The 56,502-nt window shown below is 67.1% G+C and carries 52 protein-coding genes, 1 tRNA gene and 3 pseudogenes (2 of these 56 cut by a window edge); 19 read left to right on the forward strand and 37 right to left on the reverse strand.

The genetic code is table 11. The features are described from left to right. From ABUA37_RS01400 to ABUA37_RS01415, 4 genes are all read right to left on the reverse strand, one after another. Window positions 1-362, reverse strand: partial view of a ribonuclease HII gene (locus tag ABUA37_RS01400; protein WP_349897326.1) — the 5' portion only. The gene continues 313 nt to the left of window position 1, outside the view; the window shows 362 of its 675 coding nt (coding positions 1-362); it begins with the start codon at window positions 360-362; its stop codon lies beyond the left edge, outside the window. A gap of 21 nt (window positions 363-383) precedes the next feature. After that, a complete protein-coding gene (gene lepB / locus ABUA37_RS01405) occupies window positions 384-1,130 on the reverse strand; it encodes a signal peptidase I (RefSeq protein ID WP_349897327.1) in 747 nt (248 codons plus the stop codon). A gap of 74 nt (window positions 1,131-1,204) precedes the next feature. After that, window positions 1,205-1,555 (reverse strand): 50S ribosomal protein L19, encoded by a 351-nt coding sequence (gene rplS / locus ABUA37_RS01410; protein WP_349897328.1) that lies wholly within the window; start codon window positions 1,553-1,555, stop codon window positions 1,205-1,207. Between the two features lie 170 nt (window positions 1,556-1,725). Continuing rightward, window positions 1,726-2,226: a hypothetical protein gene (locus tag ABUA37_RS01415; RefSeq protein ID WP_349897329.1), complete on the reverse strand. Its 501-nt coding sequence runs from the start codon at window positions 2,224-2,226 to the stop codon at window positions 1,726-1,728. Window positions 2,227-2,279: 53 nt separating this feature from the next. On the opposite strand from ABUA37_RS01415, the gene map reads away from it, so the two are divergent. Continuing rightward, entirely contained in the window at window positions 2,280-3,047 is a 768-nt protein-coding gene (gene map, locus ABUA37_RS01420; protein ID WP_349897330.1) for a type I methionyl aminopeptidase, read from the forward strand. Between the two features lie 125 nt (window positions 3,048-3,172). Here map and trmD read toward each other — a convergent pair whose 3' ends face one another. The 3 genes from trmD to nirD form a co-directional block, all read right to left on the reverse strand. Then, on the reverse strand, window positions 3,173-3,919 hold the full coding sequence (gene trmD, locus ABUA37_RS01425; RefSeq protein ID WP_349897331.1) for a tRNA (guanosine(37)-N1)-methyltransferase TrmD: 747 nt from the start codon (window positions 3,917-3,919) through the stop codon (window positions 3,173-3,175). Window positions 3,920-4,038: 119 nt separating this feature from the next. Beyond that, the gene (locus tag ABUA37_RS01430) at window positions 4,039-4,773 is read right to left on the reverse strand and encodes a sirohydrochlorin chelatase (protein WP_349897332.1); all 735 of its coding nucleotides are present in this window, start codon (window positions 4,771-4,773) and stop codon (window positions 4,039-4,041) included. Beyond that, window positions 4,770-5,132 (reverse strand): nitrite reductase small subunit NirD, encoded by a 363-nt coding sequence (nirD, locus tag ABUA37_RS01435; protein ID WP_349897333.1) that lies wholly within the window; start codon window positions 5,130-5,132, stop codon window positions 4,770-4,772. The genes ABUA37_RS01430 and nirD overlap by 4 nt, the downstream gene beginning before the upstream one ends. A 207-nt stretch (window positions 5,133-5,339) precedes the next feature. On the opposite strand from nirD, the gene nirB reads away from it, so the two are divergent. Genes nirB through ABUA37_RS01450 form a run of 3 tightly spaced genes read left to right on the forward strand, consistent with a single transcriptional unit; the run spans window position 5,340 to window position 9,872 of the window. Further along, window positions 5,340-7,964 carry a nitrite reductase large subunit NirB gene (nirB, locus tag ABUA37_RS01440; protein ID WP_349897334.1) on the forward strand — a complete coding sequence of 875 codons (2,625 nt, stop codon included), beginning with the start codon at window positions 5,340-5,342 and terminating at the stop codon, window positions 7,962-7,964. Next, a complete protein-coding gene (gene cobA, locus ABUA37_RS01445) occupies window positions 7,961-8,743 on the forward strand; it encodes a uroporphyrinogen-III C-methyltransferase (protein ID WP_349897335.1) in 783 nt (260 codons plus the stop codon). The genes nirB and cobA overlap by 4 nt, the downstream gene beginning before the upstream one ends. Beyond that, on the forward strand, window positions 8,733-9,872 hold the full coding sequence (locus ABUA37_RS01450) for a uroporphyrinogen-III synthase (RefSeq protein WP_407075328.1): 1,140 nt from the start codon (window positions 8,733-8,735) through the stop codon (window positions 9,870-9,872). Before cobA ends, ABUA37_RS01450 begins: the two co-directional genes overlap by 11 nt. 19 nt (window positions 9,873-9,891) lie before the next feature. Here ABUA37_RS01450 and ABUA37_RS01455 read toward each other — a convergent pair whose 3' ends face one another. The 7 genes and pseudogenes from ABUA37_RS01455 to ABUA37_RS01485 form a co-directional block, all read right to left on the reverse strand. After that, a complete protein-coding gene (locus ABUA37_RS01455; protein WP_349897337.1) occupies window positions 9,892-10,737 on the reverse strand; it encodes a formate/nitrite transporter family protein in 846 nt (281 codons plus the stop codon). 135 nt (window positions 10,738-10,872) lie between these two features. Further along, window positions 10,873-11,538 (reverse strand): ribosome maturation factor RimM, encoded by a 666-nt coding sequence (rimM, locus tag ABUA37_RS01460; RefSeq protein ID WP_349897338.1) that lies wholly within the window; start codon window positions 11,536-11,538, stop codon window positions 10,873-10,875. Next, complete coding sequence (locus ABUA37_RS01465) at window positions 11,495-11,731, reverse strand: RNA-binding protein (protein WP_349897339.1); 237 nt, start codon at window positions 11,729-11,731, stop codon at window positions 11,495-11,497. The genes rimM and ABUA37_RS01465 overlap by 44 nt, the downstream gene beginning before the upstream one ends. A gap of 186 nt (window positions 11,732-11,917) precedes the next feature. Further along, a pseudogene (gene rpsP / locus ABUA37_RS01470) lies at window positions 11,918-12,325 on the reverse strand (30S ribosomal protein S16); the annotation flags it as partial. A 144-nt stretch (window positions 12,326-12,469) separates the two neighbouring features. Next, window positions 12,470-13,393 (reverse strand): DMT family transporter, encoded by a 924-nt coding sequence (locus tag ABUA37_RS01475; RefSeq protein WP_349897341.1) that lies wholly within the window; start codon window positions 13,391-13,393, stop codon window positions 12,470-12,472. Between the two features lie 36 nt (window positions 13,394-13,429). Then, window positions 13,430-14,227, reverse strand: a complete 798-nt coding sequence (locus tag ABUA37_RS01480) for an LLM class F420-dependent oxidoreductase (RefSeq protein WP_349897342.1) — start codon at window positions 14,225-14,227, stop codon at window positions 13,430-13,432. A gap of 98 nt (window positions 14,228-14,325) precedes the next feature. Further along, a complete protein-coding gene (locus tag ABUA37_RS01485; protein WP_349897343.1) occupies window positions 14,326-15,015 on the reverse strand; it encodes a hypothetical protein in 690 nt (229 codons plus the stop codon). Window positions 15,016-15,204: 189 nt separating this feature from the next. On the opposite strand from ABUA37_RS01485, the gene ABUA37_RS01490 reads away from it, so the two are divergent. After that, entirely contained in the window at window positions 15,205-16,356 is a 1,152-nt protein-coding gene (locus ABUA37_RS01490; RefSeq protein WP_349897344.1) for a sensor histidine kinase, read from the forward strand. Continuing rightward, on the forward strand, window positions 16,353-17,018 hold the full coding sequence (locus tag ABUA37_RS01495; RefSeq protein ID WP_349897345.1) for a response regulator transcription factor: 666 nt from the start codon (window positions 16,353-16,355) through the stop codon (window positions 17,016-17,018). Before ABUA37_RS01490 ends, ABUA37_RS01495 begins: the two co-directional genes overlap by 4 nt. Here the strand turns inward: ABUA37_RS01495 and ffh are convergent. Further along, window positions 17,015-18,577, reverse strand: coding sequence for a signal recognition particle protein (gene ffh / locus ABUA37_RS01500; RefSeq protein WP_349897346.1), 1,563 nt, complete (start codon window positions 18,575-18,577; stop codon window positions 17,015-17,017). The two genes, ABUA37_RS01495 and ffh, sit on opposite strands and share 4 nt — an antisense overlap. 39 nt (window positions 18,578-18,616) lie before the next feature. Between ffh and ABUA37_RS01505 the strand changes: the two genes are divergently transcribed. Next, window positions 18,617-19,132 carry a gamma carbonic anhydrase family protein gene (locus ABUA37_RS01505; RefSeq protein ID WP_349897347.1) on the forward strand — a complete coding sequence of 172 codons (516 nt, stop codon included), beginning with the start codon at window positions 18,617-18,619 and terminating at the stop codon, window positions 19,130-19,132. On the opposite strand, the gene ABUA37_RS01510 is transcribed toward ABUA37_RS01505, so the two are convergent. The 3 genes from ABUA37_RS01510 to ftsY are packed head-to-tail and all read right to left on the reverse strand — an operon-like array spanning window position 19,129 to window position 21,642. Next, on the reverse strand, window positions 19,129-20,001 hold the full coding sequence (locus ABUA37_RS01510; protein WP_349897348.1) for an NAD(P)H-hydrate dehydratase: 873 nt from the start codon (window positions 19,999-20,001) through the stop codon (window positions 19,129-19,131). The two genes, ABUA37_RS01505 and ABUA37_RS01510, sit on opposite strands and share 4 nt — an antisense overlap. Beyond that, window positions 19,985-20,725, reverse strand: coding sequence for a histidine phosphatase family protein (locus ABUA37_RS01515; protein WP_349897349.1), 741 nt, complete (start codon window positions 20,723-20,725; stop codon window positions 19,985-19,987). The genes ABUA37_RS01510 and ABUA37_RS01515 overlap by 17 nt, the downstream gene beginning before the upstream one ends. Before the next feature lie 47 nt (window positions 20,726-20,772). After that, window positions 20,773-21,642, reverse strand: coding sequence for a signal recognition particle-docking protein FtsY (ftsY, locus tag ABUA37_RS01520; RefSeq protein WP_349897350.1), 870 nt, complete (start codon window positions 21,640-21,642; stop codon window positions 20,773-20,775). 85 nt (window positions 21,643-21,727) lie between these two features. Between ftsY and ABUA37_RS01525 the strand changes: the two genes are divergently transcribed. Further along, window positions 21,728-22,918, forward strand: a complete 1,191-nt coding sequence (locus ABUA37_RS01525; protein ID WP_349897351.1) for an aminotransferase class I/II-fold pyridoxal phosphate-dependent enzyme — start codon at window positions 21,728-21,730, stop codon at window positions 22,916-22,918. 73 nt (window positions 22,919-22,991) lie between these two features. On the opposite strand, the gene ABUA37_RS01530 is transcribed toward ABUA37_RS01525, so the two are convergent. The 6 genes from ABUA37_RS01530 to ABUA37_RS01555 form a co-directional block, all read right to left on the reverse strand. Then, window positions 22,992-24,746: a sensor histidine kinase gene (locus ABUA37_RS01530; protein WP_349897352.1), complete on the reverse strand. Its 1,755-nt coding sequence runs from the start codon at window positions 24,744-24,746 to the stop codon at window positions 22,992-22,994. Continuing rightward, window positions 24,743-25,144: a response regulator transcription factor gene (locus tag ABUA37_RS01535; protein ID WP_349897353.1), complete on the reverse strand. Its 402-nt coding sequence runs from the start codon at window positions 25,142-25,144 to the stop codon at window positions 24,743-24,745. Before ABUA37_RS01535 ends, ABUA37_RS01530 begins: the two co-directional genes overlap by 4 nt. Beyond that, window positions 25,141-25,521, reverse strand: coding sequence for a response regulator transcription factor (locus ABUA37_RS01540; RefSeq protein ID WP_349897354.1), 381 nt, complete (start codon window positions 25,519-25,521; stop codon window positions 25,141-25,143). Before ABUA37_RS01540 ends, ABUA37_RS01535 begins: the two co-directional genes overlap by 4 nt. 172 nt (window positions 25,522-25,693) lie before the next feature. Next, window positions 25,694-26,704, reverse strand: coding sequence for a response regulator (locus ABUA37_RS01545; RefSeq protein ID WP_349897355.1), 1,011 nt, complete (start codon window positions 26,702-26,704; stop codon window positions 25,694-25,696). Window positions 26,705-26,791: 87 nt separating this feature from the next. Beyond that, window positions 26,792-27,613, reverse strand: coding sequence for a carbon-nitrogen hydrolase family protein (locus ABUA37_RS01550; protein WP_349897356.1), 822 nt, complete (start codon window positions 27,611-27,613; stop codon window positions 26,792-26,794). Between the two features lie 23 nt (window positions 27,614-27,636). Then, window positions 27,637-28,863 (reverse strand): 4-hydroxybenzoate 3-monooxygenase, encoded by a 1,227-nt coding sequence (locus ABUA37_RS01555; protein ID WP_349897357.1) that lies wholly within the window; start codon window positions 28,861-28,863, stop codon window positions 27,637-27,639. 118 nt (window positions 28,864-28,981) lie between these two features. Here ABUA37_RS01555 and ABUA37_RS01560 point away from each other — a divergent pair, with 118 nt between their 5' ends. From ABUA37_RS01560 to ABUA37_RS01575, 4 genes are all read left to right on the forward strand, one after another. After that, window positions 28,982-30,154: a thiolase family protein gene (locus ABUA37_RS01560; protein WP_349897358.1), complete on the forward strand. Its 1,173-nt coding sequence runs from the start codon at window positions 28,982-28,984 to the stop codon at window positions 30,152-30,154. 47 nt (window positions 30,155-30,201) lie between these two features. Beyond that, a complete protein-coding gene (locus ABUA37_RS01565; protein ID WP_349897359.1) occupies window positions 30,202-31,035 on the forward strand; it encodes an IclR family transcriptional regulator domain-containing protein in 834 nt (277 codons plus the stop codon). 169 nt (window positions 31,036-31,204) lie between these two features. After that, window positions 31,205-31,903 (forward strand): 3-oxoacid CoA-transferase subunit A, encoded by a 699-nt coding sequence (locus tag ABUA37_RS01570; RefSeq protein WP_349897360.1) that lies wholly within the window; start codon window positions 31,205-31,207, stop codon window positions 31,901-31,903. After that, window positions 31,903-32,568, forward strand: a complete 666-nt coding sequence (locus ABUA37_RS01575) for a 3-oxoacid CoA-transferase subunit B (RefSeq protein WP_349897361.1) — start codon at window positions 31,903-31,905, stop codon at window positions 32,566-32,568. The genes ABUA37_RS01570 and ABUA37_RS01575 overlap by 1 nt, the downstream gene beginning before the upstream one ends. A gap of 20 nt (window positions 32,569-32,588) precedes the next feature. Here the strand turns inward: ABUA37_RS01575 and ABUA37_RS01580 are convergent. The 4 genes and pseudogenes from ABUA37_RS01580 to ABUA37_RS01595 all read right to left on the reverse strand — a co-directional run. After that, a pseudogene (locus tag ABUA37_RS01580) lies at window positions 32,589-32,882 on the reverse strand (FGGY family carbohydrate kinase); the annotation flags it as partial. Between the two features lie 71 nt (window positions 32,883-32,953). After that, the gene (locus tag ABUA37_RS01585) at window positions 32,954-34,717 is read right to left on the reverse strand and encodes a DUF5671 domain-containing protein (protein WP_349897362.1); all 1,764 of its coding nucleotides are present in this window, start codon (window positions 34,715-34,717) and stop codon (window positions 32,954-32,956) included. Next, the gene (locus tag ABUA37_RS01590; protein WP_349897363.1) at window positions 34,717-35,178 is read right to left on the reverse strand and encodes a nuclear transport factor 2 family protein; all 462 of its coding nucleotides are present in this window, start codon (window positions 35,176-35,178) and stop codon (window positions 34,717-34,719) included. Before ABUA37_RS01590 ends, ABUA37_RS01585 begins: the two co-directional genes overlap by 1 nt. Before the next feature lie 72 nt (window positions 35,179-35,250). Then, entirely contained in the window at window positions 35,251-36,150 is a 900-nt protein-coding gene (locus ABUA37_RS01595) for a LysR family transcriptional regulator (RefSeq protein WP_349897364.1), read from the reverse strand. 81 nt (window positions 36,151-36,231) lie between these two features. On the opposite strand from ABUA37_RS01595, the gene ABUA37_RS01600 reads away from it, so the two are divergent. Then, window positions 36,232-36,426 (forward strand): hypothetical protein, encoded by a 195-nt coding sequence (locus ABUA37_RS01600; RefSeq protein ID WP_349897365.1) that lies wholly within the window; start codon window positions 36,232-36,234, stop codon window positions 36,424-36,426. 1,948 nt (window positions 36,427-38,374) lie between these two features. Here the strand turns inward: ABUA37_RS01600 and ABUA37_RS01605 are convergent. From ABUA37_RS01605 to ABUA37_RS01615, 3 genes are all read right to left on the reverse strand, one after another. Beyond that, window positions 38,375-38,451, reverse strand: a tRNA-Met gene (locus ABUA37_RS01605). Between the two features lie 166 nt (window positions 38,452-38,617). Then, window positions 38,618-41,521: a UPF0182 family membrane protein gene (locus ABUA37_RS01610; RefSeq protein ID WP_349897366.1), complete on the reverse strand. Its 2,904-nt coding sequence runs from the start codon at window positions 41,519-41,521 to the stop codon at window positions 38,618-38,620. Window positions 41,522-41,624: 103 nt separating this feature from the next. Continuing rightward, window positions 41,625-42,746 carry a YlbL family protein gene (locus ABUA37_RS01615; RefSeq protein WP_349897367.1) on the reverse strand — a complete coding sequence of 374 codons (1,122 nt, stop codon included), beginning with the start codon at window positions 42,744-42,746 and terminating at the stop codon, window positions 41,625-41,627. A 113-nt stretch (window positions 42,747-42,859) separates the two neighbouring features. On the opposite strand from ABUA37_RS01615, the gene ABUA37_RS01620 reads away from it, so the two are divergent. Further along, a complete protein-coding gene (locus ABUA37_RS01620) occupies window positions 42,860-44,227 on the forward strand; it encodes a zinc-dependent metalloprotease (protein WP_349897368.1) in 1,368 nt (455 codons plus the stop codon). A 302-nt stretch (window positions 44,228-44,529) separates the two neighbouring features. Then, window positions 44,530-45,075, forward strand: a pseudogene (locus tag ABUA37_RS01625) (TOMM precursor leader peptide-binding protein); the annotation flags it as partial. On the opposite strand, the gene ABUA37_RS01630 reads toward ABUA37_RS01625, so the two are convergent. Then, entirely contained in the window at window positions 45,038-46,807 is a 1,770-nt protein-coding gene (locus ABUA37_RS01630; protein WP_349897369.1) for an ATP-dependent helicase, read from the reverse strand. The pseudogene ABUA37_RS01625 and the gene ABUA37_RS01630 sit on opposite strands and share 38 nt — an antisense overlap. Then, window positions 46,804-47,751, reverse strand: a complete 948-nt coding sequence (gene nudC, locus ABUA37_RS01635) for an NAD(+) diphosphatase (protein ID WP_349897370.1) — start codon at window positions 47,749-47,751, stop codon at window positions 46,804-46,806. Before nudC ends, ABUA37_RS01630 begins: the two co-directional genes overlap by 4 nt. 78 nt (window positions 47,752-47,829) lie before the next feature. On the opposite strand from nudC, the gene ABUA37_RS01640 reads away from it, so the two are divergent. The 3 genes from ABUA37_RS01640 (at window position 47,830) to ABUA37_RS01650 (ending at window position 50,961) form a co-directional block, all read left to right on the forward strand. Continuing rightward, window positions 47,830-48,828, forward strand: a complete 999-nt coding sequence (locus ABUA37_RS01640) for a phosphotransferase (RefSeq protein WP_349897371.1) — start codon at window positions 47,830-47,832, stop codon at window positions 48,826-48,828. A 109-nt stretch (window positions 48,829-48,937) separates the two neighbouring features. Continuing rightward, a complete protein-coding gene (locus ABUA37_RS01645) occupies window positions 48,938-50,371 on the forward strand; it encodes a 3-isopropylmalate dehydratase large subunit (protein ID WP_349897372.1) in 1,434 nt (477 codons plus the stop codon). Between the two features lie 5 nt (window positions 50,372-50,376). Beyond that, window positions 50,377-50,961 carry a 3-isopropylmalate dehydratase small subunit gene (locus ABUA37_RS01650; RefSeq protein WP_349897373.1) on the forward strand — a complete coding sequence of 195 codons (585 nt, stop codon included), beginning with the start codon at window positions 50,377-50,379 and terminating at the stop codon, window positions 50,959-50,961. A 10-nt stretch (window positions 50,962-50,971) separates the two neighbouring features. On the opposite strand, the gene ABUA37_RS01655 is transcribed toward ABUA37_RS01650, so the two are convergent. Next, a complete protein-coding gene (locus ABUA37_RS01655; RefSeq protein ID WP_349897374.1) occupies window positions 50,972-51,442 on the reverse strand; it encodes a hypothetical protein in 471 nt (156 codons plus the stop codon). Between the two features lie 11 nt (window positions 51,443-51,453). Then, a complete protein-coding gene (locus ABUA37_RS01660; protein WP_349897375.1) occupies window positions 51,454-51,711 on the reverse strand; it encodes a DUF2249 domain-containing protein in 258 nt (85 codons plus the stop codon). A gap of 139 nt (window positions 51,712-51,850) precedes the next feature. On the opposite strand from ABUA37_RS01660, the gene ABUA37_RS01665 reads away from it, so the two are divergent. Beyond that, window positions 51,851-52,711, forward strand: a complete 861-nt coding sequence (locus ABUA37_RS01665) for a LysR substrate-binding domain-containing protein (protein WP_349897376.1) — start codon at window positions 51,851-51,853, stop codon at window positions 52,709-52,711. 13 nt (window positions 52,712-52,724) lie between these two features. On the opposite strand, the gene ABUA37_RS01670 is transcribed toward ABUA37_RS01665, so the two are convergent. Together ABUA37_RS01670 and ABUA37_RS01675 are read right to left on the reverse strand one after the other, a co-directional pair. Next, window positions 52,725-55,970, reverse strand: a complete 3,246-nt coding sequence (locus ABUA37_RS01670; protein ID WP_349897377.1) for an ATP-dependent helicase — start codon at window positions 55,968-55,970, stop codon at window positions 52,725-52,727. Next, window positions 55,963-56,502, reverse strand: the final stretch of a protein-coding gene (locus tag ABUA37_RS01675; RefSeq protein WP_349897378.1) for an ATP-dependent DNA helicase. Its footprint extends 2,595 nt past the window's final position; the window shows 540 of its 3,135 coding nt (coding positions 2,596-3,135); its start codon lies off the right edge, out of view — the gene reads right to left on this strand; the stop codon is at window positions 55,963-55,965. Before ABUA37_RS01675 ends, ABUA37_RS01670 begins: the two co-directional genes overlap by 8 nt.

Below are 56,502 nucleotides of genomic sequence, written 5' to 3' on the forward strand. Positions count from 1 at the left end.
ACGCTGTCGAGGATGCTCGCGCCGGCCTCGTGCAGCAAGGTCAGGGCGCGCTTGCCCGCCAGCCCGAGCGCGACGGAGATGCCCAATTCGTCGACCTCCTGCGGCGAGGCCATGCCGACCGCCGAGAAGCGTGCCCAGGCGAGGCTCAAGGGAGCGAGCTCCTCGCGACGCTTCTCGCTCAACATCTTCGAATCGCGCAGCCCGGCCGGAAACACGCCGACGGTGGCATCCACGACACACATTCCCACGGCCACCGGCCCGGCGATCGCGCCGCGACCCACCTCGTCACAACCGATCACGAACCGCGCTCCGCCGGCGTGCAGCGAGGTCTCGAACTCGAAGGTGGGGTCAGCGACGGTCATCGTTCCGTGCCATTCATCCGCCTATTTTGCCTTATCGACACCGTCGAAGACCTCGGGATAGTTGTCGAGCCAGGTCCAGTGGCTCGAGGGCCAGCTAATGAGGAAGGCGCGGCCGACGACGTCATCCATCGGCACGAAGCCCTTGCTCGGCGTCGCCGTGTTGTAGCGGGAGTCCTTGGAGTCGTAACGGTTGTCGCCCATGACCCAGAGCGAGTTCTTTGGCACCACGACCTTGAAGTCGGTACCCGACGCCCTCTTGGCGCCGTCCCGCAGCTTGAGGTATGGCTCGTCGAGTGGCACACCGTTCACGGTCATCTGGTTGAGCGTGTTGCAGCATGCGACGGTGTCGCCCGGCAGCCCGATGACGCGCTTGATGAGGTGATCGTTGCTGTCTGGAGCACTCAGGCCGACGACGGAGAGCATCCAGTCGACTCCCGCCGCGAGGCCGCTCTGCTTCGGTGCCGCGGGCTGCGCGTCGAGCCAGCCGCCCGGATCCTTGAAGACGACGACATCGCCGTGCTCGATCGGGACGACCTTCGGTACGAGCTCATTCACGATGATGCGGTCGTTGATCTGCAGGGTGTTCTCCATCGACCCCGAGGGGATGTAGAACGAGCGGATGAGGAACGTCTTGATGCCCACGGAGATGATGATCGCGGCCAGCAGGATGAGCACGATATCGCGGATGAAGAGTTTGACACCGCGGGTTCTGCGGCGCTTCTGTTGTGCCGCAGCCGCCTGGCGCACGGACGGTTCTGTGTCTGTCATTAAACCCCTGAGCTCCCCATCATTTTAGGTGGTGGGGAGCTCAGGAAAAGTCAGACTCGCGAGAAAACCGAGCCTCAGTGGGCGTCGCGCTTCTCCTTGATCTTGGCCTTCTTGCCGCGCAGTTCGCGCAGGTAGTAGAGCTTGGCGCGGCGCACGTCGCCGCGCGTGACGACCTCGATGTGGTCGATCACCGGGGAGTGCACGGGGAAGGTGCGCTCGACGCCGACCTGGAAGCTGACCTTGCGAACGCAGAAGGTCTCGCGAACGCCCTCACCGGAACGACCGATGACGACGCCCTGGAAAACCTGGATGCGCGAACGCGTGCCTTCCACGATGTTCACGTGGACCTTGACGTTGTCACCGGCGCGGAAGTCCGGGATGTCAGTGCGGAGTGAGGCCGCATCGACGGAGTCGAGAATGTGCATGGTGGTTCGCTCTCTGCAGCCGCCACAGGTCGACCACGGTCTAGTACTTCAGAAGGAATGGATGCGCCGACGAAAGCTGCGGCTCCCCTGAGGCAGAGCCGTGCGATGGCACAAGGGCTAATTCTGTCACATCCGGGCGGTGCCCCGCCACTCGACGGATGCCTGAGCGCTCAGTCCTGGTGCAGCGGGTGCAGTAGACCCCAGATGCGACCCCGGATGCGCTCCCGCGTCTCCTGCGGAAGCTGCCGAAGCGCGCTCCACAGCGCGGCGAGCGCGAGCACGGCGGCGATCGGCCCCACCGTGTTCGAGACGGTGTACGACAGCACGTTGAGATCGAGCCCGAACAGCTGCGTGAAGACGGAGGAACCGCGATCGCCGGCCACGGGTGCGTCGATCATGAAGAAGCCGTACGCGATTCCGAAGGAGTACGCGGAGGTCAGGAGCACCGCATCCCGCTTGGACACCGCGTGGTTCTCGCGCACCCCGGTTCTGGCAAGAGTCAGCAGCAGCGTGGCGAGCAATGCGAGGAAAGCGAGTGGGCAGATGAAACACTGGTAGCGGAAATGCCAGCCCAGATACACTCCGAACAGGCCGCGGCCAGCGAACACCCACGCGGGCAAAACCAGCAAGGCGCCAAACTGGATGTAGTAGAGGGCACGGCGGAAAGACATTGCTTCATTCTAAACCTGAGGTCGAAGGCCTACAGGACGCGCACGGGAGACAGATGATTGAGCTGAGAACGCCGGCCGAAATCGACGAGATGCGAGTGGCCGGACTCTTCGTGGCGGGTGTGCTGAAAGAGCTGCGCGCGATCTCGAGGGTGGGCGTCAACCTGCTCAAGCTCGACTCGATCGCGCACGACCTCATCCGGGAGTATGGGGCCGAGAGCTGCTACATCGACTACCACCCCTCCTTCGGCGCGATGCCGTTCGGAAAGGTGCTCTGCACCTCGGTCAACGACGCCGCGCTGCACGGTCTGCCGCACGACTACCCGCTTCAGGATGGCGACCTGGTGAGCCTCGACTTCGCGGCCATCGTGGGCGGCTGGGCCGCAGACTCCGCCATCAGCTTCACGGTCGGCTCGCCGCGCGACGAGGACCTGCGACTCATCGAGGTGACCGAGCGCGCCCTTGCGGCAGGTATCGCGGCGGCGACCGTGGGCAACCGCATCGGCGACATCTCGGCCGTGATCGGCACCGTCGCCCACGATGCGGGCTACTCGGTGAACACCGACTTCGGCGGCCACGGCGTTGGGCGCGAGATGCACGGCGACCCGCACATCGCCAACGACGGGCGCGGCGGCCGCGGGCTGCCGCTTCGCGCCGGGCTCGTGTTCGCAATCGAGCCGTGGTTCATGCAGTCGACCGACCGCATCTTCACCGACCCGGATGGCTGGACGCTGCGCAGCCTCGACGGCTCACGCGCCGCTCACGCCGAGCACACGGTCGCGGTGACGGAGGACGGTCCGATCGTGCTGACGGCGCGGGTGTAGCTCGTTCGGTCGCTGAGCTAGCTCGGTCGCTGAGGTAGCTCGGTCGCTGAGCTTGTCGAAGCGCCCTTCGACAAGCTCAGGGAACGTTGCGGGCTCAGGGAACGTTGCGGGCTCAGGGAACGTGCCTACTGCAGCAGGTCGGGGCGCACGCGCCTCGTGCGCTCGAGCTGCTGCTCGTGACGCCAGGCGGCGATCGCACCGTGGTTGCCGCTCAGCAGCACGGGCGGCACCTCGAGGCCGCGCCACTCGGCCGGCTTCGTGTAGCTCGGGTACTCGAGCAGGCCATCCGAATGGGATTCTTCGACCAGGCTCTGCGGGTTGCCGATGACGCCGGGAATGAGCCGTCCGAGCGCCTCGATCATCGCCATGGTGGCGACCTCGCCGCCGTTCAGCACGTAGTCGCCGAGACTCACGAGTCGCACCCTGGCGCGGGTGTCGGCGTACTCGACGACGCGCTGGTCGATGCCCTCGTACCTTCCGTTTGCGAAGACGAGGTGTTGCTCGAGTGCGAGCTCCTGCGCGAGGGCCTGGGTGAAGAGTTCGCCGGCGGGCGAGGGGAAGATGACGACGGGGAGTTCGCGCCCTTCGACAGGCTCAGGGACCGAGGTTTTGACAGGGTCGCGCCCTTCGACAGGCTCACGGACCGACGCGAGGATGTCGTCGAGGGCCTCGCCCCAGGGCTCCGGCTTCATGACCATGCCCGCTCCCCCGCCGTAGGGGGTGTCGTCCACGGTGCGGTGCCGGTCGTGGGTGAAGTCGCGCAGGTCGTGAATGGTGAGGTCAATAAGGCCGGACTGCCGGGCCTTGCCGAGCAGGGAGACATCGAGCACGGAGAAGAACTCGGGGAAGATCGTGACGATGTCGATGCGCACCCCTCGACCCTATCCGGATGGCGCGGCCTCGGCGTTCGCCAGAGTATGGGCCAATTCGTGCGGAATGGGCCGATACGACGGCCCGGATGGGACGAATCGGCCCATTTCGGCCGGGCCGCTCAGCGTGCGAGGGCCTCGGCATAGCGATGCAGCACGAGTTCGACCAGGACCGCGGGTGGTGCGACGTGCGGCAGCAGCAGCGGGGCGGTCGTGACATCGGCCACGGTGGCCCGCGCGAGACCCGCGAAGTAGCCGGGCGCGAGCAGGTAGCTGCTGACGACGACTCGAGCACTGGATGCCGCGCTCCGCTCGGTCTCGACGGCATCCGCGAGTCTCGGGGTTGCGGCCGAGAGGAACCCGACCCGCACCGGCCGCCCGATCAGCCCGGACAGGCGTGCGCCCATCTCGCGGCAGTCGTCCACGGCGCGGTGGTCCCTCGAGCCGGCGCAGGCGAGGACGACCCGGTCGCCGGGGCGAAGTCCTGACTCGACCAAGCGAGCCTGCAGGATCTGAGCGAGCCGGTCATCCGGCCCCAGTGCCTTCGAGACCGTGGCACCACCCGACTGGCGCGCGAGGTCGACGTGCACATGGTACCCGGCAGACAGCAGCAGCGGCACGACGACCGCGGCTCGCGCGCCGAGGCTCGCCAGTGCGGATGGCGCGTCCGGCTGCTGCACGTCGACGAACCCCGCGGAGACGGCCAGGTTCGGTCTCGCCGCGCCAATGGCGGCCACGAGAGCGGCGACCGCTACCTGTCCCGCTGGCGAGGACGTGCCGTGCGAGACGGCGACGAGCGCGGGAGCCTCGCGAGCGATCGCCCGACGTCGCGGGGTGCGCTGCGCGAGCAGCGTCACGCGGGAACCTCCACCTCGATGAAGCCGCCGACGACGCGCGTGCGGAAGGTCTGCAGCAGGAGGCTCGGGTCGGCGAAGCACTCCCCCGTTCCCAAGTCGTAGACCTGCTTGAGCAGGGGCGAGGCGACGGTCGGCCTGTCGCCCTTCGAGCCGAGGATGCCGCGAGCCATGACGAACGCGTCCGTTGCCGGATCGCGATGGCTGACCGCGTAGATCTCCTGCGGCGAGATGAGGAAGATGGCGATCTGCCGCATCCGAATGAGCAGCGCCTCGCCCCACGACGGCTCGAGTTCGTCGACCGCGCAGGCCTTCTCCCAGCTCGTCGTCTCGGTCTGCGGTAGCTCCTGAACGATGGTCATGATGCGCTCCCCTCTCTGATGCTTTCCATCGACGCTATTCAGCGCATGTTTCCCGGGTGGTGTCCGCATGTTTCGGCGAGGTGAATCCTCGTTCACAGCCTGCGCCGCACCGTGTGTGCCTCGTGTCACGCGCTCGACACACAAGGGCAACAGCGATGAAACGGGTGGCTTCTAGGGTCGCCATACGGCAGACGAAGGGCGCAACTCATGACACAGTTCTCTCCAGTCCCAGCGCGTTCGGAAGGCGCACCGCGAGAGGTCGTGGTGATCGGCGGCGGGCCAGCGGCACACCGCCTCGTCGACGCGCTGCAGTCCAGGGCGCCGGAGGCAGACATCCGGGTCACGGTGCTCGCGGATGAACGCCACCTCCCCTACGACCGGGTCTCACTGAGCAAGCGGCTGGGTTCACCTGCCGACGGCCCGACCGATCTCAGCCTGCAGCCGCGCTCGGTGTGGAACGGCGACCGGGTCACCCTGAGAACCGGGGAGCGAGCCGTGCGCATCGATCGCCGCGCGAAGCTCGTGTACACAGACGGCGGCGATCAGCTGCACTACGACGACCTCGTGCTCGCCACCGGATCGACCGCGCCCATTCCCGACATTCCCGGCGCGGAATACGCCCGCGCGTATCGCACGATCGACGACGTCGACTACCTCACCGCCACCGTGCGCACACTGACGACCACACTCGGGCGAGCGCCCCGGGTGATCGTCGCCGGCGGCGGCCTGCTCGGTCTCGAGGCGGCGGGCGCGCTGCAGCGACTCGGCGCAGAGGCTGTGGTCGTGCACTCCGGCCCGTGGCTCATGTCTGCGCAGCTCGACGAGGGCGCGGGGCAGGCGCTCGGAAGGCTCATCGCCGCGGAAGGCATCGAACTTCACCTCGGTACGCGCCCGCAGTCCATCCAGACGACGGATGGCGTGGTCACCGGCGTGAAGCTGACCAACTTTCGCAGGATCGACGCCGACCTCGTCGTCTTCTCGATCGGGATCACCCCGCGGGACGAGCTGGCCCGCGACGCCGGGCTCGAGCTCGGGGCGAAGGGCGGCGTCGTCATCGACACGCAGTGCCGCAGCTCCGACCCGTCCATTCGCGCGATCGGCGAGGTCGCCTGTTTCGAGGGCAGCTGCACGGGCCTCGTGGCGCCTGCGAACACGATGGCCGAGGTCGTGGCCGATCGCCTCCTCGGCGGTGCCGCGGAGTTCCTCACGGTCGACGACGCGACGAGCCTCAAGCTCTCCGGTGTGGACGTCGCGAGCTTCGGCGACACGAGAGCCGTGAGTGAAGGCGCACTCGAGATCGTGTATGCGGACCCGGCGCGGGGCCTCTACCAGAAGCTCGTGGTGTCCGACGACGCAACGACCCTGCTCGGCGGTATCTTCGTCGGCGACGCTGAGCCGTATGCGGCGCTCCGGCCCATGCTCGGACGCGAGCTCAGCGCTGAGCCCGCCGCGTACCTCTCCGCGCCCGGCGCCTCGGCTCCCGGTGGCACCGAGCTGCCCGACGACGCGCTCGTGTGCTCCTGCAACACCGTCACCGCGGGCACCATCCGCGCCGCCGTTCGGGGTGACGACGGGAACGACCCCTGCACCGACCTCGCGAGCTTGAAGACCTGCTCCCGAGCCGGCACCCAGTGCGGCTCCTGCGTTCCCCTCGTCAAGAAGCTGCTCGAGAGCGAGCTCGCGATCGCCGGAATCGCCGTGTCGAAGGCGATGTGCGAGCACTTCGCGATCAGCCGCCAGGAGCTATTCGAGTCGGTGCGCGTGCTCGGGCTGACCTCCTTCGACGAGATCATCGGGCGCCTGGGAACCGGCCGCGGCTGCGACGTGTGCAAGCCGGCCGTGGCATCCGTGCTCGCGAGCCAGCACGCGTCGTACATCCTCGACCAGGGCCGCGGCGCGCTGCAGGACACCAACGACAGGGCGCTCGCGAACATGCAGAAGGACGGCAGCTACTCCGTCGTGCCGCGCATCCCCGGCGGCGAGGTCACCCCGCAGAAGCTCGCCGTGATCGCGCAGGTCGCGCTCGACTTCGGCCTGTACACGAAGATCACCGGCGGCCAGCGCATCGACCTGTTCGGTGCGAGGCTCGACCAGCTGCCCGCCATCTGGCGCGTGCTCGTCGACGCCGGTTTCGAATCCGGCCACGCCTACGGCAAGGCCCTGCGCAACGTGAAGAGCTGCGTCGGGTCGACCTGGTGCCGCTTCGGTGTGCAGGACTCGGTGGCGATGGCCATCCGACTCGAACTGCGGTACCGAGGTCTGCGCGCTCCCCACAAGTTCAAGCTCGGGGTCTCCGGATGTGCGCGCGAGTGCGCGGAGGCGCGCGCGAAGGACGTGGGCGTGATCGCGACCGACAAGGGCTGGAACCTCTACGTCGGCGGCAACGGCGGCTTCCAGCCGGTGCACGGCCAGCTGCTCGCCTCCGACCTGGATGATTCCACGCTCATCCGCTACATCGATCGCTACCTGATGTACTACATCCGCACCGCCGACCGGCTGCAGCGCACCGCGCGCTGGATGGAGGATCTGCCCGGAGGCGTCGACCACGTTCGCGAGGTCGTGGTCGACGACTCGCTCGGGCTCGCCGCCGACCTCGAGGCGGAGCTCGCGAAGCACGTCGACAACTACGAGGACGAGTGGGCGGCAACTCTTCGAGACCCGGAGCGGCTGCGCCGGTTCCGCAGCTTCGTGAACGCTCCGGATGCGCCCGACCTCGGCTTCCCCCGCGTCGAAGAGCGCGGCCAGTCGAGGCCCGCCACCGCGGAGGAGCTTGCTGACCCGAGAACCGTGCTGGTCTCGGGCAGCAGCATTCCGCTGAGGCCCGGGCTATGACCGGGCTCGGCAGGGGGCGGGTGACGCTCGTCGGTGGCGGGCCGGGCGACGAGGGGCTCCTCACCGTCTCGGGCACCAGGGCACTCGCGGAGGCGGATGTCGTGCTCTACGACCGCCTCGCACCGCACACGAGACTCGACGTGCTCGCCCCGAACGCGCTGCTCATCGACGTGGGCAAGCAGCCCGGCCATCACCCCGTCAGCCAGCGCGGCATCGAAGCGCGCATGATTGCGCACGCCGAGGCCGGCGCGCACGTCGTGCGGCTAAAGGGAGGCGACCCCTACGTCTTTGGACGCGGGGGTGAGGAGGTCATCGCCTGCACCGCAGCCGGCATCCCCGTCACCGTGATTCCCGGTGTCACCAGCGCCATTTCGGTTCCTGCCGCGGCAGGAATCCCGCTCACCCATCGCGATGTCAGTCGCCTCTTCACCGTGGTCTCCGGGCATGCGCCGCTGAGCGAGGACGAACTGGGTCACCTGGCAGGCCTCGGCGGCACGATCGTCGTGCTCATGGGGGTCGGCACGCTGCCGACGCTCACCCAAGGGCTCCTCCGCCACGGCGCCCGCGCAGACCTGCCCGTCGCGGTGATCGAACGCGGCTACAGCAGCACGCAGCGCACCACGATCTCCCGCCTCGACACGATCGTGACGGATGCGGCGGTCGCCGAGGTCGAATCACCCGCGGTTCTCGTCATCGGCGATGTCGTGCGGCTGTCGCACCTCGCCACCGCGGCGGGCCTCGCCCAGGTATCCGAGCCCGCGTGGTCCGATGGTGCCTGAGCACCGTGTGGAGGTCGGGCCCGTCGCCGGATTCCGCGCGGACCAGCTCGACGGCTTTCGCATCGGTGTGACGAGCGACCGCCGCTCGGAAGACCTCATCGATGCCTTCGAACGACGGGGCGCACATGTCACGCACGCGCCAACGCTGCGCATCTCGCACGCGAACGAAGACGACGGCATCATCGCCGACACCCGCGCGATCATTGCCGCTCGACCCGACCTGCTCCTCGCGACGACCGGATACGGCATCCGACGCTGGTTCGAGGTCGCGGATGCTGCGGGCGTGGGCGACGCACTCACCGAGGCGCTCGGCTCAAGTCGCATCCTCGTGCGCGGCCCCAAGGCGCGCGGCGGTATTCGTGCCGCGGGGCTCCGCGACTCCGGCATGAGCGCCGTGGAGACCACGGAGTCGCTGGTGAGCATGGCCCTCGAGGAGTCGCCCCCCGGCGGCGTGATCGCGGTGCAGGTGCATGGCTTCACCGACGAGCAACAGCTCGACCGCCTCCGGGCCCATCATTCGGTCGTCACCGCCGCGCCGTACCGATGGACGCGCATCGGCGGTGCGGATGAGCGGGTGCAGCGCCTCGTCGAGGCGATCGTCGCACGCCAGCTCGACGTCGTGACCTTCACGAGCGCACCCGCGGTGGACGCCCTCTTCGTGGCCGCGGAGGACCTGGGCCTCGTGGACGCCATGCTGGTCGCGCTGCGGGAAGACGTGCTCACCGCCGCTGTCGGGCCGGTCACCGCGGCCCCGCTGCTCGCGAGCGGCATCGTGCCCATCCAGCCCGAGCGCTTTCGCATGGGCGCACTCATCCGACTCGTGTGCGAGCAGCTCGAGCGGCACGGCGTGCGACGCATCACGACGCGGCACGGCGAGCTCGAGCTGCGAGGCCAGGTGGCGGTGATCGCGGGCCGCAGAATCGTACTGACCCCGACATCCGTGGCCCTGGTGAGGCGACTGAGCGCGGTGCCGGGCACCGTGCTCTCGCGCTCGGAGTTGGCGGATGCCGTGCCCGGCGCGCAGGACGACCACGCCATGGAGGTGGCGCTCAGCAGGCTTCGACGGTCGCTCGGAGCCCCTGGACTCGTCGCGACCGTCGTCAAGCGCGGCTACCGGCTGGACGTCTGACGCCCAGCCGGCCATCGACTCAGGCCGCCGCGTCCGCGGTGCTCGCCGCGTGCAGTTCGACCGCCGGAACGAGCCGGTTCACCCGCGTGCGGTGTGAGAAGTAGAGCAATGCCGCGGTGAGGGTCAGCGCCCCGACGAGGTTGCCGATGAGCACGGGGGCCTGGTTCCAGAGCCACCACTCGCCCACGCTCACGTGGGCGCCGAGCAGCATTCCGGCGGGAATGACGAACATGTTGACCACGGCGTGCTCGAAGCCGAGCGCGAAGAACGACGTGACCGGCAGCCACATCGCGAAGATCTTGCCGCCGGTGGAGGTGGAGGTGAGGGCTGCGATGGCACCGAGCGCGACCATCCAGTTGCAGAGCACGGCCTTGATGATCACGAGCAGGATGCCGGCACCGCCGAGGGTCTCGTAGCCGAGCGTCTTCGCCTCCGCGGCGGTCACGATGGCCTGGATCATCGGGTTGGTGGAGTCGGTGCCCATCCTGGTGATCACCGCCGCGTAGAGCAGCAGGTAGATCGCACAGCCCACGAGGTGCCCGACGATCACCACGCCGAAGTTCTTGAGGGTCTTTGCGAGGGTCGTGCGTCGTTCCAGCAGCGCGAGCGGGATGATCGCGAAACTTCCCGTGACGAGCTCCAGACCGAGCAGAACGATGATGACGAAGCCGACCGGGAAGATGATCGCCCCGACGATCGGAAGTCCGGTCTGCTGGGTCGCCGCGAAGGCGACCGTGGTGGCGCAGGCGAGGATCGCGCCGGAGAGCGTTCCTCGAGCGAGCATCTGGCCGGTGCTGAGATTCGCCTTGTCGACCCCCGTGCGAACGATGGAATCGATGAGCTTATCCGGCGTGACATACGACATGGTGCTGCCTCCCTCGTGACTGAGCAGCCGGAAGAGGCTGCGTTGTCACGCTAGAAGTGCGGCAATGCCGTGCTGTTGCCGAGCCATATCGGCGAGGTAAAGAAGAGCTCACCGGCCGCACGCCGGCGTGTGAGGTCAGTCTTGCGAGCGCTCGGATGTGCCAGCTTCGTCAGCAGAAGCCGCTGTGCCTGCACTCGCGTCGTCATCGTCGTCGTCCGGCAGCTCCTCGAAGAGTCCGGTGGGCGGCGTGACCGTGAGGGTGCCCGCCGCGATGTCGACCGCGGGGACTATGGCCTTGACGAACGGCACCAGCACGTCTCCGGCATCCGTCGTCACGTGCAGGAGGTCCTGTGCGGGCAGGTGATCGACGAGGCTGACCACGCCCACCTTCGTGCCGTCGCGCATCACCGAGAGGCCCACGAGCTGGTGATCGAACCAGGCATCTTCCTCGCCGGAGGGTTCGTCCAGATCCTGGTCGATCCACAGGATCGCCTTGATCAGTGACTCGGCGGTGGTGCGGTCGGGCACATCCTTGAAGAAGGCGACAGCGTGCGTGTTGAACCACTTGAGCTCGATGAGTTCGAGCGTCTTGCCGTGCCACGGAGAACTCGTCGGCACCTGAAGGGTGAACACGGCGCCCGGGACGAATCGACGCCCCGGGTCATCCGTGTACAACTCGACCTTGATCGCTCCCTTGAGGCCGTGAGCCTTGGTGAGACGACCGACCCTCAACTGGGTCTTGTTTGGAACAGCTTCTCTAGAAATCGGTGTCCACCACGTCGACGCGCACTTTGTGTCCATCGGCCAGCGCCGAGACGAGGGTGCGGAGCGCCTTCGCGGTGCGACCGGCGCGACCGATCACGCGACCGAGGTCCTCGGGGTGCACGCGCACCTCGAGAACCTCACCGCGTGGGGAATTCTTTGACACGACCTGGACCTCTTCGGGGTGATCAACGATCCCCTTCACGAGGTGCTCAAGAGCGGCTGCGAGCACGGACTAGGCCTTGTCGGCGTCGGACGCCGCTACGGCGTCAACATCGCTGTTGTCGACCTGCTGCGGCGTCTCCTGCACGGTGGTGGTCGATGCGGCCTCGGCCTCGTCGACTGCAACGTCAGCAGCGGCGGCATCTGCTGCCGCCGGGGACTCAACGGAGGCATCCGCTGCCTGGTCGTCGCCGGTTGCTGCCGCGGCGGTCTCATCGGCGGCGGGCTTCTCCTCCGCCTTGGGAGCGGGAACCTCGGCCTTGGGCTTCAGGACGGCCTTCTTCTTCTCGTCTGCCTGGAACTCGACCTTGGCTTCCTTCACCTTGACGGTGTTCTTCGGGTTCTTCTCACCCTTGAAGGTGCCCCAGTCGCCCGTGAGCTTGAGGAGTGCCTCGACCTGCGGGCTGGGCTGCGCGCCCACGCCGAGCCAGTAGAGCGCGCGCTCCGACTTGACCTCGATGAGCGACGGCTCCTCGGTGGGGTGGTACTTGCCGATCTCCTCGATGACGCGACCGTCGCGCTTGGTGCGCGAGTCGGCGACAACGATGCGGTAGTACGGTGCACGGATCTTGCCCATGCGCTTCAAACGAATTTTTACAGCCACAATTCTCCTGCGATTCTAGATATGGGAGCGAACTGACAGCCGTGAGCGTGGGGGCACACTCGGCAGAAAGGTCTAAAAGGGAGCCTCACACCGTCTGATTAGAGGGTCGGACGACACGGACTCGACTAACCATTCTGCCAGAGATCAGCGGCTACTGCGTACCGGCTGTCTCGCGACGCTTCGGCGGCGACTGATGGCGACCCCCGCGAGCGCCAGAACTCCCCCGATGATGGCGAGCACGCCGGGTATCTCGCCGAAGAAGATGAAGCCGAAAATCACCACGATCGTCGGCACGACGTAGGTCGTCACACCGAGCTGGCTCGCCGGCATCCGCGAGAGCGCGTACGCCCAGGTGCTGAAGGCCAGGGCTGTCGGTACGGCCCCGAGGTAGAGCATCCCGAGGATGGAGCTGATCGGGGCCGCGGCGAGTTCGGGGATGAGCTGCCCCGCGAACGGCAGGCAGGCGATGGCCCCGATGACGCAGCCCATCCAGGTGACCTCTGCGGCGGGAAGCCGCAGCAGAGCGCGCTTCTGGCACAGCACGCCAACCGCGTAGGTGAAGGCCGCAAGCAGCGCCCACAGCATACCGCTGAGGTCGCCGAAGCCGGATGCGCCCATACCGAGGCCGATGAGCACGACTCCGAGAAATGCCACTCCCGCGCCGATCGCGAGCCAACGCGGGATGCCCTCCCCCAGGAACAGTCCTGCTCCGAGCGCGATGAGGATAGGGCCGATGTTGACGATCATGGCCGAGGTGCCTGCGTCGAGAGTCTGCTCCGCGGTGTTGAGCGCCACGTTGTACGCACCGAACCAGGCGACCCCGAAGACCAGAATGAGAAGCCACTCGCCGCGGGTCGGGCGCACCCAGCGTCGCCCGATCAGCACGAGCGAGAGCAGCACGGCACCGACGAGCAGGCGCCCGAGGGCGAGGGCACCGCCGGAGAAGTGCGGGGCGACGCCGCGAATCACGAGGAACGCGCTTGCCCACGCGAGCACCGTCACGACGATCGCAACGATGACGCTGGGCGCGATCGTACGGGATCTCGGGCCTGCCTGCGCTGTGGTCACTCGCTCAGGCTAGCCGCGGCGTCCGACATTCGCTCTTCAGCGAGCGTTGGTCGAGTCACGCCAGGCGAGCCAGTCCTTGACCCCGGCCAGGTTGTAGTCCGGTCCCGTGATGCCGACCGTGAAGAGGGTCGCGCCGAGGGCCACCATCTCGTCCACCTGATGCGTGGTGCGATCGCGGATCTCGGTGGAGATCTCGATCTCGCTCGTGTCGCGGCCGACATCCGCCCCGTGCGCCGCGAGGATGCCGAGCTTGCGCTCGAGAACCTCGGGATTGCTGAAGCTGTGCCAGATGTCGGCGTGCTTCGCCACGAGGCGCAGCGTCTTCTTCTCGCCGCCGCCGCCGATCAGAACGGGGATTCTGCGGGTGGGAGGCGGGTTGAGCTTGCCCCAGCGCGCCTCGATGATCGGGAGATTCGCCGCGAGGGCGTCGAGCCGCTTGCCGACCGTGCCGAACTCGTAGCCATATTCCTCGTAGTCGCGCTCGAACCAGCCGGAGCCGGTGCCGAAGATGAAACGGCCGACGCCGGTGCCCTTCGCGCTGATGTGGTCGATGGTGCGGGCCATGTCCGCCTGCAGGTTGGCATTGCGGTAGCTGTTGCAATTGACCAGGGCGCCGAGCTCGACCCTGCTGGTCTGCTCGGCGAGGGCCGCGAGCATCGTCCAGGACTCGAAGTGCAGGCCATCCGGTGCGCCAGACAGCGGGAAGAAGTGGTCCCAGTTGAAGATCACGTCGACGCCGAGGGCCTCGAGCTCTGCCGCGGTGTCGCGGATCTTCTCGTACGGGGCGTGCTGCGGCGCGATCTGGACGCCGATGCGGATGGGTCGCTGAGTCATCCGTCAAGCCTAAGCCGCGAGGGCTGCCGGTGCCGCGAGGGCCGCGGTTCATACACCCGCCCTCGCGACACACGGCAGCCCTCGTCGATACAGGATCCTCAGCGACGACGCAGCAGCACGATCGTGAGCGGCCCGAAGGCGAGCAGCATCGCGAGGAGCTGCACCGCACCGGCCGGGATGCCCCCGACGAAGTTCGCCACGACCATCACGATCGCCGCGACCGGCACCCAGACCGCCACGAGCCTGGCCCTCCGGAGGCCGACCGTGAGCAGGATCGGTCCGAGCGAGAACCCGACGAGGAACAGGATGAGCAGCAGGTTGCCGAGCAGCCCGCCGTCGTCCGCACCCTGGACGGCCTCCGCCGCCTTCGTCGAGACGCTACTCGCCGCGAGGTCGCTCGAGAGGCCGAAGAACAGCGCGAGGTGGCCGACGCCGGCGATGAGGCCGAGCGCCGTGATCGAGCCGCCCACGGTCGTGAGCACCCAGCCGCGGTCGCGCACGACGCTCGTGATCGCACCGATGCCCGCGACCCAGAGCAGGGGGCCGAGCACGGAGAGCACGCTCGTGATCGCCCACACCCCCTGGTGCGCGTTGACGATGCCAACGATCGTGTCTGACGCACTCGTCGGCTGCAGCGTCCACTGCACAATCGTCGTGACGACGAGGCTGAGCATGCCGGCGATCATGCCGATCGCGCCGACGAGTCGCCAGCTTCGCTCGGCGTGAGACAGCACGCCCTGTGCTGCGACAGGCTCTGGCCGACGTTCCGTTTTCTGTTCCGTGTTCATGGGGTTGGTCCCTTCTCGAGGAATGTTTGTACGAGCCTGCGGCTTCGCACCTCGGCGGCGCTTCCGTCGCGGGGGCGAAAAGCCATGGCACGCGAGCGAAATCGGCGGATGCCGCATCCGCCCTGATGCGGAGCGTCGTCACCCGAAATGCCGACGCCGCCGTGCCATAGCGAGCAATAGAGTGGGCCAATGTTCGGTCGTCTGGCCCCGTGGCTGCGTCGCCCGGTCGCCGGATTCGCCACCGGAGACCTGCTGCTCGCCGCGGTGCTGTGCGCGATCGCCGTGGCGAGCGTGCTCACCGGCAACCCCTACGAGGGGCCGCTCTACATCACGCTCCCGGTCGCGATCGTGTCGACCGCGGCCCTCGCCTGGCGCGTGAGATGGCCGGCGATGAGCGTCGTTCTGCTCGTCGCCGCGGAACTCGTGCAGACCTTCACCTCTCAGGTGCCGGGCTCGCTGTGGGCGCTCGTCGTCTCGATCATCGTCGTCTATTCGGTTGCCGCCCACTATTCGGAGGGCAGGGCCGCGATCTACGGGCTCGTCATGGTCGGCACCTCCATGCTCGAGGAGCGCGTCGACAACGGCGTCGACTACCTCTTCATCGTCGTGCTGTTCGGCGGGACCTGGTTGCTTGGAAGGGCGAGCCGGCTGTGGCGGGGTCGCGTGAACCACGCGGAGCAGCGTCAACACGACCTCGCCAGGATCGCCGTGGCGGAGGAGCGGCTGCGCATCGCGAGGGAACTGCACGACGTGGTCGCGCACAGCCTGAGCGTCATCTCGGTGCAGGCCGATGCCGCGGATGCCGCGCTGGCCCGCGACCCGGCACTCGCGCACGAGCCACTGCGGGCGATCCATGCGAGCGCGCGCGGTTCGCTGCACGAGATCCGCGACATGCTGCAGTTGCTTCGCAGCGAGGACGACGCGGATGCCGACAGCACGCTGCGACCGACGCCAGGCCTCGCCGCGATTGATGAGCTGCTCGCGAGCGCCGAGCGGGCGGGACTCACCGTTGAGGCGACGATCGAACCGGGGGCGGAGCCGATTCCGCCGGTCGTCGATCTCGCGAGCTACCGCATCCTGCAGGAGGCGCTCACGAACGCGGCGAAGCACGCGGGAGCCGTGGTCGTGCGCGTGATCGTGCGCCGCGCATCCGATCACCTGGAGCTCGAGGTGCGGAACGGCCCGGGCACCTCGCGACCGAGGATCGCAAGCGCAGGCGTCGGGCTGCTCGGCATCCGCGAGCGCGTCGAGCTGGTCGGAGGCACGCTGCAGACCCGGTCGACTCCCGATGGCGGCTGGCTGCTGCACGCCGAACTCCCGCTCGACGGCGGTGCGCGATGACCACCGTGCTGCTCGTGGACGACCAGCAGCTCGTGCGCACGGGCTTCAGGCTCATCCTCGATCTCGAAGACGACATGACCGTTGTGGGCGAGGCCTCCGACGGTCAGGAGTGCCTGCGGCTCGTCGCCGAAACCCAGCCGGACGTCGTGCTCATGGACGTGCGGATGCCCGTGCTCGATGGCATCGAGGCCACCAGGCGCCTCAGCGAGGCCGGCTCCGCGAGCCGCGTGCTCATGCTCACGACCTTCGATCTCGACGAGTACGTGTACGACGCGATGCGCGCCGGCGCGAGCGGATTCCTGCTGAAGGACGCCCCTCGCGAGCAACTGGTGTCAGCGGTGCGGGTGGTTGCGCGGGGTGAGGCGATGCTCGCGCCCTCGGTCACGCGGCGGCTGATCGAGCAGTTCGTGCGGATGCCCGCGCCATCCGACGGCGTGCCCGAGGCGATGCGGGAACTGAGTTCGCGGGAGCGCGAGGTGCTCGCCCTGCTCGTGCGCGGCCTGTCTAACTCGGAGATCGCGAGCCGGATGATCCTCGGTGAGGCGACGGTCAAGACCCACGTCGCCCGGCTGCTCGCGAAACTGGGCGTGCGCGACCGCATGCAGGCGGTCATCCTCGCCTACGAGTCGGGCTTCATCCGCCCGGGCGAGCCGCGCGCCTAGCGGCCGAGCAGCTTCTGCAGCGAGGCGAGCTCTTCCTCGGTGGGCGCACCCTTGCCCTTGGCGCCACCGAGTCCGAAGCCCGAACCACCCGCGGATGCCGCCGGCTTGGTCCCCGCCGCGAGCGCAGCGTTCTCCGCCGCCCGCTTCGCCGGGTTGCCCGACTTCGAGCCCTTCTTCTTCTGCTGCTGCTTACCGCGACCACCGCCGAAGCCCGCGCCCGGAATCGGGCCCATGCCCGGAACCTGCGGCACGCCACCCTTGGCGACGGTCTTCATCATCTTGGCCGCCTGCTCGAAGCGGTTGACCAGGGCGTTGACCTCGGTCACCGTTGTGCCGGAACCCTTGGCGATGCGTACGCGGCGCGAGCCGTTGAGCACCTTCGGCTGGCGGCGCTCCTGCAGCGTCATCGACTGGATGATCGCTTCGGTGCGGGTGATCTCCGACTCGTCGAAGTTCTCGAGCTGCTGCCGCATGCCCTTGGCGCCAGGAAGCATCCCGAGCATGCCCTTGATCGAACCCATGTTCTTGAGCTGCTGCATCTGGCTGAGGAAGTCTTCGAGGGTGAAGCTGTCTGTCGCGAACTTCTCGGCGACCTTGCGCTGCTCCTCCTCGTCGAAGGTCTTCTGCGCCTGCTCGATGAGGGTGAGAATGTCACCGAGGTCGAGGATGCGGCTCGCCATGCGGTCGGGATGGAACGGCTCGAAGTCGCCCAGTCCCTCACCCGTCGAGGCGAACAGGATCGGACGACCGGTCACCGAGGCGACGGAGAGCGCAGCACCACCGCGCGCGTCGCCGTCGAGCTTCGTGAGCACCACACCGGTGAAGTCGACGCCATCCTGGAACGCCTTCGCCGTGGCCACGGCATCCTGACCGATCATCGCGTCGATGACGAACAGCACCTCGTCGGGGTCGACGGCCTTGCGGATGTCCGCGGCCTGTTTCATGAGTTCCGCGTCGACGCCGAGACGACCGGCGGTGTCGACGATCACGGTGTCGTACTGCTTGTCGCGCGCGAACTTGAGCGCGTCCTTCGCCACCCTGACCGGGTTACCCACGCCGTTGCCGGGCTCTGGCGCGAACACGGCGACGCCGGCCTGCTCACCGACGACCTGCAGCTGCGTGACGGCGTTCGGGCGCTGGAGGTCGGCCGCCACGAGCAGGGGGGTGTGGTTTTCGGCCGCCAGCCACTTGGCGAGCTTGCCGGCGAGGGTGGTCTTACCCGCGCCCTGGAGGCCTGCGAGCATGATGACGGTCGGCGGGTTCTTGGCGAACTGGATGCGGCGGGCCTCGCCACCGAGGATCTGGATGAGCTCGTCGTTGACGATCTGCACGACCTGCTGGGCCGGGTTCAGCGCCTTCGACACCTCGTCGCCGAGGGCGCGCTCACGCACGCGGCCGGTGAAGTCCTTCACGACATCCAGCGCGACGTCGGCGTCGAGCAGGGCGCGACGGATCTCGCGCACGGTGCCATCGACGTCCGCCGGGCTCAGCTTGCCCTTGCCGCGGAGGTTCCTGAAGGTTTCGGTGAGGCGGTCGGTCAGATTTCCAAAAGTGGCCATGGTGCATCCAGTTTAACCGGCCGCCGCTATGTTGATGGCATGAGCGCACTGATTCTGCCCTTTGACGGCAACTCCCCCGAGATCGACGGCTCCGCGTGGGTCGCGCCGAACGCCACGCTCATCGGCCGGGTCACGCTCGGCGAGCGGGCGAGCGTCTTCTACGGCTCCGTGCTGCGCGCGGATGTCGACTCGATCACGATAGGCGCCGGCAGCAACATCCAGGACAACGTCTCCGTGCATTGCGACGCAGGCATCCCCACCACGGTCGGTCGCGGCGTGAGCGTGGGCCACTCCGCGGTGCTGCACGGCTGCACGGTCGAGGATGACTGCCTGATCGGAATGGGTGCCACGGTGCTGAATGGCGCGGTGATCGGCGTCGGATCGCTCATCGCGGCCGGAGCCGTCGTGCTGGAGGGAACCATCGTTCCACCCGGCTCGCTCGTCGCGGGAGTGCCCGGGAAGGTGCGTCGCGAACTGAACCACGAGGAGCGTGAGCACATCCGCGAGAACGCACGGCACTACCTGGAGATCAGCAGCGCCCACGCGAAGATCTAGGCGCGCTGCCCGAGCTCGAGCAGCAGCGACGGCAGCTCGTCGATGAGCTCTCGCGCCAGGAAGCCGGTCGGTCCGATGCGGGCCGAGAGGCGATCGCCCGCGGTGATGTGCAGGTGTGAGCCCCAACAGGCTGCCTGTGCCGGATCGGCGCCCCTCGCCATCAGCCCGGCGATGGCGCCCGCGCGCACGTCTCCACTGCCCGAGGTGCCGAGCCCACCGGGCCCCGAGCCGAGTCGCCAGCGGCGCCCATCCGGTGAGGAGATGAGTCCGAAACAGGTGACGACGGCGTTGTAACGCCGCGCCAGCTCGGGGATGTCGACCTCGAGGTCGCGGATGTCCCTGCCGAGCAGCCGCTCGGCCTCGCCCTTGTTCGGCGTGAGCACGAGGCGCCCAGCCCAGCCCTCGAGCGCGTCACCGAGTTCGGGGAGCACCCCGAGCGCGTAGGCGTCGAGCACGAACGAGGTGGACTCGCCGCCGAGCGGCGAGAGAGCGCGAAGCAGGGCCTGGGTCTCGTCGGCGTCGTCCAGGCCGGGTCCGATGAGCACCACATCCGTCGCGGCGAAGGCCTGTTCAAGGCGCGCGGCCCCCTCGGCGAGAACGGCACCCGCGCTCGATTCGGGCAGCGCGAGCACGGCCGACTCCGGCATGGCAACGGCGAGCGCGGGCGCCACCGAGCCGGCGACGGCCATGCTCAGTCGGCCGGTACCCACTCGCAGAGCCGCGGTGCCCGCGAGCAGCACCGCCCCGGGGGTGCTGCTCGCACCGCCGACCACGAGCACGCTGCCCCTCGCGTACTTCGAGTCCGCACCGCTCGGCAGCGCCCACTCGCGCAGCAGGTCGGGGGTGATGGTGCTAACGGGGTTCGACATCCCGATCTCCTGTGTGGGCCGTGACGGGGGCGTTGAGGCTCTTGAGGTGCTCGACCGAGTTGTGGATTCCGAGGGACCACTCCCCCGTGCCGCTCGGCCGCCGCAGAATAGTGACGGCGGCGTTCAGCACGGGCTCGGTGCGCGCGAGCTCGAGCAGCTCGCGTTCGCTCAGTCGCTCGCAGATGTAGCGCAGGTTCATGATGATGGCGTCGTGCGCGACGATCAGCACCCGCTCTCCGTCGCACTCGCGATCGAGGTCGGCCAGGAGCGAACGCAGCCTGAGCGCAACGTCGGCCCAGGATTCGCCGCCGGGCGGCCGGTAGTAGAACTTGCCGAGGCGGGTGCGCCTGGCATCCTCACGCGGATAGTGGCTCACGACGCCGCGGTGGGTGTACGTGTCGAGGATGCCGAGCTCCCGGTCGCGCAGGCGTTCGTCTGCTCGCGGTGCAAGCGACATCCGCTGGTCCGTAAGAGCAATGGATGCCGTGTCTGCCGCCCGCAGGTAGGGCGAGCACCATGCGGCCTGCGGGAACTGCTCGTCGGCGAGCGAGCGAAGCCAGACGGCGAGTGCCTCGGCCTGGCGGCGACCCGTGTCGCTGAGCGGAACGTCGGCGTCGCGCAGCGGCGCGTCGACCCGATCGGCGCCGTTGCGCTCGGCTTGCGTGGCTGCCACGTTGGCCGTGCTCTCGCCGTGGCGGACGAGGATCAACTCGCGAACACCCATCGTTCGACCCTACAACTGGAGCGATTCGGCAGGCTGTGTGATCGGTGTCAGTCGAGCAGGCCCTGCACGAAGACGTGCGGCGTGAAACCGGTGAGGTCACCGATACCCTCGCCCTGCCCGATGAGCTTGATCGGAATGCCGGTCTTCTCCTGCACGGCGAGCACGAAGCCGCCCTTGGCCGAGCCGTCGAGCTTGGTCAACACGAGCCCGGTGACTCCCGCGTGCTCGACGAAGGCCTCCGCCTGGGCGAGACCGTTCTGGCCGGTGGTCGCGTCGAGCACGAGCAGCACCTCGGCGATCGTCGTCTGCTTCTCGATCACGCGGCGGATCTTCGACAGCTCGTCCATGAGGCCGCTCTTGGTCTGCAGCCTGCCCGCCGTGTCGATGAGCACGATCTCGATGCCCTCGCGCTGCGCGCGCTCGACGGTCTGGAAGGCGACGGACGCCGGGTCCTGCCCCTGCTGCTGCGGCTTCTGGATCGCAGCACCGCCGCGCTCGGCCCAGGTCGCGAGCTGCTCCACGGCGGCGGCCCGGAAGGTGTCCGCGGCGCCCACGATCACGCTGCGGCCGTAGCCGGTGAGGAACTTCGCGAACTTGCCGATGGTGGTGGTCTTGCCCACGCCGTTCACGCCGACGACGAGCACGACCGCGGGGCGTTCCGAGAGCGAGAGCGTGGGATTGAGCTTGGCGAGGCGTTCCTCGAGGCTTTCGCGCAGCATCCGCTTGAGGTCGGCCGGGTCGGTGGTGCGATACTTCGCGACGTTCGCGCGCAGTTCGGCTACGAGCGCGTCGGTGAGGTCCGAGCCGAAATCCGCGCCGATGAGCGCGTCTTCGAGGTCGCTCCAGGTGTCGTCATCGATCGTCTTGCGTGCGAACATTCCGCGCAGTGCGCCCGAGAGGGACCAGGAAGAAGCCATGCGATAAACCTACCTGTCACACGCGGGCAGAACGCCGCGCGGGATAGGTTGAAGGGGTGAACAGAGCGATGGGGCTGGTGTCGGAATGACGATCTCGGGGGCGTGGCAGCGCGCGGCACGCGGCGCGGGACTGATGGCCGCGAGCGGCGAGCTGAAGCCGACGATTTTCGCCGAGATGTCGGCTCTTGCGGTGGCGACCGGCGCGATCAACCTGGGGCAGGGCTTCCCCGACGAGGATGGCCCTGCCGAGGTTCTCGAGGCGGCAAGGCAAGCCATCAGCGATGGCGTCAACCAGTACCCGCCCGGCATCGGCATGCCCGTGCTGCGCGAGGCGATCGCGGAGCACCAGCTTCGCTTCTACGGGATGAGCGTGGACCCCGACCGCGAGGTACTTGTCACCGCGGGCGCGACGGAGGCGCTCGCGGCGAGCATCCTCGCTCTCGTCGACGACGGCGACGAGGTGGTGACGTTCGAGCCCTACTACGACGCCTACGCCGCCCTGATCGCGCTGGCGCGAGGCGTCCATCGCACGGTTCCACTGCGCGCCCCCGACTTCCAGCCAGCCCACGACGAGCTGCGCCGGGTCGTGACCGACCGCACCCGCGTCATCCTGATCAACAACCCACACAACCCCACCGGTTCGGTGTTCGATCGCGAGACGCTCGAGCTGCTCGTCGAACTCGCCCACCGCCACGACGCGATCATCGTCACCGACGAGGTCTATGAGCACCTCACCTATGGCGCCACCCACATCCCGGTCGCGTCGCTGCCCGGTGCCGCGGAGCGCACGGTGACGATCTCAAGCGGAGGCAAGACCTTCAGCACCACGGGGTGGAAGATCGGCTGGCTCACGGCACCGCACGAGCTCGTAGAGGCGATTCTCGCCATCAAGCAGTTCCTCACCTACGTGAACGGCGCACCATTCCAGCCGGCGATCGCCGTCGGCCTGCGTCTGCCGGACGAGTACTTCGCCCGCACCGCCGAGGTGCTGCAGCAGAAGCGCGATCTGCTCTCTAGCGGGCTCGTGCGGGCGGGCTTCACCATCTCGAAACCACAGGGCTCGTACTTCATCGTCGCGGACGCGGCGCCGCTCGGCTACCCGGATGCCGCGGAGTTCTGTCGCCGGCTGCCCGAACTCGCCGGGGTGGTCGGCGTGCCGATCACCGCATTCGTGAGCGAAGCGAACTCCGCGCAGTACGCCTCACTCGTGCGATTCGCGTTCTGCAAGAAGTCTGAGCTGCTCGAGCGCGCATCCGCCCAGCTCGCGGCGCTGTAGGTCGAGGCGGCGGCTGCCGGTCAGCGGCCCTTCGACAAGCTCAGGGACCGTTCGATTCGACGAGCGCCGTGCCTCAGGCACCGGTGAGCACGTTGGCGTGTTCGACGACGGGCAGCGTCATGCTGAAGCAGGTACCGACGCCCTCCTCGCTCGTGACGCCCATGTCTCCGCCGTGGGCGCGAATGATCGCCCTGGTGATCACGAGACCGAGACCGACGCCGGGCACGGCGTTGCGTGTGGCGGTCGATGCCCTGAAGAAGCGCGAGAACAGCTTGTCGAGCTCGGATGCCGCAATGCCCATGCCGGTGTCCTGCACGGTGATGACGACGTTCGACCCGTCCGGCTGCAGCCCGAGGGTGACGGATCCACCGCTCGGGGTGAACTTGATGGCGTTGGACATGAGGTTGTCGCAGGCCTGACCGAGGCGCACGGAGTCGCCGTTGACCAGCAGTCCCTCGACGACGTTGGTGTGCAGCGTGATGCCCGCCGCGGCAGCCACGGGCCTCGCCGACTCGACCGAGGCCATCAGGATGGGAGCAAGGTCCTGCTCCTTCTGGTCGAGGTTGAACTTTCCCGATTCGACCTGGGCGGTGAAGAGCAGGTCGCCGACGAGCCTCAGCAGCCTGTGCGCATTGCGCTCGGCGACGCCGAGGTAGCGCAGCTGACTGTCGCTGAGCTGGTTCTCATCGTCGTCACGCATGAGCTCGAGGTATCCGAGGATGGAACTGAGCGGGGTGCGCAGCTCGTGCGAGATCAGGCCGACGAACTCGTCCTTCAGCCTCGCGACCTCACGGGCCTTCGTCTGGTCGTAGGCGACGAAGAGGTAGCCCACGATTTCGCCCGACTTGTCGAGCCTCGGGGTGACCGAGAGTTCGATCGGAATCGTGCTGCCGTCGGCGCGCACGTAGCTCCACTCGCGCACCTCCGCGACACCGAGTCGAGCGGATTCGACGAGAGCCGAGAACCCGGGGTTCAGGACGGTCGCGCCGGCCGGATAAGAGAGATCGCGGGCGCGCTCGAGCAACTCGGACTCGAGGTGGAACTCGTCGATGTGCAGCTTGCCCTGCACCTCACCGAAGGGCACGCCCAGCATCTTCTCCGCGCCGGGGTTGAAGGCGTCGACGAGGCCGGTGAGATCGGTACCGATGATCGCCTGCTCGGTGACGGCCACCCAGATCTCGCGGAACATTCGCTCGGCCGTGCGCACCTTCGCTTCGCTCTGCTTGAGCTCGATCGCGTGCTGCACGCTCTCCGCGAGCATCACCCGGCTCTGCTCGGCCAAGCGGCGCACCTTCTCGAGCCGGTGCCTGGCGGTGTGCGAGATCTCATTGATCACGGCGGCGGCAAAGCCGTAGACGATGACGGTGAAGCCCGAACGCAGGAACTGCTCCAGGTTCGCGGCGATCGGCAGGCCGAGCGCAAACGGCATGAACACGGTGACTGCGGCACCGATGGCCGAGTAGAGGACGAACTTGCGACCCTCCTCGGCCGCGAACCACACGATCGGCAGCGCGACGAGCGCGGTGAACACGGTCGCGTTGTTGCCCGTGCCGATGCAGAGCAGCCCGATCGCGAAGAAGTCGACGGCGGGCACGCACAGACCCCAGTCCCAGAGCGACTCGCGGGGGCTGATGATCGCGGCGAACACCGTGGCCACCGCGACGGCCGTGACGGCGATCGCGACGGCGAGGGGCGAGGTGACCTGCAGCCCCGGAATCGCCATCGCCGCGATGGTCGCGGCGAACACGAGGAGCGTCGTCGGCGCCTGCTTCAGCAGCGGCGAGGGGGCGTCGAACCCGAGCCGCTTGTACAGGGCTGCAATCTTCATGCTCCGGCTCCAATCGACGGGGCGATGAGCGCGAGGCGTTCCGCCAGCTCTCGTGGACTGAATGGCTTGATCAAGTAGTCGTTGGCTCCGGCATCCCTGCCGAGTTGCTGCGAGGCCTCATCGACGGCGGCCGACAGCAGCACGATGTGCATGCCGTTCACCTCGTCGTGGGCGCGCACGAGCCGGCACAGGTCGAGGCCGGTCTTGCCCGGCATCGCAACGTCGAGCACGGCGAGGTCTGGCTTGAACGCAATGATCGAATCCCACGCGTCGTCGCCGTTGCCGAGTTCGTCCACCAGGTCGAGACCGGCCTTCTGCGCCGCGTACGCGACGAGACTACGAATATCGGGGTCATCATCCGCGACGATGACGCTGATTTTGACACCCGAATCGGTCATGGCGCAATCCACCTCGGTACACAGTTGAGAAGCACCTCGCGCACGCTGGCGCGGGTGACGGGCTTGGGGAGCGCTGCCCGCGTCGGCGGGTAGTTCTCGAGGTCGAGCACGGAGCTGATCGCAACGGGGCAGTCGGGAACGTCCTCGTAGAGGCGCTCGCTGAGGGCCCATCCATCCATCCCGGGCAGCATCAGATCGATGACGGCGAGGTCGGGTTCCGCGGTGGCATAGGCGCTGATGGCGGACTCGGCGGTCGCCGCGTCGGTGACCTCGCAGCCAGCGATTTCGAAGTGTCGGCGCAGGAGGTTTCTCTGGTCGTCGTTGTCATCGACGATCAGGACTTTGACGCGTTGCTGCGTCACGGTGGTGAGGCTCATTCGGCGCTGCGCTTCCCTTGTGCGATACCGATCAACGGGATTCCGATGATCGCTGGGGCCAGCCGAAATGCCTCGGGCGTGCTGAAATCTACTTCCCCCATGTTTGACCCTAGCGACGTAATTCTGTCTTCGCAGCAACTAATCATGATTCGCGAACCCCCATTCATGGGGACTAGGAGACCTGCGAAGAGTCGCGGATGATCTCGAGCGGCTCGCAGTGGTCTCCCTGCCCGTAGCGGGACCAGTAGCGTGCCGTGGCGAGGGCGAAATCGCGCTGAAGATACTTCGCTCGATCCTGATTTCGCGCGAAGCACTCGAGCATGGCGACCTTCGCCTCGGTGAAGCCGTCGATGCTCACGAACCGGTTCGGATGGAAGTCCACCGTCGCCGTGGAGCTCTGGTAGCAGGCGATCGTGCGCACCGCGCTCGTCGCGAGGATCGTGGCGTCGTGCACGGCCCTGTGATCCTGGTGGCGGTCGCTGTTGCTGTGCACATAGACCACCGTGGGCCGCAGGTCGGAAATGACCCGTTTGATGATGCCCACGGTGGGTTCCGAACTGCTGAGCTGCGCATCCGCGCTGTCTTCGAGCACGAGCGTCGCGCCGATGATCGCCGCCGCCGCAGAGCCCTCTTCCCACGCGGTGCGAATGCCGCCGTCGCGAGTGCCCTTCGAGAGAGTGAGGATGGTGACCGAGTCGCCCGCGGCGCGATGAGCCGCGATGATGCCGCCGATGCCGATCTCCACGTCGTCGGGGTGGGCGCCGATGGCAAGCACCACCTGCCTGGCCGGCGCGTTCTGCCACGCCTCGCGAGCGGCCTCGGCGAGCCTCGTCACGGTGGACACGAGGTCTGCCGTGGAGATGGGCTTGGTGAGGAACTCATCGGCCTGGCTGCGCAGCGCGCCGACCGCGTAGTCGACGGACACGTGTGCCGTCATGACGATGATGGATACGCCCGGCCGTGCCTCTTTATAGGTGGCGATCAGTTCGAGTCCGGATGCGCCAGGCATCTCGATGTCGGTGATGACGACGTCGGGCTGCAGCTGCTCGATGGCTCCGCGGGCCAGGCGGGGATCGGACACCGCGATGACCTGACAGCCGAGCCGCTTCTCGAGCACGGTCTTCGTGTAGTCCGCGACGTCGAGGTCGTCTTCGACCACGACCACCCGATATGGTTCAGACATTCCAGCCCCCCGCTGTCATCACTTTTAACCCACTGTAACGGGCGGCCGCGATGCACGTCAGGGGTACAGCACCCCCAAAGATGGTGTCTAACGGGGTACGACGGCGAAGCGGCGCAGCGCGAGGGCGGGATTGATGGTGCGCACCTCTGAGACCCGTGAGCGCGAGATCCAGGCGAGGGCAACATCCGTCTCTTCGCCTATCGTGACGAGCTCTACGCCCATCGGATCGACGATCATGCTGTTGCCGACGCCGACGGGAGGAGCCTGGTCCGCCGCGGCGACATACACCGTGTTCTCGATGGCACGGGCGGTGACCAGAGTGCGCCAGTGCTGCTCCTTGAGCGGTCCGCGAACCCACTCGCTCGGCACGAGGACGAGCTCAGCGCCTGCGTCGACGATGCGGCGCGTGACCTCGGGAAAGCGCAGGTCGTAGCAGGTCTGCATGCCGATCGTGAACCCACCGACGGCGAAGGTCTCGGGGTGATCGATCGGGCCGGCGAGCACCCAGTCGGATTCGCGCTGACCGAAGGCGTCGTAAAGGTGCGTCTTGCGATAACTCGCCTCGATGCCCATGCGCGGCGCGATGGCAACGATCGTGTTCGAGAAGCGAGACGGATCATCCGTTCGTTCGAGCATCCCCGCGACGATGTGCACACCGAGCGCGTCCGCGATCTCGGCCACCCCGTCGACGAAGGCGCCGTCGAGCGGTTCGGCGGCATCGAGCGCCCGCTGCCCGAGCTCGGGGGTGAAGAACGACGAGTACTCGGGAAAGACGATGAGCCTGGCACCGCGAGCGGAGGCAGTTGCGGCGAGCCGGCGGATGTCGGCGAGGTTCTCGGCCTTGTCGGTGCCCGGCGCGAACTGGGCGACGGCGATCGCGAGCGCTTCCGAACCCTGTGCTTCAGCCATGAACTCAGCCTAGGAGCAGATCCTTACTGCGCGCTCGGATAGCTGAGGAACGGCAGGCCCGTATACACCTCCGCGAGCTGCGCCATGCCGTGTTCGGAGCCGCAGAGCTGCCTCAACTGCCCGAGCTGCACCTGGTAATCGAACTCCGCGGCGCCCGGCTGCTCGGCCGACTCGGGAAAGCGGTGCAGCATCCGGGTCATCCAGGTGGAGAAGTGCTGGATCGTCCAGACGCGTTCGAGCGATCGTGGCGAATACTCCTCGAGCCCTGCCTCGTCGCCATCCCGATACCAGGCCACGAGCACGTCGTGAAGGTAGCTGGCATCCGCGAGCGCGAGGTTCAGTCCCTTGGCACCGGTGGGTGGAACGATGTGGGCGGAGTCGCCCGCGAGGAACAGCTTGCCGTAGCGCATCGGGTCGCCGACGAAGCTGCGCATGGGCGTGATGCTCTTGTCGAAGATCTCGCCGTGGTGCAGCGTCCAGCCCTCGGTGCCGAGGCGGACGTCGAGCTCGTCCCAGATGCGCTCGTCCGGCCAGTTGGCCACATCGTCGTGCGGATCGACCTGCAGGTAGAGACGGCTCACCGACTCCGACCGCATGCTGTGCATGGCGAAGCCGCGCTCGTGCAGCGAGTAGATGAGCTCATCGGTGGATGGGGCGACGTGTGCGAGAATTCCGAGCCAACCGAAGGGGTACTCCCTCTCATACGTCGTCTTCTGCGCCTCGGGGATGCTCGGGCGGCAGACGCCGTGGGCGCCGTCGGCTCCCACGACGAAGTCGGCGCTCAGTTCGAACTCTTCGCCCTCGTGGGTGAAGCGCACCGTGGCGGGACCGTCCCCGTCGAGGTTCTCGAGGTGGATGTCGCTGACGCTGTACCTCGGCGGCGTGCCGGCGGCGTCGTGGGCCTCGATGAGGTCCTTGACCACTTCCTGCTGGCTGTACAACCACACTGACCGCCCGACCAGTTCGCGGAACGGGACGTGGTGGCGCCGGCCCGCGTACTGCAGATAGATGCCGTCGTGGCGCTGGCCCTCGCGGTGAAGTCGCTCGCCGAGGCCGACCTGCGTGAGAAGTTCGGCGGCGTCGTTCTCCAGCACACCCGCGCGCACCCGCTGGATGGCGTATTCCCGGTCGCGCAGTTCGAGCACGACGTTGTCGATGCCGGAACGTCTAAGCAGGTGTGACAGGAGCAGCCCGGCCGGGCCGCCTCCCACGATTGCAACACGGGTGGAAATGCTCGTTCGCGTGGCCACGCTGCCATCCCTTCTGCCGGTCGGGCTCATTGCCCGCCTGTGTCGCCGATGATACGCTCATCATTAGAACACAAGTTCGCTCTGCGCACACGCACTTCGCTCGAGGATCGAGAAGACCATGACCGCCAGTTTCGTGTACGACGCGATCAGAACCCCGTTCGGGCGCTATGGCAAGGGACTCAGCGCAGTTCGGCCGGATGACCTCGCGGCGTTCGTGTTGTCGCAGATCGTGACGCGGCATCCGGGCTTTGACCCCGCGCGCATCGACGACGTCATCCTGGGCGACGCCAACGCCGCTGGCGAAGACAATCGCAACGTGGCGCGCATGGCCGCGCTCCTCGCGGGATTCCCGACCTCCGTGCCCGGAGTCACCGTCAACCGCCTCTGTGGTTCGGGCGTCGAGGCCGTGATTCAGGCCAGTCGCGCGATTGAGACCGGTGATGCCGAACTCATGCTCGCCGGTGGTGTCGAGTCGATGAGCCGCGCGCCCTGGGTGCTGCTGAAGCCGTCGCGCGGATTCCCGAGCGGGCACGAGACGCTGCACTCCACGACCCTCGGCTGGCGCATGGTCAACCCGAAGATGCCCGGTCAATGGACGGTGCCACTCGGTGAGACCGCCGAGATCCTCGCCGACCGCTACGACATCTCGCGCGAGGCGCAGGACGAATTCGCGCTCGCGAGCCATCAGAAGGCGGATGCCGCCTGGAACGAGGGCGTGTACGACGGCGAAGTGGTCGCGGTCCCCGGAACCACGCTCACTCGCGACGAGGGCATTCGTGCCGACTCCTCGCTCGAGGCACTCGCGGCGCTCAAGCCCGCGTTCCGCGATAACGGTACCGTGACCGCCGGTAACTCCTCTCCTCTTAACGACGGCGCTGGCGCACTCATCATCGGCTCGGAGAACGCACCCATCGACGCGGAGCCGCTCGCGCGCATCGTCTCGCGCGGCGTCGCCAGCATCGACCCCGACGTCTTCGGCATCGCTCCGGTCGAGGCCGCCAATCGTGCGCTCGCGAAGGCGGGCAAGACCTGGGCGGATGTCGACGTCGTCGAACTCAACGAGGCCTTCGCTTCGCAGAGCCTGGCCTGCCTTCAGCTCTGGCCGGACCTCGACCCAGCCAAGGTCAACATCCACGGCGGCGCGATCGCGATCGGTCACCCGCTCGGTGCCTCCGGAGCGCGCATCGTGGGCCACGTTGCGCACGAACTCAAGCGCCGCGGCGGCGGCATCGGCGTTGCCGCGATCTGCATCGGCGTCGGCCAGGGTCTCGCGATCGTGCTGGAGCGATAGGCGCGAGCCTCGAGAGGCAACCACGACCGGGCGAGGATGATGGTCGCATGACACTCAGCGAGACCTCGAATGATGCCCCGGATGCGAGCGGCCAGTACGTTCAATCGCTCGCCCGCGGCCTCAGCGTGATCCGAGCCTTCGACGGCGAGCACCCGGAGATGACGCTGAGCGATCTCGCGCGGCGAACCGGACTCACCAGGGCGACGAGCCGCCGCTTCCTACTGACCCTGCTCGAACTCGGCTACGTGAAGACGGATGGCCGCCTGTTCTCGCTCACGGCAAAGGTGTTGGAACTCGGGTTCAGCTACCTCGCCGCACTGTCGCTGCCCGAGATCGCGCAGCCGCATCTTGAGCAGCTGGCGGCGGCCATCCACGAATCGACCTCGGCATCCGTGCTCGACGACGCCGACATCGTGTACGTGGCGCGCGTTCCCACGCGTCGGATCATGTCGGTGCGCATCAACATCGGCACGCGCTTTCCCGCCTACGCGACATCGATGGGCCGCGTGCTGCTGGCGGGCCTGTCACCCGAGGAGCGTGAGGAACACCTCGCGTCGATCGACTATGAGAGCCGCACCTCGCACACCGTCGGCTCGCGCGAGGCGCTCGAGGCCGAGCTCGCGAAGGTGCGCGATCAGGGCTGGGCGATGGTGGACCAGGAGCTCGAAGAGGGACTGCGCTCGATCGCCGTGCCCGTGCGGCACAGCAGCGGCAGGGTCATCGCCGCGATCAACGTGTCGACCACAGCGGCAAGCCGCAGCCTCGAGTCGATCGAGGAGACGCTGCTGCCGCCCCTGCTCCTCGCCGCGGCGAACATCAGTGCCGACCTCACGGCGTCCCGACCGTTCTCCGGCGACCCCTCGCGCTCGCCGTTGCACTGATCCTCGCCTCCTCGCGTGATTGCAGCGCGGGCGGAGGCATGTTACGTTCATAATGAGTACAGGCGTTCACTCTGCGCACACTCTTGCGCCAGTGCACGCGTTCAGATCAAAGAGGAGTAACAATGTCGTTCTTCGGCCGAGCGCCCGACCGGGCATCCGGGACGGCGTCGTGATCTCCAAGATCTCTGAGAGCCTCGCGGATGCCGTGAGCGGCATTCCCGACGGAGCCACCGTCATGATCGGCGGCTTCGGCTCCGCCGGCCAGCCGGTCGAGCTGATCGACGCGCTGCTCGACCAGGGTGCGAGCGGCCTCACGGTCGTCAACAACAACGCGGGCAACGGCACGACCGGTCTCGCGGCGCTGCTGGATGCCGGTCGAGTGCGCAAGATCATCTGCTCGTTCCCCCGCCAGGTCGACTCGCAGGTCTTCGACGGCCTCTACCGTTCGGGCAAGATCGAACTTGAGCTCGTTCCGCAGGGAACGCTTGCCGAACGCATCCGTGCCGGTGGTGCAGGCATCGGGGGCTTCTTCACCCCGACCGGATTCGGAACGATGCTGGCCGAGGGCAAGGAGACGCGCACCATCAACGGGCGCGACTACGTGCTCGAAGCTCCACTCACCGCGGACTTCGCCCTCATCAAGGCCCATCGGGGCGACCGCCTCGGCAACCTGGTCTACCGCAAGACGGCGCGCAACTTCGGTCCGCTGATGGCAAGTGCCGCAACGGTGGCCGTGGCGCAGGTGAGCGAGATCGTCGAGGTCGGCGCACTCGATCCGGAGGCGATCGTCACCCCGGGCATCTTCGTGCAGCGGGTCGTCGAGGTCGGCGGCCGGGCAACGATACCGACACCGACAGAGGGACAGTAATGGCGAACGCACCGGCACGCGGCCCACTCTCCCGCGACGACATGGCGCGCAGGGTCGCCCAGGACATCCCGGAGGGCGCATACGTCAACCTCGGCATCGGCCTGCCCACCAAGGTCTCGGACTACCTGCCGAGCGACCGCGAGATCATCCTGCACACCGAGAACGGGATGCTCGGCATGGGTCCGGCGGCCGTGGGCGACGAGATCGACCCCGACCTGCTGAACGCCGGCAAGATCCCGGTGACCGAGCTTCCCGGCGCGAGCTACTTCCACCACGCGGACTCCTTCGGCATGATGCGGGGCGGCCACCTCGACATCTGCGTGCTCGGCGCGTTCCAGGTGTCGACATCCGGCGACCTGGCGAATTGGCACACCGGTGCCGAGGACGCGATTCCCGCGGTCGGCGGCGCGATGGACCTCGCGATCGGTGCGAGGCAGGTCTTCGTGCTCATGGAACTGTTCACGCGGGAGGGCGAGTGCAAGCTCGTCGAAAAGTGCACCTACCCGCTCACTGGCCTGAAATGCGTCACCGTCGTGTACACCGACTACGCGGTGTTCGATCTCGTCGACGGAGGCGCGAGCGTGCGTGAACTCTTCGGTGACACGACCCTCGAGCAGCTGCGTGAGCTCACCGGTCTTGACCTGCGGGAGTCAACGGGGCGCTAGCGCCGCCTCAGTCTTCGACCCACCGGTTCGCCGGTGGCCCTGTCCCACAGCACTGTGGTCTCGCGCTGATTGGTGATGCCGACGGCGGCCAGCTCTGCGGGCTCGATGTCGGCATCCGCGAGCGCATCCTTCGTGACCTGCTGCACCTTCGACCAGATCTCGGCAGCGTCGTGCTCCACCCAACCCGGCTTCGGAAAGTGCTGTTGGTGTTCCTGCTGGGCCACGGAGACGATGGCGCCGTCGTGGTCGAACACGATGCACCTGGTGGATGTCGTCCCCTGGTCGATAGCGGCCACATAGCGCTGGTGGGTCATCGCTGTCCTCTCGCCGTCGAGACCGGTCTTCCGCCCGCCGGCTCCACCCTATCCGGCGACCGGACCACTCTTCAGTCCTTCAAGGGGATGACCTGGACCGCGGCTCCCGGGCCGGTCACCACGAGCACGCGCTTACCGCTCACGCCCTTCAGGGCCGCGGCAAGCAACTCCCACGATGGCACCGCCGAGTCGGCACTGGGGTCGGCACTCGCGTTCGTCATCGCAGTGCCCTCGGGAAGCGACGCGCGAGTTTCGACAGCGGCATCCTCCCGCAGCCAGAGTGTGACGGCGGCGCCGGTGCACTCTTCGACGGCGCGCTTCTGCGTTTCCGCATCCGCCGTAGCAACGAGGATGACCCGCTCTATGGTGCGCTTTCGCGACGGAGTCTCGGCCTGCGCTGCCCTGTCGTGCCGCCAGACGCTGAAATGGTACGCCGCGACCAGGGCGGTGGCGACGAACAGTCCCAGCGGTGCGCGCACCCGGTCGACCAGGGCTCCGCCGAGGTTATCGGCGAGGGCGAATTCGAACAGCCGGAAGCCGAGAACCAGGAGCGTGATGAGAGCCGAAACGGCGCTCAGGCCGAACACGGTGATCAGGTAGATCCGGCGCCCGGTGGAGTCTTCAGCGGGCGCGGCGGGACGGTTCGGCCTCCACGCCAGCCACCACAGCGGGCCGCCGACCACGAGCGAACTGATGCCGCCGAGAAGCAGTGTGCGCGCACCAGATCCTGCCAGCGGTTCCCCGAACGTCGCCAGGAGGGAGTTCACGATCACTCCGACTCCAGAGGCCGCCGCCACCAGCGCGACCCCGGATGCGACCAACCGCACCGTCCGGGCCAGACCCGAGGAGTGTTCCGAGGCCACGCGATCGTGATAGGCCCACACGAGGGATCCGAGCGCCGCGGCCGCGATCGCGACGCCCATCGGGGCGAGGATCCGGGCGGCCGGTTCGCCCGGGTCGAATGCGAGCCGAAGGAGCACGTGCAGGGTGGCCACGGCGCCCGCGATGGTCAGGATGGCACCTCCCAGTATCCCGAACACGGCAACCGCAACGTGCGCCAGTCGGTCCTGATTGTGCCGCACGCCCCCGCGCACCCAATGCCACCACCACACGAGCGCGCCGCCCACGGCCCACACGACCGCTTCCAGCACGCTCCGCCACCATGGGTGGCCGATGCTGCCGTCCGTGGCAAGCCGTCCGATCGCTGCGTCGAGCAGCCCGCCCAGCGCTGTAACCGCCCCTCCCGTCCCGAGGATGAGTCCATAGGCGGCACTCAGGATCGGCGCCACCGCAGCCAACGCGAGCGGCCCGCGTTCGGGGTGCTTCGCCATCCACCGGTGCCAGGCCCAGACGCCCGCCCACACCAGCCCCGTGGCGAAGGACTGCGGATGCCAGCTGCCTCCCACCAGGTTGGAGGCCGCTGACAACAGGCTGCTCGCGAACGTGACGAGCGACACCACAGACATGCCCGCCACGTAGAGACCCCACGCCACGGAATGGCGCTCCGCGGGCATCCCCGCTCTCCTCCACACCAACCACCACACGAGCCCGGCGAGCGGGCCGCCGATCAGGGCGAACGCGAGCGACCCGGCCAGGCCCGCGGTGTCACCGGCGACCAGTTCGGCACCCACGTTCAGGAGGCGCCCGAGGAGACCGGCGATGCCGATCGCGCCAATCACGACCAGCGCGAAGAGGAGCACCAACACGATGAGGCGCCGAACGGTCGGCGCGGCTGCCGTCTCGCCCGCGGATGGCGCTGCCCTGGTAGCCATCACAACGGCCACGATGCCGCCGACGATCAGCAGCGCCACGGCGACGACCACCGCGATACCCATCACTTCTGCCCCGCGTTGGTGCACACCGTGAGCTGCCACGGCACCGATTCGATGCGCCAGGTGTTATCGGTCTTCACGAGCCCGAAAACATCCTCATACTCCGACTCCGCAGAGCCGAAGGGGCCGTTTCCCGTGGATGAGGCAATCGACACGGTGACATCAGCGGAGTCGACCCGCTCCTTCGTCGAAACGAGCCTCACGGCGAGGTTTCCCGCGCCGAACTGTTCGAATCGGGTGCACTCTGCGCGCACACCCTCGGTCAGGTAGTCCGCTGCGGCCGCCTCGTCGCCAGCGATGACGGCGGCCGAATAACGCTGCACGACCCCGGCGGGGGTGGATTCGTCGAGCTGCGTCGGCTCGCCGCGAGTGAACACCACCGCTAACGCGAGAATCACCAGGGCGCCGATCACGCTGAGTATCACGATGAGGGTGCGTGGGAACCTCGCTGCAGTTGCTGTCACGAGATCATCCTGCCGGATTCCGGGCGCGGCAGTCGGGACCTTTGGCCCCTTGCGTCGCGGCCCCTTGCCCGCTCATCCGGCGAGCTGGGTGTACTCGGTGAGCAGCTCTACCGCGCGCTCGGCCACGGGGTTGCCCGCGAGCGATTCCTTGACGAGGAGCGAGATGCGACGCACCGGTTCGGGATCGCTGAGTCGGATGGAGCTGACACCACGCGGAGCTTCGAGCGAGGCAAGCTGCGGGAGCGCGGTGATGCCCACCCCCGCGGCAACGAACGCCATCGCCGTGTAGTGCTCCTGCGCCTGCACGACGAAGCGCGGAGTGAAGCCAGCGGCGCTGCATGCCGCGATGAGAATGCGTCTACCCGGCCGATCGGCGATCTCGTTGTCCACCCATTCCTCGCCGCTCAGTTCGGCGAGCGGAATGCTCTCCCGACCGGCCAGCGGATGCTCCGAGGGAACGAGAGCGATGTAGGGGTCGTCGGTGAGGTGCCTGCGGTGGTACCCGGCCGGGGGTGCGGCCTCGTCGTGCTGGAATCCGTTGACCAGGTCGATGTCGAGGTTGAGCGACGCGGTGCTGTCGGCCACCTCGCTCAGCACGAGTTCGAGCACCAGTTCTGGGAACTCGTCGGTGAGCGTCTTCGCCACGCGTGGCATCCACGCGGCCCCGGCCGACGCGAAATAGCCCACTATGAGCCGGCCCGTGCGGCCCTCGCGCAGGTCGGCAACGACGGTGTCGAGTCTCGTCAGGTCGGCGATGACATCATCGCTCGCGGCGACGAGAGCGCGGCCCGCAGCGGTGGGCACGATTCCGCGACCGGAGCGCTCCATCAGTACCAGGCCGGTCTCGCGCTGCAGGGTGGCTAATTGCTGGCTCACGGCCGACGGGGTGAAGCCCAGATGCCGAGCCGCCGCCTGAATGGAGCCACTCGCGACGACCGAGCGGAAGATGCGTAAGCGGTACGTGTCGAGCATCCCCCCATTGTATAGCAATCCTTTACGAACCGTAAGGAAGCGTCGCTTGTGCTAATGCTTTATCCATCCGAATATGGAAGCATGCAAACGTTCAGTATGTGGAAGCAGCGCCACTCGACTCGCTCGCCCTATCGCCAGGCTCAGACCGCCCTGCGCGGCCTCATTCGCACGAACGACCCCGAGAACCGGGATGTCGCTCGCATCAGCAGCGAGCTCAACGCCCTGCGCCAGCACGCCGCACTCGGCACCGCATCGATCGCGACGGTCGCCCGCTAGCAGCGAGGCGCCACAAAGCGCGAAAGGCCCGGAATCATGGGGATTCCGGGCCTTTTGTCGTCCCGACTTAACCGGGCAGCGAGCAGGAGCCGGCCGCCGCGACCCTCGCGTGGTCATCACCGCGGGGCACGGCCCAGAACTCATTGAGGCGATGTGACTCACAGCTGTCGGTGGGGGCTGGCTTCTGGATGGTCGAGGAAGTACTGCACGGCCTGGATCCGCTCACCGCGGTCGGCTGAGTTCTCTGAATTGACTCGGTACTTAGTAGATGGGTCGATTCCGATGGCACGGTGGAACGTTCGGGGTTCGACACGGCGAGAACCCGAAAGTTCTCAGTCGTTAGAAGCAGGTTCGAGACAATCAACCGTCTCTGGATATCAAGGCAACCCGTGCGACTTCATTTTGTGCCCCTAATGGGGGGTATACAAGACGTTCCTACAAGACAAAGTTTCCCTCAGAATAGTTCGCGCTTCTGTAGTCCAGATCGAACTAGCCCTGTACTCAAACTTTCATTTTCCAGAATCGGTCGTGGCAGTCGACACCACTCTAAGGGGCAATTTCTTGAAAGCCTTAGCCCCTCTCCAACCTCGTCGGCGGCCGTATCCCACTGCTGGCTGGCGTGGACGCCCTGGGCAGAAGTTTCGATGTTCCAGGGACGTGAAATTCAAACCATTCGTGATTGCAATATAAGTAGACGGGAAAATGGAAGATGAAAAAGATTATTGCGACTGGTGTTGTCGCTATCGCACTCGTACTGGGCTCTGCCCTAAGTGCAAATGCGGCGACCACCGACTTTGCCACGTCAATCCGTTCCACAGAAACAAACTCCGCGTGCGTTGCGGCGATAGCCGATGGCCAAGCGAGGGGAGTAAAGGGGTTGTCGTCCGACGTCTGCACCGCGACTGTAATAACTACAGCCGGACCCGCAACCCCAGCGACGACATTCGACGTCAAGGCGGCACAGTCGAGTCTGAGTGCATCCGACTTCAAGGCCCTCGTTGTGGCAGCGGCGGCCGGCACAGTGCATTCCAAGCCTTACAGCCAAACGATCAATCAAATTACCGATTCGGAAACACAGAGCGGTACTTTTTACTATGACGGCGCTCGGGCGTGGGTCACAGTGACGTATCGGGGTTACAACGGGACGCACTCTTGCAAGGTGAACTATGCGGTCGGGTACGCCATAACGAACACAGCTTGCTCCGATAGCGGCAGCACCACATCACGCAAACTGCAAATGAACTGGAACGTTTCTATTGCAGTCAAGGGCGGCCCTATCGCATGGGCTGAGTCATATACTATGCACGTCAATTCCGCTGGAACAATCTCCAACGGTTAGGCAAGAACGGGAGTCAAAATCATGCTCACCAACTCTTTCTCGCCAATACATCTTGTCGTGTTACTAGCCGCGATCGTCTATGTCGTCGCCATAATCTGGGCGATCGTGACCACTGTCAAGGATGGGAGGCTGAGAACAGGAGACAAAGTGACATGGATTGTTGCGCTAATCATTGCGCCAGTCGTGGCGCTCGGCACCTGGCTTACCGTTCGTGCAATCCGCAACCGTCGCAGAAAGGCATTGTCTAGCTAGTCGCACCACCCATACGTCCAACGCCATCGGTCGCTTGACTTCCTGCTGAAACGGAGCCAAGCGACCGATTCTGCATTTCGATCAGTAGGAGTGGATGGCGAGTGGCGCGCGAAGTAGCTCACGAGCTCAGGCATCCGGTCCAGACAATTGTCTCTCTCGATGCCGTACATGCTCTCCTCCGCGATTGGCCCACCGCCGAGCGAGAGAAGCAAATCCAGGAAGAGGCAATTAGGGAAGTCTCTGATGCACTTTCCCTAGCCAATGAGGTGCTCTTGACTATTCCGCTGGGCAACGAACCGATCGAGTCGGCCGAGCCGGCTAACGCAGAAGTCCCGGCCTCTTTCGAGACCGGGACATTGGTTGCGGGGGCTGGATTTGAACCAACGACCTCTGGGTTATGAGCCCAGCGAGCTACCGAACTGCTCCACCCCGCGGCACGAGAAACAACTCTATCACAGGGATTCGGGGCCGCTGGCCGGGTCTCGATACGCTCGTACCTCGCTACTCGACCAGCGGAATCGACGCTCGCTACTCGACCAGCGGAAGTGGCGCTCGCTACTCGGCCAACGGAAGTGACGCTCGCTATTCGACCACCGAGAATCAGCCCTCGAGCGCGAAGAGTGCCTTGAGCGCGTCGACCAGGGCCTGATCGGCGGCGGCGTACTTCGTGAGGTCTCCCGACTTCAGCGCCGCGTCCCGGTTGGTGAGCGCGGTCTGCACGTCGGCGAGAGCGGCCTTGACCGCGGCGCTCTCCCCCGGCGATGTCGGCGTCGGCTTCGTCGGCGTCTCGCTCGATGGCGGCGTCGGAGTCTCCGGGCTCGGTGCACCACTGTCGCCGGCCGAAGCTCCTGAATCGCCACCGAAGAGGTCGTCGAGCGCGGCATCCAGCGTGTCTTCGAAGGCGATCTTGTCGCCGAAGGAGACGAGCACCTTGCGCAGGATCGGATACGTCGTCTCCGCCGTGGATTCGACATACAGCGGCTGCACGTAGAGCAGACCGCCGCCGACGGGCACCGTGAGGAGGTTGCCTCGCGTGACCCTCGTGTCGCCCTTCTGCAGCAGCGAGATCTGGTTCGCGACGGCCGTGTCGGTGTTGAAGTTGTTCTGCACCTGACCGGGGCCTGGCACGGTGTCCTGCTTCGGCAGCGTCAGCAGCGTGAGCTTTCCGTACTCGGGAGATATCTGCCCCTTCGTGCTTCCCGCATCCGCGTTGGCCGCGAGGTAGCCGGTGAGGATCGACCGGTCGTCGGTGCTCGACTTCGGAATGTAGGTCGAGTAGAGCGAGAACGCCGACTTGTCCGCGCCAGGCATCTTCATGGTGAGGTAATACGGCGGCTGCAGCGGAGCGGGCTTCGGCTTCGTCGGGTCGGGCGGGCTGACCCACGCGTCGCTCGCCGAGTAGAAGGTGTCGGAGTCGGTGACGTGGTACTCACCGAGAATCGCGCGCTGCACCTTGAACAGGTCGGCCGGGTAGCGCACGTGGCTGAGCAGTTCAGAGCTCATGTCGCTCATCGGCTTGACCGTCGACGGGAAGATCTTCTCCCACGTCTTCAGGATCGGGTCCTTCGCATCCCAGGCATAGAGCGTGACCTTGCCCGTGTAGGCGTCGACGGTGGCCTTGACCGAGTTGCGGATGTAGTTGATGTCGTCGATCGGATACTGCGGCGCGGGCGTATACGTGTCCGCGATCGCGCTCGAGAGCTGCTCCGTCTTCGAGTACGGATACTGCGAGCTCGTGGTGTAACCGTCCACGATCCACTGCACCCGCCCATCGACGACCGCCGGGTAGGCGTCGCTGTCGAGGGTGAGGTACGGGGCGGCCTTCGCCACCCTGTCCTTCGGGTCGCGCGTGTAGATGATCTGCGAGTCGTTGTTCACGGCGTCCGAGAACAGGATCTGCTCGGACTGGAACTTGATCGCGTAGATGAGCTTGGTGAAGACGTTGTCGAGCTTCGGACCGCCATCACCCTTAAACGTCGTCGTGGCGTTCTGATTCGACTGCTTGTCGCCGGCCGGGTAGTCGAACTCGATCTTGTCCGCGCCCTTCGGGGCACCCACGATCGAGTACAGGGGCGAGTTCTCGCCGAAGTAGACGCGCGGCTCGAACTTGCCGAGCTTGCCCTTAGCCGGGATGCCGGACTCGAGGAACACCGGGAAGCCCTCCGGCGAGCGCTGGTTGCCATAGGCCGCGACCACGCCGTAACCGTGCGTATAGACGACGGTGTTGTTGTACCAGCTGTTGGCGTTGCCGAGCTGCTTCTGGTCGAGCTCGCGCACGGCGATCACGGTGTCCTGCGACTTGCCGTTGATCTTGTACCTGTCGACGTCGAGCGAATTGGGGAAACGGTAGTACTGCTTGATCTGCTCGAGCTGCGCGAAGGTATCGGAGACGAGCGCCGGGTCGAGAATGCGGATGTTGGCCGTGGTTTCGGCGTCGTTCCTCAGGGCACCGGGTTCGGCATCCGAGGTGGCCGTGTACTGCTCCTCCTTGACACCGGCGACGCCGTAGGCATCACGCGTGCCCTGGATGTTGCGCTCGATGTAGGGCTTCTCGAGGCTCTTGGCACTCGGCTCGACCGTGAAACGCTGCACGATCCACGGATACACGGAGCCGATCAGCAGTCCGCTCACCAGGAGCAGCGCCGTGCCGACGATGGGGAGGCGCCATCGGCCGACGATCGCGGTGATGACGAAGAGCACGGCGACGACCGCGGCGATGCCGGCCAGGATCGCGCGACCGGGGATGACCGCGAAGACGTCGGTGTACGACGCGCCCGTGATCAGGTCGGAGCTGGTGCTCGTCGCGAGCGTCGAGTACTGGTCGAGCCAGATGCTGATCGCCTGAAGGGCGAGGTAGACCGCACCGGTGGTGGCGAGCTGGATGCGCGCGGAACGCGAGATGCGCAACTCGCGACCGCTCAGCCGGATCGCGCCATAGAGGTAGCTGGTGGCGAGGGCGCCGATGGCCGAGAGCAGCACGACGGCCGAGGCGAACGCCGCGACCGACTGGTAGAACGGCAGCGCGAACAGGTAGAAGGAAATGTCGAGGTGGAACTGCGGGTCGACCTTGCCGACGTGAGTGCCATTGATCCACTGGAGCGCGAGCTGCCAGCGCGAGGACGCCGCGACGCCCGCAAAGAGGCCGAGGATGATCGGGATGCCGTACATGGCCAGACGCCGCAGCGGTTCGATGACCTGCTGGTAGCGGTCGAGCTGCGAGTTGAGCTTGGCGTACATCGGTCGCCAGCGGAATGCCACCTCAATGGAGATCCACACCGGAATGGCCATGCCGAAGAAGCCGATGAGGAACATCACGCTGCCGGCGATCCACTGGGTGGTGAGCACCTCGCGGTAGCCGAGCTGGCTGAACCAGAGCCAGTCGGTGTAGAGGCTGGCGAAGATGAAGAACGCAATGACGAGCACGGCGATGATCGCGACCGAGATGAGGAGTGTCGCCCTCGATCGAGACCGTGGCTGTTGTTCGTCTGTGGCTGCAGAAGTCAAAAGACTTTCTCCCGGGTCGAGATGTCGTGGCGTGCCGAATGGGCCGCCCTGGCCTCCATCCTAGGTCAGCGCCGCCTGCGAGAACCCCTTGGAAGCGGCGCCGTCAGCCCGCCGCACAGGTGCGCAGCGCACCGATGTCGCCGCCCGAACTGATGACGTGCAGATCGTGCAGCGACTCCTTGAGCGTCGAGACCGCGAAGACCTTCAATCCGTCGGGCACATGCCCGACGACCTCATCGCAGTCACCCCGCGGCGCGAAGAAGATCGTGGCCCCCGCGCGCTTCGCTCCATACATCTTCTGCCGGATGCCGCCGATGCGACCGATCGTGCCCTGGTCGTCGATGGTGCCGGTGCCCGCGACGTGTTTGCCGCCGGTGAGCGAACCCTCGGTGAGCTTGTCGATGATGCCGAGTGCGAACATCTGGCCGGCCGAGGGGCCGCCAACGTTGTCGAGCTGAATCTTCACGTCGAACGGGTACTCGTAGGACACGGCGGCGTAGATTCCCACCACGGGCGTCGGATGTGCGCCCGTGCTGAGTTCGGGCGTCACGGAAACGGTACGCGGCTCGCCGTCGCGCACCACTTGGAGCTTGAGCGGCGTACCCGCACCCGCCGCGGCAATGGCCTTTCGAAGGGCCGTGACGGAGTCGATGACCGCTCCCGCGACGCTCACGACGCGGTCGCCCTTCTCGAGGATGCCACGGGAGGGGGACGTCGAGGTGAGTTCCGCCACGGTGACGACGGCGGGAACCTTGTGACCGAGCGAGCGCAGGGCCGCCGCCACGGCATCCTTTTGCGAGTTCTGCATGTCGATCTCGCCCTGCTTATTCGAGTCCTCGACGGAATAACCGGGGGGATAGACGGAGTCGAGCGGGAGCACGGCCTGACTCGGGTCGAGCCACGCGCCAGCCACGTCGAGCCAGTTGGGGAGATGGTCCGGATCGCCGAGCACGCTCACCGTGAGCATGTCGAGGGCGCCGGTTGCCGGCCAGGTCTTCTCGCCCGGGATCGAGATCATCGGCGTCTGCGTGCCGCCGATCTCCACGCTGCCGAGAGTGTCGAACACGGGGCCGGGCCGCTCGATCACATAGGGCGAGGGCAGCAGCGCGAACAGGACGGTGCCGAAGAGAGCCAGGAACAGCAAGGTCCAGCCCAGTCGACCACGCCGAGCGGGGCGCCTGCCACCGGTCGAGCCCGCTGACCGGTCGCCGGAAAAGAGCGTCACCGCGGTCCTTTCCCGTAGGTCTTCAAGGATGTTCGCCACAGGCGCACAGTCGAGCGTCCAGCCTAGGGTCATTTCACAACCTGCACGCTCGCGCGGCGACTAGCGTAGTTTTCATGCCTGATAATTCGGCCGAAGACCCGGAAGACGAGTTCCGCGACATGCTGCGCGAGTTCCTGGCCGGCAACTCCGACATCGACCCCGGCAAGCTCGCGAGCGCGGCGGGCCTGCCCAATGATCCCGCCATGCTCCAGCAGCTCATGGGCCAGTTGCAGAACGCTCTCAGCAGCAGTGACGAGGGCATTAACTGGGGTCTCGCGGAGGAGCAGGCGAAGGCCACCGCGTCGAGTGGTAGCCAGCCCACCACCCCCGCCGAGGCCGAGGCGCTCGAGCAGGCCTTCGTCGTGGCAGAGCTCTGGCTGAGCGAGGCCACCGTCATCTCGGAACTGACCGTGCGGCCGCGCCTCATGAGCCGCGTCGAATGGATCAAGGCGACCATGCCGGTCTGGACCCAGCTCGCCGAGCCCGTCGCGACGAGCATCTCCAACTCCCTCACCACGGTGCTGCGGGAGCAGGCGCCCGAGGAGATGTCGGAGATGATCGAGGGCGCGAGCAAGATCATGCGCAATGTCGGCGGAACGCTCTTCGCCATGCAGCTCGGCCAGGTCGTGGCGCAGCTCGCAAGCGAGGTCGTCTCGGGTGGCGACATCGGCATCCCACTGCTCGGCACCGTAGGCGGCACGGAGCAGCAGGCCGCCATCCTTCCGCAGAATCTCAGCGCCTTCGGCGAGGGACTCGACATCGACGAGGAACAGGTGCGCCTCTACCTGGCGGTGCGGGAGCTCGCCCACGCACGCCTGTTCCGACACGCCAAGTGGCTGCGCCTGCAACTCATGACCTCCATCACCGAGTTCGCGCAGGACATCCGCATCGATACGAGCGCGATCGAAGAGCTGACCGTGGACTTCGACCCGTCGAACCCCGAAGAGCTGCGCAACGCCATGGCGAGCGGTGCGCTCATCCCGCCGAAGTCACCCGCACAGCTCGCCGCTCTCGCCAGGCTCGAGACGATGCTGGCGCTCATCGAGGGCTGGGTGGACGTGGTCACGGCGGATGCGACCAGAAGGCTGCCGAAGTCGACCGCGATCGCCGAGACGGTGCGTCGCCGCCGTGCAGCGGGTGGTCCGGCGGAGTCCGCCTTCTCCACCCTCGTCGGACTCGAACTTCGGCCCAGGCGACTGCGCGAGGCCGCGGCGCTATGGCAGAAGCTCACGGATGAGGTGGGTGCGGAGCGCAGGGACGAGTTGTGGTCGCACCCCGACCTCGTTCCGACTTCCGAGGACATCGACGACCCGAGTGCTCTCGTGGCGAGGCTCGTGAACCCGCAGCCGGAGCCCGACTACGTGGACCAGGCGATCGAAGACTTGCTGAACGACAACAGCGACGACCGCCCGCACGAGGGCGACGACGGGTCGATCAAGTAGGCCGCTTAACGAGGCCGTCGCGCCTGTGGATTGATCGCTCGCCGCTCGCGCGGCTGAGTCATCATCGTGGCATGGTGCTCAAACTCGATCCACGATTCCGCCTCGTGTGGCGCACGCCGACAAGTCTGCAGTTCGGGTTGGACTCCCCCGCCGTCGTGCTGCACGACGTGACCGAGGCGGTCGACCGGATGATCGCGGTGCTCTCGCGCGGCATCAGCCGCTCTGGACTGAGCATGGTGTGTCTCGACACCGGTGGCGACGAGACCGAGGTCGAGAGCCTTCTCGAAAGCCTCGGTCCCGTGATGCTGGACGGGTCGAGCGAGGGACCCGCGCCGCGGCGAGTGGCCCTGCACGGCGATGGACCCATCGCCGACCGCATCGCCGAGATCGTTCGCGCCGACGGCGTTGCCGTCGACCACGGAGAGTCGATCGGCGACGCCGACTTGGCGATCATCGTGGCGCAGTTCGTGATCGAACCCGAGTTGCACGGCCTCTGGCTGCGCAGGGACGTGCCTCACCTCGCCGTGGTACTCGGCGACGCGAGCGTGCGCGTCGGGCCGGTGATCGAACCCGGGCTCACCCCGTGCCTCTACTGTCTCGAACGACAGCACGCGGATGCCGACCCGGCCTGGCCAGCCATCGCATCCCAGCTCTGGGGCCAGCGGTCACCGCTCGAGAGTCCGCTCGTGGCAACCGAGGTGGCCGCGATCGTCGGCCGCTACGCGCTGACGAGGCTGCGCGGCACCCTGCCGGAGGATCCCGCGTTGCCGAGGGCGACATCCCTTCGGCTCGATGCCACGACCGGGGAGATCAGCCGACGCGAGTGGCAGCCGCACCCGGAGTGCGCGTGCTTAGCTCTGCCAGGAAACGGCTTGGCTGACGTTCGCCGCGCGCCGAACCGCCGACGCCTGCCCAGGAGAGATGAAGTCGCTGCCGTGCCCGCGTGACGCCAACGTAGAGCAGTCGCCGCTCCTCATCGATCGCCTCGAGGGTCTTCGCGTAGCTCACCGGCACGAGCCCCTCGCTCAACCCGACGAGGTAGACGGTGTGCCACTCGAGTCCCTTCGCGGAGTGAAGCGTCGCGAGGGTGACGGCAGCGAGCGTCGGCTCGTGCTGGCTTGCGGCGCGCTCCACGAGCTCGTCGACGAACTCGCGCAGGGTGGTGCCGGGGGCCGACGACTCCGCGAGCCCGATGAGCGCGTTGAGCGATTCCCAGCGGTCACGCACTGCGCCGCGCGCCTCCGGCGCTTCCTGAGTCCAGCCGAGCGAGCGCAGCACGTCGCTCACGGTCTTGAACAGCGGCTCGCGCTGGGCGGCGACGAGCGCGCCCTTCAGCATCATGATTGCCTGCTTGATCTCCTGAAGCTCGAAGAATCGGGTGGCGCCGCGCAGCTGGTACGGCACGCCGGCGTCGCCGAGCGCCGCCTCGAGCGCGGCGGCCTGGCCGTTCAGGCGATACAGGATGGCGACATCCTGCGGCCTCGTTCCCGCCGCCAGCTGCTCGGCGATGCGGGTCGCGACCGCGCGCGCCTCGGTCGAGTCCGTGGCGTAGCGATCGATCGTGGGCTCGACCGATTTTGCCGGCCTGGCCGCGCCTGTCGACGGGGCGCCGGCATCCGAATCGCGAGTCGCAGCGTGCAGGTGCAGCGCGCCCGGCCTGCCCCGCATCAGCCGGTTCGCGGTCTCGACGATCGCGGGTGTGGAGCGGTAATTCTGCTCGAGGCGCACCACCGTGGCGTCGCGATAGCGGGTGGGAAAACCGAGCAACGGCTCGGATGACGCCCCCGCGAACGAGTAGATGGTCTGGCTGACGTCGCCCACCACGCAGAGGTCGCGACGGTCACCGAGCCACAGCTCGAGCAGCGCCTGCTGCGAGGGTGAGACGTCCTGGTACTCGTCGACCACGAAGAAGCGGTACTGCTCCCGCACCTGCTGGGCGACCCGCGGCTCCGACTCGATCATGCCCGCGGTGGCCAGCAGCACATCCTCGAAATCGAGCTGGCGACGCTCGTCTTTCAACGCCTCGTAGGCGCGATGGAGCGCGATCATCTTCTCGGCGTCGAGCGCTGGCGGCAGCGAGCGGGACGGCGCCTTCACCGCGTACTGCTCGATCGTCAGCCTCGAGACCTTGCGCCACTCGATCTCGGCGGCAACATCGCGCAGTGCAGCCGTGTCGAGCTTGAGCCGCAGCGTCTCGGCGGCGTGGCCGAGCATCCGGCCCTTGCTGTCGAGGATGCGCGGCATGGTGCCGCCGATCACCTGCGGCCAGAAATACCCGAGTTGCGAGAGCGCCGAGGCGTGGAACGTGCGCGCCGCGATGCCGGGGGCGCCGAGCTGGCGAAGCCTGCCACGCAGTTCGGCCGCGGCGCGAGCGGTGAAGGTGAGAGCCATGACCCGGCCTGGCGCGTACGCGCCGGTCGCCACGCCGTAGGCGATGCGGTGCGTGATCGCCCTGGTCTTGCCGGTGCCGGCTCCCGCGAGCAGGCAGACGGGGCCGGTCAGGGTCTCGGCGGCGATCCGCTGCTCATCGTCGAGCCCGGCCAGCAGTGCCTCGGCAGAGGTGACGGCGGGCGTGCTCACCACGCCTGCCCATCATCGATCGGGCCACCGAACCAGTCCTCGATGATGTAGCGGGCGATGGAGGTGCGACCGGGCAGGATGATGTCGGCCGCGCGCAGTTCCTCGCGGCTGAACCAGCGCAGGTCGAGGATCTCGACGCCGTCGGCCTTGAGCGCCCATTCCTGATCCGGGTCGACGGTTGCGCGGAAGCCGAGCATGAGCGACGCCGGGAACGGCCACGGCTGCGATCCGAAGTAGACCGGATCCTTGACCCGCACGCCGGACTCCTCGTAGACCTCGCGCAGCACCGCGCTCTCGAGAGACTCCCCGGGTTCCACGAACCCCGCGAGGAGCGAGAAACGGTTCTTCTCCCACAGCGCGTTCGCGCCGAGCAGCAGGCGGTCGTCGGCATCCGTGATGCCCACGATGATGGCGGCGTCGGTACGGGGAAAGTTCTCCTGCGCGCGCCCATCGCCCGCTGCCGCTGCGGTGCGCACCCAGCCGCCGAACTCCGGGAGCGTCGGTTCGCCGGTGCGGGGGGAGAACGCGTGCGCCGCGTGCCAGTTGGCCATCGCGAGCGCCTCGGTCAACAGCCCGGCATCGCGCCGGCTCAGCTCCGAGCCGACCGAGCGGAGACCGGCCCAGGATGCCGGATCGGGACTCAGCTGCTCTGCCACCTCATCCGAGACGACCGCCGCGATCACGGGGGTACCGACCGGCTCCGGGCTCGACCCCGCGAGTGAGCGACCCAGGTAGATGCGCAGTTCGGCCTTCGGCACGCGCTCGCTCGGCAGCAGCACGAGAGCGCCGTCCGTCACGAGGGTCTTGCCCTGCCACAGCACGAGCACTCGAGTGCTGGGGTCAGCCGCGAGTTCGGCAAAGAGCTCGGGCCGGCTGCGCGAAAGGTAGTCGCGATCGTGCTCCGACCGCGACAGGGGCAGTTCCGGGCGGGGCGAAGCGGGCATCGAAGACCAATCATCGAAGGGAGTGGGAACAGCGTGGCGTTGACACCGGTCGAGGGTGCGCGACCTACCCTGTGAGGTATGGCCAGATCTCATCTCACTCTAGCCGCGTTGGCGACCACCGCCGTTGCCGGCCTCGATGCCGTGGCGTCCGCCGCATTCGGTTCCGCGACGGACGGCGACTTCGATTCGGCGCTCATCACCGGCCGCGACGGCAGGCACTGGATCATCCGCGTGCCGCGCTCGGAGGCAGCGGAGGCGGAGCAGTCCGCCGACCTCGTCGCCCTGCGCGCCCTCAGCACCGGCGTGCGCTCCCGCCTGCCCTTCACTGTCTCGAGCTTTGCGGGGCAGACGCCGATCAACGGCACGCGCGCCGTCGTCTACGAGTTCGTCTACGGCTCCAAGCTCGGGCTCGGCGAGATGCGCGGCCGCGAAGGCCTTGCCGCATCCATCGGTCGCGCGATCGCCGCCGTGCACTCGCTGCCCACAAGCTTCATTGCGGATGCCGGACTCCCGGTGCTCTCGCCGGTCGAGATCCTGCGCTCCAGCGTCACGGTCATGGACCGCGCCTCGGCCACGGGACTCGTGCCCGCCGCCCTCCTCGGACGCTGGGAGCGTGCGGCAGAGGACTCGGCGCTCTGGCAGTTCGCGCCCACGGTGATCAACGGCACCCTCGCGGTGGACTCGTTCCTGAGTGCCGGCGACGAGGTCACCGGCGTGCTCGGCTGGAGCGGCCTCAGCGTCGGCGACCCGGCGCGCGACCTGCATTGGCTGCTCGGTGCACGCGGGGACGCCACCTCCGAGACCGCCATCGACTCGTACATCCGCACCCGCGGCACGAGCGACCGCCAGCTCACCCAGCGCGCGACGCTCTACCGTGAGCTCGAGATCGCCAAGTGGTTGCTGCACGGCACCCAGGAGCGCAGCACCGAGATCGTGGATGACGCGGTCGCCATGCTGCACGGCCTTCTTGACAGCGTGCAGAGCGACGTGGGACAGACGCTCGGCCACAATACGATGCCGATCCTCGACGTGGCGCAGGTCGAAGACATGCTCGACCACACGCAGCGCAGCTACTGAGTTCTCCGAGAACTCAGACCCCTCCCGACCGCACCCTGCTCTACGCGGCATTCGGTTGGTATACCAATTTGGTGTACCTTTAGCGGAACCCACTGACTCGGAGGTTCCCATGCCAGGCACGCTTTACCACAAGGTCTTCGACCAGCACGTCGTTAGGGAGGCCTCGCCCGGCCAATACCAGCTCGCCATCGACCTGCACTTTCTGAACGAGGTGTCGAGTCCTCAGGCGTTCGATGCGCTTCGAGAACGCAAACTTGCCGTGCGGCATCCGGAACTCACCTTCGCCAGCTCCGACCACTCCGTCTCCACGAGCGGGCGACCGGATGACTTTGCCGACGAGATGAACCGCGCGCAGGTCACCGTGATGGGCAACAATTCGGCGCAGTTCGGACTGCGCTACTTCAACCCCTCGCGAGGCGAGCACGGCATCATCCACGTGCTTGCCCCCGAGCGGGGCATCACCCAGCCGGGCAAAGTGATCGCGTGTGGCGACAGTCACACCTCCACCCATGGCGCGTTCGGCGCCCTCGCGTTCGGCATCGGCACCTCCCAGGTGCGCGACGTGCTCGCCGCTCAGAGCCTCTTCATGGAGAAACTCAGGGTGCGCAAGATCCAGGTGGATGGCGAACTCGGCGCGGGTGTCTACGCCAAGGATGTCGCCCTCCACATCATCCGCGTTCTCGGCGCGAAAGGCGGCGTGGGCTTCGCCTACGAATTCGGCGGAGACGTCGTGGATCGCTTCTCGATGGAGGAGCGAATGACGCTCTGCAACCTCGCCATCGAGGCCGGCGCACGGTGCGGCTACATCAACCCGGACGAGACGACGTTCGACTATCTGCGCGGCAGGGAGCACGCACCGAGCGGCGCGGCCTGGGACCTCGCGGTGCAGCAGTGGCGCGCGCTCGCTTCTGAACCCGACGCCGACTACGACGACATCGTCTTCATGAGGGCGGAAGACATCGCTCCCATCATCACCTGGGGCACCTCCCCGGATCAGGCCATCGCGATCACCGAGCCAACCCCGGCTCCCGAGTCGCTGCCCGTCGATCAGCGACTGCAGGTTGCGGAAGCGCTCAGGTTTATGGATTTCGAACCCGGCAAGCCACTGATCGGAACGCGCATCGACGTGGCATTCATGGGCTCGTGCACCAACGGGCGGCTGTCGGACTACGAAGCGATCGCCGGCTTCCTGCGCCGCAGCGACTTTCACGTCGCGCCGCACGTACGCGCGCTCGTCGTTCCGGGATCCAGGGCGGTGCGAGACGAGCTCATCGAGCGGGGTATCGATCGGCTCTTTCTCGATGCTGGATTCCAGTTTCGAGACACAGGATGCTCGCTCTGCTGCGGCATGAACTCCGACAGTCTGGTCGGCCGCGAGCTCTGCGCATCCACGTCGAATCGCAATTTCAGGGGACGGCAGGGCTCCCCCACCGGCCGCACCGTGCTGATGTCGCCGGTCATGGTCGCGGCGGCGGCAATCGCGGGTGAGATCGTGGATGCGCGCAGCTTCTTCGCCGCACCGAGCCTGGCGGCGGCCCGATGAAGACGATGTCGGATCAGCGCGTCGAGCGCGTGGTGGGCCAGGCCGTCGCGATTCGGGGGGACGACATCGACACCGACCAGATCATGCCGGCGCGGTTTCTCAAGTGGATCACTTTTGCCGGGATGGAAGCGCATGTCTTCGAGGACGCGCGCCTTCAGGCGAGAGAATCCGGAACGGTCCATCCCCTCGACGTGCCCAGGGTGACGCCAGCGCGCATCCTTGTCGTCAATCGCAACTTCGGATGCGGATCATCCCGGGAGCACGCGCCACAGGGCCTCCAGCGCGCCGGCATCGCGGCCATAGTCGGTGAGTCGTTCGGCGAGATCTTTGCGGGAAACTGCCTCGCGATCGGCGTGCCGTGCGCGGAGATCGAGGCCGAGGCAGCAACCGCTTTGCAACAGCTGTGCGAGAACCACCCAGACACCAGCTTTGCCCTTGATCTGCACTCGATGACGGTGTCCGCTGGCGGAACGAGCTTTGCGGTGCGACTGCGAGAGGGCCGACGACGTCAACTTCTCGCCGGCACGTGGGATTCCACCGCCCTACTGCTCGAAGTCGGAGACGAGGTCGACCGCATTCTGCTCGCCTAGGGCACGGCGCTCAGGGCATCGCCACGACGACGATGAAGATCGCGAGGCTCAGCAGTCCGATGGCCGAGCGGAGCGCGCGCGCCGCGACGGCCTTGCGCGCGAGTGACGCCGCGGGTGTCGGTTCGCTCGATGCCTCTGCCGCGGCCTTGCGCATCCGGGTGAGCTGCCGGGCCTGACGCACGCCGAGCGCCGTCACGATCACGAGAGCCACCGCGAGCACGACGATCGCGAGCGAGTAGCCGTCCCACGGCCGGAACGCGAGGAGCACGATTCCCGGGACGACGACGGCGAGGAAGGCGACGACCGCCACCCTGAGGTAGCCGCGGCCGAGACCGCGGAACAGCGCGATGCGCTCCTTGGTCTCGAGCGACTTATTGCTCGTCGCGCTCACGATCATGATGGCGACGAAGCCACCGATCCAGAGGCTGGCGCCGAGAGTGACTATGCCGAGCAGCGTGCGCTCGAGAGCGAAAGGCAGCACAGTTGTGGCGATCAGGGCTTGCCGATTTCCACGCGCCAGTCGACCGGCCCCTCTTCGATGGACTTCCAGACGTACTTGCCCTTGTACTCCGCCTCAAACTGGTAGTACAGCGGGATCGGGTCGTGGTCGTTCAGAAGGATGTAGCTCTCGCCCGGCTTGAGCGCGTGGTAGTGCTCGAAGATCAGCTCGTGCCGACGCTGCGGTATCTCGGAACGCACATCCAGGATCGGAATCTCGGCCACGGTCAGGTCCTCTCGGGGTATTTTCACGGAAGAAAGTAATTTATATCCATCGTAGCTCCCGCAACCGTCGTCGCCACTATCGAGAGCGGGATGCGGAGATCCCGATGCCATTGCCGATTACGCTGAGAAGCACCACTTCTATTCAGTCTTCGAATGCGAGGCGCGGATGTTCGACCCCGTTCTCCTCAAGACCTTCGTCACGCTCGCCGAGACCCTCAGCTTCACCGGGGCCGGAGCGCGGCTCGGACTCAGCCAGCCCACGGTGAGCCAGCACATCCGCAAGCTCGAGGCGGCGGCCGGCCGCAACCTCGTGGTGCGCGACACCCGTGAGGTGCGGCTCACCGACAATGGCGACGCGCTGCTCGGCTTCGCGCGCACGATTCTGGCCGCCCACGATCAGGCCAGCAGCTACTTCACCGGTTCGGCGATGCGGGGCCGGTTGCGCTTCGGCTCGGCGGACGACCTCGCGCTCACCCAGTTGCCGCAGATCCTGCGCGACTTTCGGCAGCTGTATCCGCACATCAACCTCGAACTGACCGTGGGCCAGAGCGGATTTCTCACCCGGCGTCTGCTGTCGGGCCAGCTCGACCTCGTGTTCATCAAAGAGGAGGCGGGAACGGGAGCCGGCCAGCTCGTGCGTCGGGATCGACTCGTCTGGGTCGGCCACAAGAGCATGCAGCTCGAGCAGGACAGCCCCGTTCCTCTCGTGACCTACCCCGCACCGAGCCTCACGCGCACGCTCGCGATCCGCGCGCTCGAGGGAGCAGGCCGCACCTGGCGCATCACCTGCAACGTGCGCGAGGTGAACGGCGTGCTCGCTGCCGTTCGCGCCGGCATCGGCGTCGCTCCTTTTCCGCAGAGTCTCATCCCGCCCGACCTCGCCCAGCTGCCGGTGCTCTTCGAGCTACCGCGGCTCGGCAACGTGGACTTCACCCTGCTCTCGAACCCGGTGTCGGCGCGCGAGCCGATTGAGGCGCTCAGCGCCGCGATCGTGGCGCGCCAAGCTGTGATTTCGAAGGCGCAATAGCCGGGATGCTGACTCAGGATGCCGTCGAAACGACGCCGCGCCAGGCCGCGACGAGTTCGTCCCTGGAGTAGATGCGCTCGGGGCGGATGACGCGGTCGTCGCTCACGTAGTAGAAGACCGCGTCGATCTGTTCCGGATCGATACCCTTCCACTCGGCGAACGCCTGGCGATACAGCGCGAGCTGGAACTGCTTGGCCTCGAGGTCCGCGGCGTCCCGCGGTGCCTTGCCGGTCTTCCAGTCGACGATGCGACAGCGACCCTCGGTGAAGTAGACGGCGTCGAGCTTGCAGACGATGACCTCGTCATCCAGCACGAGGTGAATCTCGATCTCGACCTCGGCAGGCTTCAGCGCCGCGAATTCGGAGCGCTCGAAGGTCTCGCGCAGTCGGGTGAGCTCCGCCTGCTCGACCGGTGCCGTGCCGGACGCCACGGCCTCGCCGAACAGGCCATCGAGCTCCGTGTCGAGCGCATCGATCGCCTCGACCGAACCGCCGACGCCGTAGCGTTCCTCGACCCAGCTGTGGAACAGCGTGCCGAGCCGCGTCGCGCGGTACGGCCGCTCGGGCATGGGGCGTCGCAGCGAGGCGGCCACGGCTGCCGGATCGGTCACGTAGTCCTTGAATCGCGATGCGGGCACGCGGCTCGGCAGCGCGACCAGGCCGCTCGACTCAAGACGTGCCCTGCGCTCCCGCAGCAACAGTTCGAGATTGACGGCCCACCTGCCCGCGCGTTCGACCCGGATGTCGCCCCGGGCCTCCACCGTGCGCACGAGTTCCGCGGCCGCTTCCACCGCTGCCCGGCGCTGGCCGAGCGGATCCTGCGGCCACAGGAAGAGTCGCACATCGTCGCCGAGCGGGTTCTCGTCGTGCTCGCTCGCCGTAGGCAGTGGACCGATCACGCCGGCCTCGGCGAGTTGCACGAGGAAGGGGCTCGGAGGCCGCGGGGTGGTCTGCGCCGCCCAGAACGAGCCGCTCATGAGCAGCGAATGCCGTGCTCTCGTCACGGCGACGTAGGCGAGTCGCCGCTCCTCCAGCTCGTGCCGCTGCTTCACCGAGTTTTTGAAGGCCGCGCGTGCGTCGAGCAATTCCTTGCGCGTCGTCACGGAGCGCCAGTCGAACTCGGGAAGCTCGGCAGCGTCACCACGGAACTCGTAGGGCAGGCTGCCGAACGACAGCCAGCCGTTGAATCCTTCGCTGGGCGCACCGGGGAGCTCCTTGTCGACCATCCGCGGCACGACGACGAGATCCCATTCGAGTCCCTTCGCTCCGTGGATGGTGAGTAGCTGCACCGTGCCGGGCTCCGGATCCTCCGGTCGCGGTGCAAGGCCGTCGCGCCATTCGGCCTCGCGCAACCAGGAGAGAAAGCCCCCCAGGCTCGCCGAGTCGTCGACCACGAGATAGCTGCCGAGCGCGTCGAAGAAGGCCTCCATGTTGGCGGTGTCGCCCGTGCGCATCTCGTTCGCGGCGACCTCGATGTCGAGCAGGAGTTCCTGCTGCACGAAGGTGACAAAGTCGAGCAGGTCGAGACCGAGCCGGGCACGGAGCTTCGCGAACGTCGCGCCGGCCTCCCGCAGCCTGGCGAGTCCGATCTCGCTGAATCGCGAGAGAGCGGTGTGGCCCTCGCGCGCGGTGGCGAGAAAGTCGAGCGCGTCGACGATCGAGCCGCCCTCTCCCTCAGCGACGGAGGCGCGCATCCGTTCTTTGACGACATCGTCGAGCGGTTGCTGGGCGATATCCCGATCGCGCAGCCAGGAGGCGAGCCGGCTGAGGGCGTGCAGATCCTTCACCCCAATGCGCCAGCGCGAGCCGGCGAGAAGTCGCACGAGTTCGGAGCCTGCGGTGGGATCGTTGACGACCGCGAGCGCGCAGACGAGGTCCGCGATCTCCGGCTCCGCCATGAGTCCGCCGATGCCGAGCACGTGGAAGGGAATGCCGTGCCGGCGCAGCGCCTCGATGAAGACACCCTGCGTCTTGCGGGCGCGGAACAGCATCGCCGCGGTCTGCCCGGTGTCGCCAGAACCGTTCTGCGGACCGAGCCGCCGCTTCAGCCATAGCGCCGCGGCCTCTGCCTCCTCCGGCAGCGTCTCCTCGTAGATCACGTCCACCGGAAGCGCGGTCGCGTTCGGAGAGGCGTCGAGTCGCTGAACGCCGACCGTCGCGGTGGCGGCGAGCGGTTCGACGAGCGCGTTGGCCACCGCGAGGATGTCGTGCCCGTTGCGCCAGCTGGTGGCGAGCGCGAAGTCCAGCACCCGGCCGCCGCCGAACTGCTGCGCGAATCCCTCGAGGTTCGCGGCGCTGGCGCCGCGCCATCCGTAGATCGACTGGTTCGGGTCGCCGACGGCCATCACCGGATGCCCGGCGAACAGCTCGGCGAGCAGCCAGGTCTGCACCACGCTGGTGTCCTGGTACTCGTCGAGCAACACGACCCTGAAGCGGTCGCGGAACTCCTCGGCAACCCGCGGAACGGTGCGAATGATCTCGAGGGCGAGCGCCACCTGATCGGAGTACTCGATGAATCCGCGGCGCTGCTTCTCCTCGGCGAACTGCTGCGCGAGCTCGATCAGCACCGGCAGCGAGCCGACAGTCTGGGCGAGAGTCACGGCCTCTGGATAGTCGCCGCGGCCGCCGGAGGGCAGTTCCGCGAGCGCCGCAAAAGCCTCGGCCATCGACCGCACCTCCCCGGCATCCGCGACGTTCTCGCTGAGCGCCCGGCTGAGCGCGATGACCGCCCTCGTCACGGTGTCGACGTTCTTGCCGAGCTCCGGCAGTCGTTCGTCGCTCGCGTGCACCACGATCGATCTCGCGAGCTGCCAGGCGGAGGCCTCGCCGAGCACCGCGCCGTCGCTCTCCCGCCCGAGGAGGATCGCGTTGTCGCGGTAGATGGTGTTCGAGAAGGAGTTGTAGGTGGCGACGACGGGCGGATCGAACTCGTCATAGTCGCCGGGCAGCAACCCCGCCTCGTGCAGCTGGCCGATGCGCTCACGGATGCGCGCGGAGAGTTCGCCCGCCGCCTTGCGCGTGAAGGTGAGGCCGAGGATCTCGCTCATGCCGACGCGACCGTTGGCGAGCAGCCAGAGCACGCGGTTGGCCATGGTCTCCGTCTTGCCGCTGCCCGCGCCGGCGACGACGAGTGCGGGCTCGAGCGGTGACTCGATCACGGCTCGCTGCTGCGTCGTGGGTCGCGGCTTTCCGATCGCGTCGGCTATCGCATCCGCGCTGATGAACAGGTGCTCGGTGAAGCGGTGCTCGGCGTCAGTCACTACTCACTGCCCTCACTCGGTGCAGTCTGCGGGTCGCGACGTCGAAGGAACTCCACTGGTCGAGGTCGATCGCTCCGAGGAAGGCGGCCTGCGCCATACCCGCGGCGGCCTGACGGATGCGCTCCCTGAAGCCCTCGAGTTGCTCTTCGGTGAGCACCGCCTGCACGCCCTCCCGATACAACTTGGATCGAAGGCCCTTCTTCACGTAGAGCAGCTTCGCTCCCCCGCCGCGGTGCTCGCCGAGCTCGTCGAGAACCTCGTCGAGCACGCCCTCGGCGTAGGCGAGCTGGTAGGCACCGAGCTGCGGATGGGCGTCGATCTGGTCCTGCCTGGTGATCGGGCTGCCGGTCTTGAGGTCCACGATCACGATCGAGCCGTCCGCCGCACGCTCCACCCGGTCGATGGAGCCGTTCACAACCGCACTGCCGATCTCGAGCTCGAACCTGCCTTCCGCCGCCGCGAGCTGCTTGCCGTCTCTCGCGAAATCGGCGAGATACTCGGCGACCCCACCCGCGAGGATGCGCGCGGCGCG

It is taken from the genome of Parafrigoribacterium soli, assembly GCF_040227235.1.
Classification (GTDB): Bacteria; Actinomycetota; Actinomycetes; order Actinomycetales; family Microbacteriaceae; genus Parafrigoribacterium_A; species Parafrigoribacterium_A soli.

Excerpts from the sequence above, each read along its gene's own strand:
- ffh (WP_349897346.1), bottom strand. The coding sequence starts at position 18,577 with ATGGCCACTTTTGGAAATCTGACCGACCGCCTCACCGAAACCTTCAGG.
- ABUA37_RS01575 (WP_349897361.1), top strand. The coding sequence starts at position 31,903 with ATGGCGAACGCACCGGCACGCGGCCCACTCTCCCGCGACGACATGGCG.
- ABUA37_RS01620 (WP_349897368.1), top strand. The coding sequence starts at position 42,860 with ATGCCTGATAATTCGGCCGAAGACCCGGAAGACGAGTTCCGCGACATG.
- rplS (WP_349897328.1), bottom strand. The coding sequence starts at position 1,555 with ATGCACATTCTCGACTCCGTCGATGCGGCCTCACTCCGCACTGACATC.
- ABUA37_RS01665 (WP_349897376.1), top strand. The coding sequence starts at position 51,851 with ATGTTCGACCCCGTTCTCCTCAAGACCTTCGTCACGCTCGCCGAGACC.
- ABUA37_RS01415 (WP_349897329.1), bottom strand. The coding sequence starts at position 2,226 with ATGTCTTTCCGCCGTGCCCTCTACTACATCCAGTTTGGCGCCTTGCTG.
- ABUA37_RS01560 (WP_349897358.1), top strand. The coding sequence starts at position 28,982 with ATGACCGCCAGTTTCGTGTACGACGCGATCAGAACCCCGTTCGGGCGC.
- ABUA37_RS01645 (WP_349897372.1), top strand. The coding sequence starts at position 48,938 with ATGCCAGGCACGCTTTACCACAAGGTCTTCGACCAGCACGTCGTTAGG.
- ABUA37_RS01525 (WP_349897351.1), top strand. The coding sequence starts at position 21,728 with ATGACGATCTCGGGGGCGTGGCAGCGCGCGGCACGCGGCGCGGGACTG.
- ABUA37_RS01600 (WP_349897365.1), top strand. The coding sequence starts at position 36,232 with ATGCAAACGTTCAGTATGTGGAAGCAGCGCCACTCGACTCGCTCGCCC.
- ABUA37_RS01535 (WP_349897353.1), bottom strand. The coding sequence starts at position 25,144 with ATGACCGATTCGGGTGTCAAAATCAGCGTCATCGTCGCGGATGATGAC.
- ftsY (WP_349897350.1), bottom strand. The coding sequence starts at position 21,642 with ATGGCTTCTTCCTGGTCCCTCTCGGGCGCACTGCGCGGAATGTTCGCA.
- ABUA37_RS01450 (WP_407075328.1), top strand. The coding sequence starts at position 8,733 with ATGGTGCCTGAGCACCGTGTGGAGGTCGGGCCCGTCGCCGGATTCCGC.
- ABUA37_RS01650 (WP_349897373.1), top strand. The coding sequence starts at position 50,377 with ATGTCGGATCAGCGCGTCGAGCGCGTGGTGGGCCAGGCCGTCGCGATT.
- ABUA37_RS01565 (WP_349897359.1), top strand. The coding sequence starts at position 30,202 with ATGACACTCAGCGAGACCTCGAATGATGCCCCGGATGCGAGCGGCCAG.
- ABUA37_RS01480 (WP_349897342.1), bottom strand. The coding sequence starts at position 14,227 with ATGACTCAGCGACCCATCCGCATCGGCGTCCAGATCGCGCCGCAGCAC.
- map (WP_349897330.1), top strand. The coding sequence starts at position 2,280 with ATGATTGAGCTGAGAACGCCGGCCGAAATCGACGAGATGCGAGTGGCC.
- ABUA37_RS01455 (WP_349897337.1), bottom strand. The coding sequence starts at position 10,737 with ATGTCGTATGTCACGCCGGATAAGCTCATCGATTCCATCGTTCGCACG.
- ABUA37_RS01585 (WP_349897362.1), bottom strand. The coding sequence starts at position 34,717 with ATGGGTATCGCGGTGGTCGTCGCCGTGGCGCTGCTGATCGTCGGCGGC.
- nirB (WP_349897334.1), top strand. The coding sequence starts at position 5,340 with ATGACACAGTTCTCTCCAGTCCCAGCGCGTTCGGAAGGCGCACCGCGA.
- ABUA37_RS01490 (WP_349897344.1), top strand. The coding sequence starts at position 15,205 with ATGTTCGGTCGTCTGGCCCCGTGGCTGCGTCGCCCGGTCGCCGGATTC.
- cobA (WP_349897335.1), top strand. The coding sequence starts at position 7,961 with ATGACCGGGCTCGGCAGGGGGCGGGTGACGCTCGTCGGTGGCGGGCCG.
- ABUA37_RS01540 (WP_349897354.1), bottom strand. The coding sequence starts at position 25,521 with ATGAGCCTCACCACCGTGACGCAGCAACGCGTCAAAGTCCTGATCGTC.
- nudC (WP_349897370.1), bottom strand. The coding sequence starts at position 47,751 with ATGCCCGCTTCGCCCCGCCCGGAACTGCCCCTGTCGCGGTCGGAGCAC.
- ABUA37_RS01495 (WP_349897345.1), top strand. The coding sequence starts at position 16,353 with ATGACCACCGTGCTGCTCGTGGACGACCAGCAGCTCGTGCGCACGGGC.
- ABUA37_RS01545 (WP_349897355.1), bottom strand. The coding sequence starts at position 26,704 with ATGTCTGAACCATATCGGGTGGTCGTGGTCGAAGACGACCTCGACGTC.
- ABUA37_RS01640 (WP_349897371.1), top strand. The coding sequence starts at position 47,830 with ATGGCCAGATCTCATCTCACTCTAGCCGCGTTGGCGACCACCGCCGTT.
- ABUA37_RS01530 (WP_349897352.1), bottom strand. The coding sequence starts at position 24,746 with ATGAAGATTGCAGCCCTGTACAAGCGGCTCGGGTTCGACGCCCCCTCG.
- ABUA37_RS01515 (WP_349897349.1), bottom strand. The coding sequence starts at position 20,725 with ATGGGTGTTCGCGAGTTGATCCTCGTCCGCCACGGCGAGAGCACGGCC.
- rimM (WP_349897338.1), bottom strand. The coding sequence starts at position 11,538 with ATGGACACAAAGTGCGCGTCGACGTGGTGGACACCGATTTCTAGAGAA.
- lepB (WP_349897327.1), bottom strand. The coding sequence starts at position 1,130 with ATGACAGACACAGAACCGTCCGTGCGCCAGGCGGCTGCGGCACAACAG.
- ABUA37_RS01550 (WP_349897356.1), bottom strand. The coding sequence starts at position 27,613 with ATGGCTGAAGCACAGGGTTCGGAAGCGCTCGCGATCGCCGTCGCCCAG.
- ABUA37_RS01595 (WP_349897364.1), bottom strand. The coding sequence starts at position 36,150 with ATGCTCGACACGTACCGCTTACGCATCTTCCGCTCGGTCGTCGCGAGT.
- nirD (WP_349897333.1), bottom strand. The coding sequence starts at position 5,132 with ATGACCATCGTTCAGGAGCTACCGCAGACCGAGACGACGAGCTGGGAG.
- ABUA37_RS01505 (WP_349897347.1), top strand. The coding sequence starts at position 18,617 with ATGAGCGCACTGATTCTGCCCTTTGACGGCAACTCCCCCGAGATCGAC.
- ABUA37_RS01510 (WP_349897348.1), bottom strand. The coding sequence starts at position 20,001 with ATGTCGAACCCCGTTAGCACCATCACCCCCGACCTGCTGCGCGAGTGG.
- ABUA37_RS01485 (WP_349897343.1), bottom strand. The coding sequence starts at position 15,015 with ATGAACACGGAACAGAAAACGGAACGTCGGCCAGAGCCTGTCGCAGCA.